The 57361-nt window shown below is 68.9% G+C and carries 54 protein-coding genes (1 of these 54 cut by a window edge); 36 read left to right on the plus strand and 18 right to left on the minus strand.

The window, feature by feature from the left end; all coding sequences use genetic code 11:
- Positions 1–635: 635 nt before the first annotated feature.
- Entirely contained in the window at positions 636–2057 is a 1422-nt protein-coding gene (locus CFN17_RS07885; protein WP_208750861.1) for an amidase, read from the minus strand.
- 379 nt (positions 2058–2436) lie between these two features.
- Between CFN17_RS07885 and CFN17_RS07890 the strand changes: the two genes are divergently transcribed.
- From CFN17_RS07890 to CFN17_RS07900, 3 genes are all read left to right on the plus strand, one after another.
- The gene (locus tag CFN17_RS07890) at positions 2437–2763 is read left to right on the plus strand and encodes a rhodanese-like domain-containing protein (protein ID WP_208750862.1); all 327 of its coding nucleotides are present in this window, start codon (positions 2437–2439) and stop codon (positions 2761–2763) included.
- 18 nt (positions 2764–2781) lie between these two features.
- Positions 2782–3765, plus strand: a complete 984-nt coding sequence (gene pheA, locus CFN17_RS07895; RefSeq protein ID WP_208750863.1) for a prephenate dehydratase — start codon at positions 2782–2784, stop codon at positions 3763–3765.
- 94 nt (positions 3766–3859) lie between these two features.
- On the plus strand, positions 3860–4081 hold the full coding sequence (locus CFN17_RS07900; RefSeq protein ID WP_208750864.1) for a hypothetical protein: 222 nt from the start codon (positions 3860–3862) through the stop codon (positions 4079–4081).
- A 79-nt stretch (positions 4082–4160) separates the two neighbouring features.
- Here the strand turns inward: CFN17_RS07900 and CFN17_RS07905 are convergent, their stop codons facing one another.
- A complete protein-coding gene (locus CFN17_RS07905; protein WP_208750865.1) occupies positions 4161–5225 on the minus strand; it encodes a diacylglycerol kinase family protein in 1065 nt (354 codons plus the stop codon).
- A 77-nt stretch (positions 5226–5302) separates the two neighbouring features.
- Between CFN17_RS07905 and serS the strand changes: the two genes are divergently transcribed.
- A complete protein-coding gene (gene serS, locus CFN17_RS07910; protein ID WP_208750866.1) occupies positions 5303–6583 on the plus strand; it encodes a serine--tRNA ligase in 1281 nt (426 codons plus the stop codon).
- Between the two features lie 167 nt (positions 6584–6750).
- Positions 6751–7671 carry an HAD family hydrolase gene (locus CFN17_RS07915; RefSeq protein ID WP_208750867.1) on the plus strand — a complete coding sequence of 307 codons (921 nt, stop codon included), beginning with the start codon at positions 6751–6753 and terminating at the stop codon, positions 7669–7671.
- 65 nt (positions 7672–7736) lie between these two features.
- On the opposite strand, the gene CFN17_RS07920 is transcribed toward CFN17_RS07915, so the two are convergent.
- The 3 genes from CFN17_RS07920 to CFN17_RS07930 form a co-directional block, all read right to left on the minus strand.
- Entirely contained in the window at positions 7737–8336 is a 600-nt protein-coding gene (locus CFN17_RS07920; protein ID WP_208750868.1) for a MarR family transcriptional regulator, read from the minus strand.
- A gap of 80 nt (positions 8337–8416) precedes the next feature.
- The gene (locus CFN17_RS07925; RefSeq protein WP_208750869.1) at positions 8417–9172 is read right to left on the minus strand and encodes a DUF429 domain-containing protein; all 756 of its coding nucleotides are present in this window, start codon (positions 9170–9172) and stop codon (positions 8417–8419) included.
- A 139-nt stretch (positions 9173–9311) separates the two neighbouring features.
- Positions 9312–9803 carry an inorganic diphosphatase gene (locus tag CFN17_RS07930; RefSeq protein WP_208750870.1) on the minus strand — a complete coding sequence of 164 codons (492 nt, stop codon included), beginning with the start codon at positions 9801–9803 and terminating at the stop codon, positions 9312–9314.
- A gap of 176 nt (positions 9804–9979) precedes the next feature.
- Here CFN17_RS07930 and dacB point away from each other — a divergent pair, with 176 nt between their 5' ends.
- From dacB to CFN17_RS08005, 15 genes are all read left to right on the plus strand, one after another.
- Positions 9980–11479 carry a D-alanyl-D-alanine carboxypeptidase/D-alanyl-D-alanine-endopeptidase gene (gene dacB / locus CFN17_RS07935; protein WP_261792449.1) on the plus strand — a complete coding sequence of 500 codons (1500 nt, stop codon included), beginning with the start codon at positions 9980–9982 and terminating at the stop codon, positions 11477–11479.
- An 88-nt stretch (positions 11480–11567) separates the two neighbouring features.
- Positions 11568–12713 (plus strand): zinc-dependent metalloprotease, encoded by a 1146-nt coding sequence (locus CFN17_RS07940; RefSeq protein WP_208750872.1) that lies wholly within the window; start codon positions 11568–11570, stop codon positions 12711–12713.
- Positions 12714–12820: 107 nt separating this feature from the next.
- Positions 12821–13903: a tRNA lysidine(34) synthetase TilS gene (gene tilS / locus CFN17_RS07945; protein ID WP_208751400.1), complete on the plus strand. Its 1083-nt coding sequence runs from the start codon at positions 12821–12823 to the stop codon at positions 13901–13903.
- Positions 13904–13933: 30 nt separating this feature from the next.
- On the plus strand, positions 13934–14485 hold the full coding sequence (hpt, locus tag CFN17_RS07950; protein WP_091255514.1) for a hypoxanthine phosphoribosyltransferase: 552 nt from the start codon (positions 13934–13936) through the stop codon (positions 14483–14485).
- Between the two features lie 195 nt (positions 14486–14680).
- On the plus strand, positions 14681–16747 hold the full coding sequence (gene ftsH / locus CFN17_RS07955) for an ATP-dependent zinc metalloprotease FtsH (RefSeq protein WP_208750873.1): 2067 nt from the start codon (positions 14681–14683) through the stop codon (positions 16745–16747).
- A 9-nt stretch (positions 16748–16756) separates the two neighbouring features.
- The gene (gene folE / locus CFN17_RS07960; protein WP_208750874.1) at positions 16757–17401 is read left to right on the plus strand and encodes a GTP cyclohydrolase I FolE; all 645 of its coding nucleotides are present in this window, start codon (positions 16757–16759) and stop codon (positions 17399–17401) included.
- An 11-nt stretch (positions 17402–17412) separates the two neighbouring features.
- Positions 17413–18348, plus strand: coding sequence for a dihydropteroate synthase (gene folP, locus CFN17_RS07965; RefSeq protein WP_208750875.1), 936 nt, complete (start codon positions 17413–17415; stop codon positions 18346–18348).
- Between the two features lie 13 nt (positions 18349–18361).
- Positions 18362–18721, plus strand: coding sequence for a dihydroneopterin aldolase (gene folB / locus CFN17_RS07970; RefSeq protein ID WP_208750876.1), 360 nt, complete (start codon positions 18362–18364; stop codon positions 18719–18721).
- The gene (gene folK / locus CFN17_RS07975; protein WP_208750877.1) at positions 18718–19296 is read left to right on the plus strand and encodes a 2-amino-4-hydroxy-6-hydroxymethyldihydropteridine diphosphokinase; all 579 of its coding nucleotides are present in this window, start codon (positions 18718–18720) and stop codon (positions 19294–19296) included. The genes folB and folK overlap by 4 nt, the downstream gene beginning before the upstream one ends.
- On the plus strand, positions 19293–19817 hold the full coding sequence (locus CFN17_RS07980) for a DUF3180 domain-containing protein (RefSeq protein WP_208750878.1): 525 nt from the start codon (positions 19293–19295) through the stop codon (positions 19815–19817). The genes folK and CFN17_RS07980 overlap by 4 nt, the downstream gene beginning before the upstream one ends.
- Entirely contained in the window at positions 19798–20310 is a 513-nt protein-coding gene (locus CFN17_RS07985; RefSeq protein ID WP_208750879.1) for a PH domain-containing protein, read from the plus strand. Before CFN17_RS07980 ends, CFN17_RS07985 begins: the two co-directional genes overlap by 20 nt.
- An 18-nt stretch (positions 20311–20328) precedes the next feature.
- Positions 20329–21915 carry a PH domain-containing protein gene (locus tag CFN17_RS07990; protein ID WP_208750880.1) on the plus strand — a complete coding sequence of 529 codons (1587 nt, stop codon included), beginning with the start codon at positions 20329–20331 and terminating at the stop codon, positions 21913–21915.
- The gene (locus tag CFN17_RS07995; protein WP_208750881.1) at positions 21908–22828 is read left to right on the plus strand and encodes a Rossmann-like and DUF2520 domain-containing protein; all 921 of its coding nucleotides are present in this window, start codon (positions 21908–21910) and stop codon (positions 22826–22828) included. The genes CFN17_RS07990 and CFN17_RS07995 overlap by 8 nt, the downstream gene beginning before the upstream one ends.
- A gap of 1 nt (position 22829) precedes the next feature.
- Positions 22830–23732, plus strand: a complete 903-nt coding sequence (panC, locus tag CFN17_RS08000) for a pantoate--beta-alanine ligase (RefSeq protein ID WP_208750882.1) — start codon at positions 22830–22832, stop codon at positions 23730–23732.
- 137 nt (positions 23733–23869) lie between these two features.
- Positions 23870–25396, plus strand: coding sequence for a DHA2 family efflux MFS transporter permease subunit (locus tag CFN17_RS08005; protein ID WP_208750883.1), 1527 nt, complete (start codon positions 23870–23872; stop codon positions 25394–25396).
- A 103-nt stretch (positions 25397–25499) separates the two neighbouring features.
- Here the strand turns inward: CFN17_RS08005 and CFN17_RS08010 are convergent, their stop codons facing one another.
- From CFN17_RS08010 to CFN17_RS08020, 3 genes are all read right to left on the minus strand, one after another.
- Complete coding sequence (locus CFN17_RS08010; protein ID WP_208750884.1) at positions 25500–26333, minus strand: alpha/beta fold hydrolase; 834 nt, start codon at positions 26331–26333, stop codon at positions 25500–25502.
- A 61-nt stretch (positions 26334–26394) separates the two neighbouring features.
- Positions 26395–27021: a thymidine kinase gene (locus CFN17_RS08015; RefSeq protein WP_208750885.1), complete on the minus strand. Its 627-nt coding sequence runs from the start codon at positions 27019–27021 to the stop codon at positions 26395–26397.
- 31 nt (positions 27022–27052) lie between these two features.
- Positions 27053–28033, minus strand: coding sequence for an alpha/beta fold hydrolase (locus CFN17_RS08020; protein ID WP_208750886.1), 981 nt, complete (start codon positions 28031–28033; stop codon positions 27053–27055).
- A gap of 129 nt (positions 28034–28162) precedes the next feature.
- On the opposite strand from CFN17_RS08020, the gene lysS reads away from it, so the two are divergent.
- The 4 genes from lysS (at position 28163) to CFN17_RS08040 (ending at position 33200) form a co-directional block, all read left to right on the plus strand.
- Complete coding sequence (gene lysS, locus CFN17_RS08025) at positions 28163–29695, plus strand: lysine--tRNA ligase (RefSeq protein ID WP_208750887.1); 1533 nt, start codon at positions 28163–28165, stop codon at positions 29693–29695.
- Between the two features lie 2 nt (positions 29696–29697).
- Positions 29698–29880 (plus strand): hypothetical protein, encoded by a 183-nt coding sequence (locus CFN17_RS08030; RefSeq protein WP_208750888.1) that lies wholly within the window; start codon positions 29698–29700, stop codon positions 29878–29880.
- 153 nt (positions 29881–30033) lie between these two features.
- Positions 30034–30360, plus strand: coding sequence for an Lsr2 family protein (locus CFN17_RS08035; protein ID WP_208750889.1), 327 nt, complete (start codon positions 30034–30036; stop codon positions 30358–30360).
- Between the two features lie 347 nt (positions 30361–30707).
- On the plus strand, positions 30708–33200 hold the full coding sequence (locus CFN17_RS08040; RefSeq protein ID WP_208750890.1) for an ATP-dependent Clp protease ATP-binding subunit: 2493 nt from the start codon (positions 30708–30710) through the stop codon (positions 33198–33200).
- Positions 33201–33278: 78 nt separating this feature from the next.
- Here the strand turns inward: CFN17_RS08040 and CFN17_RS08045 are convergent, their stop codons facing one another.
- Positions 33279–33725, minus strand: a complete 447-nt coding sequence (locus tag CFN17_RS08045; RefSeq protein ID WP_208750891.1) for a ubiquinol-cytochrome c reductase iron-sulfur subunit — start codon at positions 33723–33725, stop codon at positions 33279–33281.
- A 152-nt stretch (positions 33726–33877) separates the two neighbouring features.
- On the opposite strand from CFN17_RS08045, the gene CFN17_RS08050 reads away from it, so the two are divergent.
- From CFN17_RS08050 to dhaM, 6 genes are all read left to right on the plus strand, one after another.
- Positions 33878–35998 (plus strand): prolyl oligopeptidase family serine peptidase, encoded by a 2121-nt coding sequence (locus CFN17_RS08050; RefSeq protein WP_208750892.1) that lies wholly within the window; start codon positions 33878–33880, stop codon positions 35996–35998.
- A 61-nt stretch (positions 35999–36059) separates the two neighbouring features.
- The gene (locus CFN17_RS08055; RefSeq protein WP_208750893.1) at positions 36060–36569 is read left to right on the plus strand and encodes an amino-acid N-acetyltransferase; all 510 of its coding nucleotides are present in this window, start codon (positions 36060–36062) and stop codon (positions 36567–36569) included.
- Between the two features lie 104 nt (positions 36570–36673).
- The gene (locus tag CFN17_RS08060; RefSeq protein ID WP_208750894.1) at positions 36674–36967 is read left to right on the plus strand and encodes a hypothetical protein; all 294 of its coding nucleotides are present in this window, start codon (positions 36674–36676) and stop codon (positions 36965–36967) included.
- 98 nt (positions 36968–37065) lie between these two features.
- Complete coding sequence (gene dhaK / locus CFN17_RS08065; protein WP_208750895.1) at positions 37066–38067, plus strand: dihydroxyacetone kinase subunit DhaK; 1002 nt, start codon at positions 37066–37068, stop codon at positions 38065–38067.
- A 2-nt stretch (positions 38068–38069) separates the two neighbouring features.
- Positions 38070–38696, plus strand: coding sequence for a dihydroxyacetone kinase subunit DhaL (dhaL, locus tag CFN17_RS08070; RefSeq protein WP_208750896.1), 627 nt, complete (start codon positions 38070–38072; stop codon positions 38694–38696).
- Positions 38693–39358 (plus strand): dihydroxyacetone kinase phosphoryl donor subunit DhaM, encoded by a 666-nt coding sequence (gene dhaM / locus CFN17_RS08075; protein ID WP_208750897.1) that lies wholly within the window; start codon positions 38693–38695, stop codon positions 39356–39358. Before dhaL ends, dhaM begins: the two co-directional genes overlap by 4 nt.
- Before the next feature lie 77 nt (positions 39359–39435).
- Here the strand turns inward: dhaM and CFN17_RS08080 are convergent, their stop codons facing one another.
- On the minus strand, positions 39436–40272 hold the full coding sequence (locus CFN17_RS08080) for an A/G-specific adenine glycosylase (protein ID WP_315968662.1): 837 nt from the start codon (positions 40270–40272) through the stop codon (positions 39436–39438).
- Positions 40273–40670: 398 nt separating this feature from the next.
- Between CFN17_RS08080 and CFN17_RS08085 the strand changes: the two genes are divergently transcribed.
- Complete coding sequence (locus CFN17_RS08085) at positions 40671–41282, plus strand: hypothetical protein (protein WP_261792412.1); 612 nt, start codon at positions 40671–40673, stop codon at positions 41280–41282.
- A gap of 26 nt (positions 41283–41308) precedes the next feature.
- Here CFN17_RS08085 and disA read toward each other — a convergent pair whose 3' ends face one another.
- Positions 41309–42385: a DNA integrity scanning diadenylate cyclase DisA gene (gene disA / locus CFN17_RS08090; RefSeq protein ID WP_208750899.1), complete on the minus strand. Its 1077-nt coding sequence runs from the start codon at positions 42383–42385 to the stop codon at positions 41309–41311.
- Between the two features lie 368 nt (positions 42386–42753).
- On the opposite strand from disA, the gene CFN17_RS08095 reads away from it, so the two are divergent.
- On the plus strand, positions 42754–44367 hold the full coding sequence (locus CFN17_RS08095) for a peptide chain release factor 3 (RefSeq protein ID WP_208750900.1): 1614 nt from the start codon (positions 42754–42756) through the stop codon (positions 44365–44367).
- 189 nt (positions 44368–44556) lie between these two features.
- Positions 44557–45915, plus strand: a complete 1359-nt coding sequence (locus CFN17_RS08100) for a GAF domain-containing serine/threonine-protein kinase (protein ID WP_208750901.1) — start codon at positions 44557–44559, stop codon at positions 45913–45915.
- Between the two features lie 33 nt (positions 45916–45948).
- Here the strand turns inward: CFN17_RS08100 and CFN17_RS08105 are convergent, their stop codons facing one another.
- On the minus strand, positions 45949–47157 hold the full coding sequence (locus CFN17_RS08105) for a CdaR family transcriptional regulator (RefSeq protein ID WP_208750902.1): 1209 nt from the start codon (positions 47155–47157) through the stop codon (positions 45949–45951).
- Between the two features lie 97 nt (positions 47158–47254).
- Between CFN17_RS08105 and CFN17_RS08110 the strand changes: the two genes are divergently transcribed.
- The 3 genes from CFN17_RS08110 (at position 47255) to CFN17_RS08120 (ending at position 50480) form a co-directional block, all read left to right on the plus strand.
- Positions 47255–48337, plus strand: coding sequence for a ferredoxin reductase (locus tag CFN17_RS08110; RefSeq protein WP_208750903.1), 1083 nt, complete (start codon positions 47255–47257; stop codon positions 48335–48337).
- Positions 48338–48350: 13 nt separating this feature from the next.
- On the plus strand, positions 48351–49583 hold the full coding sequence (locus CFN17_RS08115; RefSeq protein WP_261792413.1) for an acyl-CoA desaturase: 1233 nt from the start codon (positions 48351–48353) through the stop codon (positions 49581–49583).
- A gap of 183 nt (positions 49584–49766) precedes the next feature.
- Positions 49767–50480, plus strand: coding sequence for an EAL domain-containing protein (locus CFN17_RS08120; protein WP_261792414.1), 714 nt, complete (start codon positions 49767–49769; stop codon positions 50478–50480).
- A 50-nt stretch (positions 50481–50530) separates the two neighbouring features.
- Here the strand turns inward: CFN17_RS08120 and CFN17_RS08125 are convergent, their stop codons facing one another.
- The 6 genes from CFN17_RS08125 to CFN17_RS08150 all read right to left on the minus strand — a co-directional run.
- The gene (locus tag CFN17_RS08125) at positions 50531–51166 is read right to left on the minus strand and encodes a class I SAM-dependent methyltransferase (protein WP_208750905.1); all 636 of its coding nucleotides are present in this window, start codon (positions 51164–51166) and stop codon (positions 50531–50533) included.
- A gap of 16 nt (positions 51167–51182) precedes the next feature.
- Positions 51183–53366, minus strand: a complete 2184-nt coding sequence (locus CFN17_RS08130; protein WP_208750906.1) for a copper-translocating P-type ATPase — start codon at positions 53364–53366, stop codon at positions 51183–51185.
- An 81-nt stretch (positions 53367–53447) separates the two neighbouring features.
- Positions 53448–54926: a multicopper oxidase family protein gene (locus CFN17_RS08135; protein WP_208750907.1), complete on the minus strand. Its 1479-nt coding sequence runs from the start codon at positions 54924–54926 to the stop codon at positions 53448–53450.
- A complete protein-coding gene (locus CFN17_RS08140; protein WP_208750908.1) occupies positions 54926–55261 on the minus strand; it encodes an SHOCT domain-containing protein in 336 nt (111 codons plus the stop codon). The genes CFN17_RS08135 and CFN17_RS08140 overlap by 1 nt, the downstream gene beginning before the upstream one ends.
- A gap of 75 nt (positions 55262–55336) precedes the next feature.
- Positions 55337–56710 (minus strand): DNA repair protein RadA, encoded by a 1374-nt coding sequence (gene radA, locus CFN17_RS08145; protein WP_208750909.1) that lies wholly within the window; start codon positions 56708–56710, stop codon positions 55337–55339.
- Between the two features lie 56 nt (positions 56711–56766).
- Positions 56767–57361, minus strand: partial view of an aromatic acid exporter family protein gene (locus CFN17_RS08150; RefSeq protein WP_208750910.1) — the 3' portion only. The gene runs 533 nt beyond the window's last position; 595 of the gene's 1128 nt are visible here — the last part of the coding sequence; the start codon falls outside the window, past its right edge — the gene reads right to left on this strand; its stop codon occupies positions 56767–56769.

The following is a 57361-nucleotide window of genomic DNA, read 5'->3' on the forward strand; positions in this document are numbered from 1 at the left end:
CAACCCGGCCTCCGCCGCGAGAGCCTGCGCGGTCTCACCCGCGATGAACCGCTCAACCAAGGCCAGCTTCAGCTCGAACGAGTACACCTGTTTCGTCTGCTTGGCCACCAGCACTCCTCGACCATGGATCCTCCACCGCAGATACAGACCCTTGACCGGCGAGCGAGCCACACCCATCACCCGCGCAGTCGCCGCATCCGCGATGCCCTTCTCAAACCACGCTACAGCGGCCTCGCGCTGATCTTCAGACAACGGACTACGACCAAACATAAAACTGCTCCCCTGAAGTCGGAAATGAATATCCCAGTCCAACTTCCGGGGACCACTTCATCCCCCCGAGTGGACATAGTGGCATTATGTCCACGCTTCGCCGCGAGGAGTGAGCATGTCCCGGGCGACCGCTGGATATGTCCGATCCCCGGCGCCAGCACTGGACATGCTCCCCATGCGGCACCTGGGATGCGCATGTCCGCACCCCTGCGCGCGAGGAATGAGCATGTCCGTACCCGTGCGGCACCTGGGATGCGCATGTCCGCAACCGTGCCCGCGAGGAATGAGCATGTCCTCCTCAGTCGAGCCGACGCTGGGCATGTCCACTGAGCTTGGCCCGGAGCGGCCCGCCCGCCAGTCCGAGGTTAGAACCCGAGTTGAGCGGCCACCTGCAGCAACAATCCCTCGGAGCCCGCCGGCCCGATCAGCTGAATGCCCATCGGCAGCCCCGAGCCCGCGGTGCCGCCGGTCCAGTGCACCGGGATGCTGATTGCCGGCAGGCCACAGACGTTCACCATGGAGGACCACGGCGCGAACTCGCATTGTTTGCGGTAGTCGCGGTCGGCGTCGCCCTCCCATTCGGCTGCGGGCCAGTAGCCGTCGCCGTGGGACGCCGCCGTGAACCAGCCGACCGGGCGGGGTGTCTGGGCCAGGGCGGGCGTCAGAATGAGGTCCCACTGCGCGTACTGGGCGGTCGTGTCGTGCTGGAACTGCCGCAGGAACCGCAGGGACTCGTCGAGCTTGGCCGCACTGCGCTGCTGGGCGCGCCGGCGGAACGTCCTGGTCAGCGGGGTCAGGAGTGCCTCGCGTTGGGGTGCGATCCGGGCGCTCCCGACGCCGGCCGTCCAAGCCGTGGTGAACGCGTCCGGGTAGCGGTTGTCATAGCGGATCGCAGCTTCCGACATTTCGTGGCCCGCGGCCTCGAGCCGTGCGACGCCGTCGGCCAGCGCGTCCAGCGCTTCCGGGTCCGGGGCGAACGGGAAAGCGGTCTGCCACGGGCTGTCCAGGCTGACGCCGATCCGCAGCTTGCGCGGTTCGTGGGCGGTCACCTCGAGGTAGCTGGCTCCGGGCGCACCGGGCACCAAGGCGCCCAGCAGCAGGGCGGCATCGGCGGCGGTCCGGGCGAGCGGTCCGGCGACCACGAGCTGCGCCGGATCGCCGGAGCTCTCCCCGGCCGGCACGAGGCCCCGGCCGGGTTTCAGCCCGACGAGTCCGCAGGCCGCGGCCGGAATGCGCACCGAGCCGCCGCCGTCGGATCCGGGCGCGAACGGAACCAGCCCCGCGGCCACCGCCGCAGCGCTGCCGCCGGAGGACCCGCCCGAACTGCGGCTCAGGGCATACGGATTGCGCGACGGCGGGGCAATCCGGTTCTCGCTGTAGGCAGTCAGGCCGAACTCCGGGACCTGGGTCTTTCCCAGCGATATCACCCCTGCGGCCTTGAGCGCCGCAGCGAGTGCGCCGTCCGCCAGCGCCGCCTTTTGTTCCAGGGCGGCACTCCCATGCGTCGTGACGACGCCGGCCACGTCCGTCAGGTCCTTGAACGCGACCGGGATGCCGTGCAGCGCGGCCAACGCGTCCCCGCTGCGGCCCGCGAGGGTGCGAAGCCGGTCGGCCGCCACCGCATCTCTCCGTGCCTGCTCCGCCGTGACGGTGATGAAGGCCCCGAGGTGCGGGTTGCCGGCCTCGACACGGTCCAGGAAATGATCGGTTGCCTGCCGGGCGGAGAGTTCCCCGGACCGGAGTGCGTCGCGGAGCTGGACGGCGGAAAGCTCGTGGATGTCAGCCAAGGAAACGGGACCCCAGCCACTTCCGGAGCCGGAGGATGCCCGTCCCTTGGGGGCATGCCCATTCTTGGCAGCAACGGGTGAGCACTGCGGCAGTATGTCCATTGCCCGCGGCCAAGGGAGGGCATGTCCCGTGGGGCGGGGTGGCGGTGCGGGGGACATGTCCAGTGCCCGGGGTAAACCAGTTCAGGGCGACGGGAGGGCATGTCCCGTGGCGGGGCCCGCGGAGGAGCCGCCCCGCGGGAAGATCGGCAGCCATGCGGTGTCTCCTTTGCGTCTCCTTTGCGTTCTGCAGAAGCGTAACGTGCCCGCGCCCGGGGCGCCGTGCCGGAGCCGGGGGATACGCTGGGACCAGACCTTGAAATCTGCGGAAAGGGCGATCGTGAGCGATTTCCATAGCGTCAGCGTGTCCGGCATCCCCGACGGTGCCAAGATCCTGGATGTCCGCGACGACTATGAATGGGTTGCGGGCCACGCCGAAGGCGCATTGCACATTCCGCTGGACCAGTTGCCGGCCCGGATCGAGGAACTCGACCCGGACGAGGACACCTATGTCATCTGCCGCACCGGCGGCCGTTCGTACCGGGCCACCCAGTGGCTCGTGGGCATGGGGTATTCCGCCCTGAACGTGGCCGGAGGCATGGACCAGTGGGTCGAGACCGGCCTGCCGCTGGTGTCCGACAACGGTCTCAAGCCGGTCATTCTGTAACCGAAGAAGGAAGAACCCATGTCCGCACCGACCCTCACGTACACCTTCCTCGGACCCGAGGGCACCTTCACCGAGGCGGCCCTGATGCAGGTGCCGGGCGCGGCGGACGCGGTCCGCATCCCGTCCTCAAATGTGAACTCGGCACTGGACAAGGTGCGGGACGGCTCCGCCGACGCCGCCATGGTGCCGATCGAGAACTCCGTCGAGGGCGGGGTCACAGCAACCCTTGACGCCATCGCCACGGGGCAGGAGCTCAGGATCCTCCGGGAAGCGCTGGTGCCGATCAGTTTTGTCCTGGTGGCCCGGCCGGGCGTGGCGCTCGGCGACATCCGGCGCGTCTCCACCCACGGCCATGCCTGGGCGCAGTGCCGGCTGTGGGTGGACGCTAACATTCCCAATGCGGAATACATCCCGGGATCGTCGACGGCGGCGGCCGCGATGGGCCTGCTCCTGGAGGACGAGCCGCACTATGACGCTGCCATCTGCGCCCCGATCGTGGCGGACGAGCAGCCGGGCCTGTCCGTGCTGGCGGAAAATATTGGCGACAACCCCGGCGCGGTCACCCGCTTCGTCCTTGTGGGCCGACCCGGTGAACTTCCCGCCCGTACCGGCGCAGACAAGACCACGGTCGTGGTCCCCCTGCCCGAGGACCGGCCGGGTGCACTGATGGAGATTCTGGACCAGTTCGCCACCCGCGGCGTGAACCTCAGCCGGATCGAATCGCGGCCCACCGGCCAGTATCTGGGCCACTACTTCTTCAGCATCGACGCCGACGGCCACGTTGCCGATGCCCGGGTGGCGGACGCGCTCGCGGGCCTGCACCGGATCAGCCCGGCCACCCGCTTCCTGGGTTCCTACCAGCGTGCCGACGGCCACCGGAGCAATGTTGCGCCGCATACCTCTGACCAGGCATTCCGGGCTGCGCATGCTTGGGTGAAAGACATACTGGGCAGTGCATCAGCGACGCCGGTATATACCCCCGGGGGTTCGCCCACAGCGTAGGCAAATGCCTCCCGGCGCACTTCCACCCCTTCCCAACTGTGCGTATGCTTGCCTGATCCATATTGGGGAAGTCCTCTACCGGAGGGAGCGGGTCATGTCAGGCACCAGCACCGAAAATGACGGCCAGGGAATGATTGTCAATCCCAAGCCGACAGCTGACAACCAGGACTGGGACGGCGACGACGCCGACCGCGCGGACCGTCTGCGCTTCGAAGAGGAGCAGGCCATGATCCGCGAGCAGTCCGAAGCCAGGGCGGCCAAGGCCGCCGCAGATGCGAAGAAGGCAGCCGAGGCCAAGAAAGCCGCCAGCGCCTAGCCCGGCCACCCTAGCCCGGCCACCCAAGCCGGTCGACGTAGCCCGGCCACCGAAACCCGGCCACCTAAACTCCGTCCGCCTAGACGCCTTCCGCCCCGTCCTTGACCCGGACCAGCAGGGAACCGGGGGCGATCTGGACGGTGACCTTGGTAGCCTCGCCCGAAGGATCGCCGTCGACCTGGGTGGGCATGGGTTCGGAGCACCGGATCGTGATCTTGCCCGACCGGTAGTACGTCATGACGGGCAGGTCCCGCTTGTGCTTCAGGACAATCTTTGTGTACATGGCCAGCCAGCCGATTGCGCTGCGGGGACTCATCACCACGACGTCGAGCATTCCGTCATCGATCATGGCCTGCGGGATGAAATCGATTCCGCCGGGAACCAGGCCGCAGTTCGCGAACAGCACGCTGCGGATCTTGCGGGTCTGTTCCGGCTGGTCATCCAGCGCGATGGAGACCTTCTTGCGGCGCCCAGGCAGGTGCCGGACGCCGGCCTCCGTGTACGCCAGCCAGCCAACGGCTTTCTTCAGGCCGTCGTTCGTGTCACTGACCACCTCGGCGTCCATGCCGATGCCGGCAATCACCAGGAACGTGTGTTCGGATGATTCGCCGGTGCGCGAATTCTCCACCGTCATCCGCGCCGTATCAATGAACCGCTGGTGCCCGAAGAGGGCCGCCTGCACATTGCCGGCGAGGTCGTTGACCTCCAGGTGCACATTGCGGGCCAGGAGATTGCCGGTGCCGAGCGGAACCAGGCCCATCGCGGTGTCCGTCCCGGCGAGGACCTCGGCCACGACACGCACGGTGCCGTCCCCGCCGCCGGCCAGTACGACGTCGGCCCCATAGTCCACTGCCGCCCGGGTCTGCGAAAATCCCGGGTCCTCCGCAGTTGTCTCGAAGAACCGGGGCGGCTCCCAGCCTGCCGCAGCGCAGGCGGACTCGATCACCGTCCGGGCCTCCGCGGACCGCGCCTTGATCGGATTCAGGACCACGGCGACCTTCTGCCGCCCCAGGCCTGGACTGTGGGTTTGTTCCCACACGGCGCTGCGGGTGTGCTTGGCCCGCAACCTGCGCACCCCCCACCAGCTGGAGACGGCAAACGCCAGGACCCCAGCGATGACAAGGTAGATCAGCCAGTCACGCATCTTGATCCAACAGTATCCCGCCGGCGCCGGGCATCGGGGTGCCCGGCAACGGCGCCCGGATTGGATACTCTTATCCAGTGATCGACGTAAAAGACCTCAGCGAAAATCCGGACAAGTTCCGTGCCAGCCAGCGCGCCCGCGGCGCCGACGAATCCGCGGTGGACGCGATCATCGCTGCGGACTCGGCCAGGCGCGCCGCGCTGATCCGGTTCGAGAACCTGCGGGCCGAGCAGAACGTGTTCGGCAAGAAGGTCGCGCAGGCCAAGGGCGAGGAAAAACAGGCCCTGCTCGCCGAGGTCAAGGAACTTGCCGCGTCCGTCAAGGCCGCGTCGGCCGAAGCGGACGTCGCCCAGGCCGCGCAGGACGAGCTGCTCCGGACCATCCCCAACCTGATCGAGGACGGCGTCCCGGCCGGCGGCGAGGACGACTACATTGTGGTCAAAACAGTCGGCACGCCGCGCGAATTTCCCGACTTCGAGCCCCGCGACCACCTGGAGATCGGCGAGCTGATCGGCGCGATCGACATGGAGCGCGGGGCCAAGGTGTCCGGCGCACGTTTCTACTTCCTGCGCGGCGTCGGCGCCCGGCTGGAAATGGCGCTCCTGCAGATGGCCATGGACCAGGCGATCGACGCCGGGTTCGTCCCGATGATCACGCCCACCCTGGTCCGCCCGGAAACCATGCAGGGCACCGGTTTTGACGTCAAGCACGACGCCGAGATCTACCGTCTCGCCGAAGACGACCTTTACCTGGTGGGCACCTCGGAGGTGGCCCTGGCCGGCTACCACGCCGACGAGATCCTTGACCTTTCCGGCGGTCCGCTCCGCTACGCGGGCCAGAGCTCGTGCTACCGCCGCGAGGCCGGCTCGCATGGCAAGGACACCCGCGGCATCATCCGGGTCCACCAGTTCAACAAGGTGGAAATGTTCATCTACACCACCGTGGAGGAGGCAGCAGCCGAGCACGCCCGCCTCCTGGCGTGGGAAGAGGAGATGCTGGCCAAGTGCGAGCTCCCGTACCGCGTGATTGACACCGCCGCAGGGGATCTGGGCAATTCCGCCGCCCGGAAGTACGACTGCGAGGCCTGGGTCCCCACCCAGGGCGCCTACCGCGAGCTGACCTCGACTTCCAACTGCACCACCTTCCAGGCCCGCCGCCTGAACGTCCGGGAACGTGTCCTGAACGAGGACGGCGCGCCCAAGGGCACCCGGGCCGTGGCTACGCTCAACGGCACCCTGGCCACCACGCGGTGGATCGTCGCCATCCTGGAACACCACCAGAACCCGGACGGCTCGGTCAACGTCCCGGCTGCCCTGCAGAAGTACCTGGGCGGGATGACGGTCCTCCCAGTCCTCTAAGCGCCGTCCTCCGAGCGCCCGACCGCCGGGACCCCCGTCCGCGCACTTAACGTTTCACTCCGGTAAATATTCACACTGTGGATGCGCTGTGGGTGTTTACCACAAGTTAACGCCTTGCTGTGGCGTTGGTCCTAGCGCCGTCGGGGGTCTCTGCTCATACTTGTGAGATGACAACCATGACTGAGTCCTCAGTCGCCGGCAACGATGACCGGCGCACGAGCAACGAGAACACCACACAGAACACCACGCCCCGCACCAAGGCAGGCCGCCACCAAACCGGCAGCAGCGACGCCGGCGTGAAGATGATGATTGCCCTGGACGTCGACGGCACCCTCGTGGACCACGACGGCCACATGTCCGTGACCGTCCGCGAGGCCGCCCAGGCCGTAGTAGCCGCCGGCCACCACGTCATGATCGCCACCGGCCGTTCGCTCAATGCCACGCTGCCGGTCATCGAGCACATCGGGGTCGAGAACGGGTACGCCGTGTGCTCCAACGGCGGCGTGATCCTGCGGGTCGATTCCGGCCTGCCCGACGGCTACGAAGTCATCCACAAGGCAACGTTCGACCCCGGACCGGCCCTGCGCGCCCTGCGCAAGCGGCTGCCCTCGGCCAAGTACGCCCTGGAGGACGAGGCCGGCAACTTCCTGTCCACCGAGCGCTTCCAGGACGCCAGCTTCGGCGTCGAAGCCGTCGGGGTCGACTTCCAGACCATGCTGGAGGCGACCGCCGTGCGCGTGGTGGTCTTCAGTTCGGAGAACACCCCCGAGGAGTTCAACGCCGCGATCCGCCATATCGGGCTCGCCGGCGTGACGTATTCGGTGGGCTGGACGGCCTGGCTGGACATTGCCGCTGCCGGCGTCACGAAGGCCAGCGCGCTGGAGCACCTCCGCGGCCGGCTGAGCATCGAGGCGCACCGCACGGTCGCCGTCGGCGACGGCCGCAACGATATCGAGATGCTCACCTGGGCGCGCCGCGGCGTGGCCATGGGGCAGGCCCCGGTGGAAGTGATCGCCGCCGCCGATGAGGTGACGAAGTCGGTGTACGACGACGGCGCCGCCCACGTGCTGCGCAGCCTCCTCAAGTGACGGGCACCGCTGAGGGCGCCGCTGAGCGCAGCGCCTGATGAGCGCAGCGTCCGTTCAGCTCCGGGCTACCGGACGTCGAGGATCAGGCCCAGAAGCCGGGCCGCGGCGGGGCGGGCGGCGTGCTCCTCGTTCCACTGGGACCGGGCCACGGCCTTGCTCACGGCCTGCGTGGTGATGCCGAGTTCCTCGGCGACAGCCTTCTGCTGGCCCCGCACCCCCGGAGTGAGCAGATCCAGCACCCGCCATTCCGCGTGGCTGCGGTCGTGCACGATGTGGCCCAGGAGGCGCAGGACTGCCTCGGCTTCCGCCGCGAGCTCCGCCAGCGGACCCTCCACCGCCACGCGGACCCGGTCCTTGCCGTTCCGGAGGCGGTCCACGGCCCGGCGGGCGTAGACCAGCCCGTGACCGGAGGCGTCCTTGATCTGGTTTGGCAGCGGCTCGTTCACCGGGCCCACCCCGATGCCGACGTACCAGCTGCCGCTGCGCAGGGCGATCATGGCCGCCTCCACCGCCTGGTGCGGACAGTCCACGATGCCCTGGACCTCGTCCTCCACGGAACGGTCGAAATCGAGGCGCGCAGGGATGTGCCGCAGGTCCTTGAGGAGCTGCGGCACGCGGTCGCCGTCGCGCCGGCTGTCGGTCTGATTGATGGTCAGCGTGAACATTCTGGATCACACACTACCCGGTGGCACTTCGGGGGCAAGTAGCCGACGGGGCTGCGGTACCGTGACCGTAATACTGACGGTTACCCGCCCGCGAGTCCGGACAGCTGGCCCGCGGGCAAGTGGATCCAGCCCTCGCTCAGGGCTGCCGCGGCCTGCCCGGCCCCGGGACGCAGCGTTTGGCCCAGGCGGACAGCCCGGGCGGTCAGCGCGGCGATGACCGCATCAAACATGTCATCGGACGCCGCCAGGAGCTCGCCGTAGCCGGACAGGTCCAGCCAGGGGGCGTTCGCGGCAAGGTCAGCGAGGGCCGCGGACAGCCGCTCCGTTTCCGGGGCCCCGCGTCCCTTGTAGCCGCGGGCCTGAATCCCCCAGAGCTTCAGGGAGGCCGCCGGGTAAACCTCCGCGAGGCGGCCGGACCCGTCCCGCGCCTGCTGACCCGCGTCGAGGGCGATTTTGGCCTGAATCACGGCGCACCTCATGGCGGGGTGGGCCAGGCGGTCGGCGGAAACGCTGAGCGGTATCAGACCGGTCCTGCCTGTGACGAACCGGTCGGTGTCCCGGTAGGCGAGCAGGCGGCGGCCCGCGATCCCGTCGTGGCTGAGCACAGGGCCGGGGTCGAAATTCAGGTGTCCGGCAATGAACGGAAGGAAGGCGTCGGGCCAGCCGAGCGGACAGTCGATCCCCGTCATATCGCTGACGCTGAAGAGCCGGACGATTTCCTCGTCGCTGACGTCCAGAGCCAGGTGCACCAGGCGTGCCGTGCCGCCGGACCATTCGATGACGGCCGCCGCGGTCTTCTTCGTAGCGGCGGCGAGGTCGACGCCGAGGGTCCTCATCGCAGGGTCCTCATTAGGTGCCCTCATGACGTGGTTACCGCCGGTCGGCGCAAGAAAAACGCGGGGTCACATACGGCCCAATTCCGGCGTCCGGATGGGCGGTAAGTGACCCCGCGCTGCTGTTCAGGCGTGAGCGTGGTTAGTGTCCGGCTGCCGGCACGTAGCGCTTGATGGATGCCTCGAGCTCGGCCTCGGCGGCGGCGCGGTCGCCCCAGCCCTCGGCCTTGACCCACTTGCCCGGCTCCAGGTCCTTGTAGCGGGTGAAGAAGTGCTCGATTTCCTTGATCAGGAACTCGCTGACGTCGCTGATTTCCTGGATGTGGTCGAACCGGGCGTCGGCGGGGACGCACAGGACCTTGGCGTCGCCGCCGCCGTCGTCCGTCATGTTGAACACGCCGATCGGGCGGGACTCGACGATCACGCCGGGGTACAGATCGAAGTCCTGCAGGAGCACCAGCGCATCCAGCGGATCTCCGTCTTCGCCCAGGGTGTTCTCGAAGAAACCGTAGTGGGTGGGGTACTGCATCGACGTGAACAGGACGCGGTCCAGGCGGACGCGGCCGGTCTCGTGGTCGACTTCGTACTTGACGCGCGATCCCTTGGGGATCTCGATAGTCACGTCATGCTTCATGGAATGCTCCTTGACGACTTCAGGGGGTGCGCGGCACGTGCACAAGGGCTGTCGCTGCCGCCGACTACTATTGAGGATATAGCGAGTGGCGCTGGTTTCAGGAACTAGTGGGGACATTTCAGGACTAAAGGACCAGCAGCAGCATGAAAGCGAGAACCGGCCCCGCAGGCCTCGGCATGGCCCCCGGCAGGCTGCGCGGGATCCTCGTGCTGGTCCTCCAGGCCCTCCTGGTGGTGGCCGTGGGGTTGCCGGCCGGCTTCGCGATCGCCCCGGCTTTCCTCGGCCCCGGCCGGCCCTCCGCAGCGTCCCCGGCCACCCCGCCCTGGCAGCAGATGCCCGCCACGCCGGGCGCTTCCGGCGGCTCGGGCGGCCTCGGCCCGCTCAGCGACGCCGCTCCCGTTCCCTCCGCCACCGCCCTCGCGGCGCAGCTCAATGCCACCCTGAAGACCGACGGCGGCGGTACTTTCACGGGGATCGTCCAGGACGCCGTTACCGGCCACGTGCTCTTTGACCGGGCCGCCGATGAGGCCCGCGTACCGGCGTCGAACATGAAACTCCTCACAGCCAGCGCGGCGCTGCGGGTCCTGGGCCCGGACCACCGCTTCAGCACCCGGGTTGTCGCGGGGCCGACGCCCGGCTCCGTGGTGCTGACCGGCGGGGGAGACGTGCTGCTGGGCGCCGGCGCATCCGACCCGGCAGCCGTCCTGGGCCATGCCGGGCTCGCCACCCTCGCCGAGGCCACCGTCCGGGCACTCCAGAACGGCGCCGCCGGCGCCACGTCCGGCGACAAATCCGGGGAAAATTCCGGCGGCAAGTCCGCCGGCACGGTGAGCGTCCTGCTGGACGACTCCCTCTTCAGCGGACCGTCCCTGAGCCAGGCCTGGAGCCCCGAGGACGTCGCCGCCGGCGAGACGGCCCCGCTGTACCCGCTGGCCCTGAACTCGGCACGGTTCGACCCCGCCAAGACCACCGGTCCCCGCCCCCAGGACGCCGCCATGACCGCCGCCGAGGCCTTCGCCGCCCGGCTGACAACGGCCGCGGCGGCCGCGGGGCTGTCGGTGGCGCCCGGCGTCGCCCGGGTCGGGCCCGGCGCCGTGGCCGGGGACGCCAAAGTCCTGGCGGAAGTCCAGTCCGCCACCGTCGGGGAGCAGGTGGACCTCATGCTGCAGACCTCGGACAACTACCTCGCCGAAGTGATGGGACGGATGGCCGCCGTCGGCGCGGGCCGGGCCGCAAGCAGCGAGGGCGCCATCGCCACCGTCATGCAGCAGCTCAAGGACCTGGACATCCCCCTGGACGGCCTGCACGCCGCGGACGTCTCCGGCCTGGCCCCGGCCAACCAGGTCTCGGCCCGGCAGCTCACGGATGTGGTCCGGGCCATGACCTCAGGGAAGGACACCCGGCTGCGCGCCGCCCTCGACGGCTTCCCCGTCGCCGGGCTCACCGGCACCCTGGGCGGCAGGTACACGGACGCGGCCACCGCCGGCGGGGCCGGGCTGGTGCGCGCCAAAACCGGCACGCTGAACACCGTCATCGCGCTCAGCGGATACGTCGTGGACGCCGACGGCCGGCTGCTGGTCTTCTCCTTCGTCGGCAACGGACTCACCCCCGGTGCCGCGAACAAGGCGGCGCTGGACCGCTCCGCCTCCGCCCTGGCCGGCTGCGGCTGCCGCTAAGGAGAACCGAGGGCCGCCCGGCCGGGCCGGTTCGCCGGTCAGCGAAAATTAAGGCGGACGGCCGGACCCCTGTGATCTGATGGACCTCATGGAGTCCTCTGCAAGCGAGACGTCACACCAGCCAGCACCCAAACCCGCCGGCCCGGCCCCGGCCCAAGGCCTGATCAACTGGGAGCTTGCCGCGTCCACGGCCGCCCGGCTCACACCCGCCGGCCCGGTCCTGGGCGCCTCGGAGATCGGCGCCGCCGTCGAAAACCTGAGGCTCATGGCCGACATCTCTGTCCCGCACGTCCACGACATCACCGGCCTCGACGCCGCACGGGACCTGCGCGACTCCGAGGTCCTGGTAGTGGACCGCGCTTCCTGGGCCCGGGCCAACACGCAGAGCTTCGCCGTCATGCTCAAGCCGGCCATGGAGAAGATGCTGGAGGGCCGCGGAGCCCTCAACCCGGGCGCGGCCAGCGTCAGCGGCGCCATCACCGGCAGCCAGCTCGGCGCCATCCTGGCCTTCCTCTCGAGCAAAGTCCTGGGCCAGTACGATCCTTTCTCCGCCCTGGCCGAGAACTCGACGGCACCCGCCGCCGGCCGCCTGCTGCTCGTGGCGCCGAACATCATCTCCGTGGAACGCGAACTGAACGTCACCCCCGCGGACTTCCGGCTCTGGGTCTGCCTCCACGAGCAGACCCACCGGGTGCAGTTCGCCGCCGCCCCGTGGCTGCGGCACCACATGCTGGATGAGATCGAAAACCTCAGCGGCCTGCTGCTGGGCAATGTTGATTCCCTGATGGAACGCGCCTCCGCCGCCGCGAAGTCACTGAAGGACCGTGCCGCGCCCGGCACGGCACCGGGCCGCGGCGCCGTCCTGGACCTGCTCCAGAACCCGGAGGAAAAGGCGGCCCTGTCCCGCCTGACCGCCCTGATGAGTCTGCTCGAGGGCCACGCGAATGTGGTCATGGACGCCGTGGACGCCAGCATTGTCCCGTCGGTGAAGACCATCCGGCAGCGCTTCAACGCCCGCGGCAAGGACCGCGGCATGATCGAGAAATTCATCCGCAGCCTGCTTGGCCTCGACGCCAAGATGCGCCAGTACAGCGACGGCGCCAAGTTCGTCCGGGAAGCCGTGGCCGCCGCCGGCATGGAGGGCTTCAACACGGTCTGGGCATCCGCGGAGCACCTCCCCACTGAACCCGAGATCCACGACTCCAGGCTCTGGCTCGACCGGATGGGCCTCTAGCCGCGATGCCTGCCACCGACCCTGCCGACCCTGCCGACCCCGCGCCGGTTCCCAGCGGACGACGCCGGCCCGGCCGCCTCGCGCCGGTGGTCGGCACCGCGCGGAAGATGGTCCAGGACGCGCTCGCCGGAGCCGGGTACCCGCAGCACGTCCTGGTCGCGTGCAGCGGGGGCCCGGACTCGCTGGCCCTTGCCGCCGTGGCCGCCTATTTCGCCCGCCGCGGCCACGTGGACGGCCGTCCCGTAACCGTCGGGGCTGTGATCGTGGACCACCAGCTCCAGCCGGGCTCGGCCGCGGTCGCCGCGGCCACCGCACGGACCCTCAAGGACCTCGGACTCGCTCCCGTGCAGGTCAGGACGGTCGAGGTCGCAGCCGCCGGCATGGGCCCGGAGGCCGCCGCCCGGGAAGCCCGCCACACGGCGCTCGAGGCCGCCGCGGACGAGGCCGGCGCGGCCGTGATTCTCCTCGGCCACACCCTCGACGACCAGGCCGAGCAAGTGCTGCTCGGCCTGGCACGCGGGTCCGGCACGCGCTCCCTCGCCGGGATGCGGCCGTCGCGGGGCCGGCTCCTGCGGCCTTTCCTGGGCCTGCGGCGCGAGGACACCCTGGAGATCTGCCGGGTCGAGGGCCTGGACCCCTGGCACGATCCGTCCAACACGGACCCCGCCTACGCCCGTTCCCGCACCCGGGTGGAGGTGCTGCCCCTGCTGGAGGAAAAACTGGGCCCCGGCGTCGCCGAATCCCTCGCCCGCACCGCCGCGATCCTGCAGCTCGACGCCGACTACCTCGAGGAGGTGGCGAACGCCACCTTTGAGCGTCTCCGCGAGCCGGCCGGGGGCGGTCACGCACGGAACGATCGGACAGGCATCGAGCAGGCGGGTAAAGGGATCAGCCTGCCCGAAGCGGCCCTGCGGGACCTGGCCCCGGCCGTGAGGTTCCGGGTGATCGCCAAGGCCGCCGCCGCCGTCGGCGGTCAGCAGCCCAGCTACCAGCGCCTGCTCGCGGCCGAAGCGCTGCTGCGCCGCCACGGCTCGGCCGGTCCGGTGGAGCTCCCCGGCTCGGTCAGCGTCTACCGGCTCTCCCTCGCGCAGCTCGAGGCGGAGGGGCAGTCCGCCGCCGCCGGCGTTCCCCGCGAAGGCGCCCGCTGTGGGAAGCTTGTATTCCGGCCTCAACGGCCATCCAGAAAATAGTCGCACCCCGCATCTACACAGGAGCCATTGGTGGATTCAAACGACGTCCAGGCAGACCTCAAGCACGTTCTCTACACCAAGGAGCAGATCCAGCAACGGATCACCGAACTCGCGGCGCAGATCGACAAGGATTACGAGGGCCGCGACCTCCTGATCGTCGGCGTGCTCAAGGGCGCCGTGATGGTCATGGCAGACCTGGCCCGCGCACTGCACAGCCACGTCTCCATGGACTGGATGGCCGTCTCCTCCTACGGCTCCGGCACCCAGTCCTCCGGCGTGGTCCGCATCCTGAAGGACCTCGACACCGACCTCATGGGCAAGGACGTCCTCATTGTCGAGGACATCATTGACTCCGGCCTCACGCTGTCCTGGCTCAAGACCAACCTGGAATCCCGCGGCACCGCCTCGGTGGAAATCTGCACCGCCTTCCGCAAGCCCACGGCCGCCAAGGTCAAGATCGACGTCAAGTACGTCGGCTACGACATCCCCAACGAATTCGTCGTCGGCTACGGCCTGGACTACGCGGAAAAGTACCGCAACCTGGACTTCGTCGGCACCCTGGCACCGCACGTCTACGAGTAGGCCGTTTACGCAGCGCCGCCCCTCCCGGGACCGGGCGCGGGGCGGCGCGCCCCGCTACGCCCACAGGGAACTTTTGCCGTTCTCCGTGCGTGAGGTAGTGCGACGGTGTATAGCTAGAACCTGACGCAGCACCACACGCGCGCAGAACGGTCGCCGTGCAGCACTACCAGGAGGGACGGGGCCAGCCCCGAACAGATGAAAGCTAAGAGTTTCTTCAAGGGCCCGGGCATCTGGATTGTCGTCGTGGTGGCCATGCTGCTGCTGGCCTTTGCCACCCTGGCTCCCGGCGGCGCAAGCCGGATCGACACCGACAAGGGCCTTGAACTGCTGACTTCCGCAGGCAAGGTTGAGCAGGCGAAGATTTTCGACGCCGAGAACCGCGTGGACCTGGTCCTGAAGGACAACCTGCAGGTGGACGGGCAGGACAAGGGCAAGAACGTCCAGTTCTACTTCGTCAACGCCCGCGCCCAGGACGTCGTCAAGGCGGTCACGGACGCCAAGCCCTCCGGCGGCTTCACCGACCAGCCGATCGAAAACAACTGGTTCTCCGGGCTCTTCTCCCTCCTGGTGCCCGTGCTGCTGCTCGGCGTCCTGTTCTGGTTCCTGCTCTCCCGGATGCAGGGCGGCGGGTCCAAGGTCATGCAGTTCGGCAAGTCCAAGGCGAAGATGGTCAGCAAGGACATGCCCCAGGTGACCTTCAGCGATGTCGCCGGCGCCGATGAGGCCGTCGAGGAACTCGAGGAAATCAAGGAATTCCTGCAGGAGCCGGCCAAGTTCCAGGCCGTGGGCGCCAAGATCCCCAAGGGCGTGCTGCTTTACGGCCCTCCCGGCACCGGCAAGACCCTCCTGGCCCGCGCCGTTGCCGGCGAGGCCGGCGTGCCCTTCTTCTCCATCTCCGGTTCCGACTTCGTGGAAATGTTCGTCGGCGTGGGCGCCTCCCGCGTCCGCGACCTCTTCGAACAGGCCAAGTCCAACGCGCCGGCCATCATCTTCGTCGATGAGATCGACGCCGTCGGCCGGCACCGCGGCGCCGGTATCGGCGGCGGCAACGACGAGCGCGAGCAGACCCTCAACCAGCTGCTGGTTGAAATGGACGGCTTCGACGTCAAGACCAACGTCATCCTGATCGCCGCCACCAACCGCCCCGACGTCCTGGACCCTGCACTGCTGCGCCCGGGCCGGTTCGACCGGCAGATCGGGGTCGAGGCCCCCGACCTGATCGGCCGCGACCAGATCCTGCAGGTGCACGCCAAGGGCAAGCCGATGGCTCCCGGCGTCGACCTGAAGGCCGTCGCCAAGAAGACCCCCGGCTACACCGGCGCGGACCTGGCCAATGTGCTCAACGAGGCGGCACTGCTGACGGCCCGCTCCAACGCCAACCTGATCGATGACCGCGCCCTGGACGAGGCGATCGACCGCGTCATGGCGGGCCCGCAGAAACGCAGCCGGGTCATGAAGGAACACGAACGCAAGGTCACCGCGTACCACGAGGGCGGCCACGCCCTGGTCGCCGCCGCCCTGCGCAACTCCGCCCCGGTCACCAAGATCACCATCCTGCCGCGCGGCCGCGCCCTCGGCTACACCATGGTGGTCCCGGAAAACGACAAGTACTCCGTGACCCGCAACGAACTGCTGGACCAGATGGCCTACGCCATGGGCGGCCGGGTGGCGGAGGAACTGGTCTTCCACGACCCCTCCACCGGAGCGTCCAACGACATCGAGAAGGCCACCGGGATCGCCCGCAAGATGGTCACCGAGTTCGGCATGAGCGAACGCGTCGGTGCGGTGCGCCTCGGCCAGGGCGGCGGCGAGCCGTTCCTGGGCCGCGACGCCGCCCACGAGCGCAACTACTCGGACCAGATCGCCTACATTGTCGACGAGGAAGTCCGCCGCCTGATCGAGAACGCCCACGACGAGGCCTACGCCATCCTCACCGAGAACCGGGACGTCCTGGACCAGCTGGCGCTGGAACTGCTGGAACGCGAAACCCTGAACCAGGCCGAAATCGCGCAGGTCTTCGCCGATATCCGCAAGCGCGATTTCCGCGAGGTGTGGCTCTCCAAGGAGACCCGCCCGGTCCTGTCCGGCGGCCCGGTGGAATCCCGGCAGGAAAGGGCCGAACGCGAAGCGCAGGAGGAAGCCACCCGGGCGCGGCTCGAGGAGCCGCTGGATGCCCGGCCGCCGCATGCCCAGGGTGTTCCCGGACAGGAGCAGTTCCAGGGCGGTGTTACGGATATCGGGACTGACGGCCAACCCGGCTAGGCTTCTTCTGTGACTTCTAACTTCGACGACGACGTTCCCGCCCCCGCTGCTGCCTCGGCGGGGGACGGGGCCGGACAGCACCCGCACACCAAAGTGGACCGACCCCGGATCGAAGCGGCCGTCCGGGAAATCCTGCTGGCGATCGGCGAGGACCCGGACCGCGGCGGCCTGCTGGACACCCCCAAGCGGGTGGCCAAGGCCTATGCCGAGATGTTTGCCGGCCTGCACCACGACCCCGCCGAGATCCTGGCCACGACCTTCGACCTCGACCACGAGGAACTCGTGCTGGTCAAGGACATCCCCTTCTACTCCACCTGCGAACACCACCTCGTGCCGTTCCACGGGGTGGCGCACGTGGGCTACATCCCCTCGCATGACGGCAAGGTCACGGGCCTGAGCAAGCTTGCCCGCGTGGTGGACATGTTCGCCCGGCGCCCGCAGGTCCAGGAACGCCTGACCACCCAGATCGTCGAAGCCCTCGTGACGCACCTGCAGCCGCGCGGGGCGATCGTCGTCGTCGAATGCGAGCACCTGTGCATGTCCATGCGGGGCATCCGCAAGCCCGGCGCCAAGACCGTCACCAGCGCAGTGCGCGGGCAGCTGCACGACCCGGCCACCCGCGCCGAAGCCATGAGCCTCATACTCGGAAGGTAAGAACACAGACTATGGACTCCCTAGCCGCAGCCCCGGGGACCGGCCCGGCAACCTCGCCCCTGCCCATCCTGCGCAAACCGCGCCCGGCGGCGACGTTCCAGGACCTGCCCACCGACCGGACCCTCGTCATGGGAATCCTCAACGTCACCCCTGACTCGTTCAGCGACGGCGGCGAACACGCCACGGCGGACACCGCGATCGCGGCGGGCCTGCGGATGTTCTACGCCGGGGCGGACATCATCGACGTCGGCGGCGAATCCACCCGTCCGGGTGCCGCGGCAGTCGGCGTCGACGAGGAACAGCGCCGGGTCCTGCCGGTCATCGAGGCCCTGGTCAAAGCCGGCGCCCTGGTCAGCATCGACACCACCCACGCCGCGACGGCCGCCGCCGCACTGAAGGCCGGCGCCGCCATCATCAACGACGTTTCCGGCCTGACCATGGAACCGGAAATGGCCGAACTCGCCGCCCGGACCAAGGCGCCCTACATCCTGACGCACCGCCGCGGCGACGCCAGCACCATGAACGCCCTGACGGACTACAACGACGTCGCCCGTGATGTCGTTGCCGAACTCTCCGGCGTCCGTGACAAGCTCTACGACGCCGGCGTCACCCCGGAGCAGATCATCGTGGACCCGGGGCTGGGCTTCGCCAAGGACGAGGACCAGAACTGGGAACTGCTCCAGCACCTGGATGTCCTGCAGGCCATGGGCCACAAAGTCCTCGTGGCCGGTTCCCGCAAACGCTTCCTCGGCAGTCTCCTGACGGTGGCGGGCAAGGCCGCCCAGCCGGTCGAACGCGATGCGGCCACCGCCGCCGTGACCGCCATCAGCGCCCTCCGCGGTGCCTGGGCGGTGCGGGTGCACGACGTCGGGCCAAGCCTTGACGCCGTCAAGGTCGCCGCGCGCATGGCACCCCCGGCGCACCCGGCACCGGCCGGCACCGACTGATCCGGCCGGCGCCATGGACCAGATCACCCTCAGCGGTGTCACCGCGGTCGGCCATCACGGAGTGTTCGACTTCGAACGCCGCGACGGCCAGCCGTTCGTCGTCGACGCCGTACTGCACCTTGACTTCAGCAAGGCTGCCGCGTCCGACGACGTCCTGGACACCGCGCATTACGGCGAAGTGGCCGGCTGCATCCGGGAGTGGATCACCGGGGAGCCGCTGAACCTGATCGAGGCCCTCGCCGTGCGGATCGCCGAGGACGTCCTGCAGAAATTCCCCGTCGCCGCCGTCGACATCACCGTGCACAAGCCCAAGGCCCCGATCGAAGTCGACTTCGGCGACGTCGCCGTCAGCGTGCACCGGCGACGCACATGAGCCCGGCTTACACCCGCGCCGTGATCGCGCTCGGCAGCAATCTGGGGGAGCGCAACGACACCCTGTCCGCCGCCGTCGCCGACCTCGTCGACCCGCCGGAAGTGCGGCTCCTGGCCATCTCACCGATCGTCCAGACCAAGGCCGTGGGCGGCCCGCCGGGCCAGCCGGACTTCCTGAACATGGTGATCGCCGTGGAGACGTCCCTGCCCCCGCGCGAGCTCCTGGACCACTGCCACGCCGTCGAGCAGAAGCACTTGAGGGTGCGCGAGGTCCGGTGGGGGCCGCGGACCCTGGACGTGGACATCATCACCTACGGGGACCTCGTCAGTTCCGACCCGGAGCTCACGCTGCCGCACCCGCGGGCTGCCGAACGGGCCTTCGTGCTCTACCCGTGGTCGCAGATAGACCCGGCGGCGCAGCTCAACGGCGAACGCGTGGGCGACCTCGCCGTTCGGGCCGCGGATTTCGCCGACCTCGAAACGTTTGACGGCTTCCAGGCCCCCGCCCCCGCGGACAGTGCAGCCGCGAAGACGACGGGTGCGGAAGTCGCGCCGGGACCGCTGGAGCGGCCGTGAAACTGACCAACCCCCTGCTCCTGCTGGCCATCGCAGCGGTCGTTGCCCTGGCCGGCTGGTTCGCCACCGTCATGGCCGGCCGCTACAGCCTGGCCACCCCGGTGCTGCCGCTCACGGGACTGGTGACCATGGGCGTGATCGTGGTCCTCACCCTCGTGCTGGGGATCCGCGTGCTGCGGTGGCGCAACGGCAAGAAGAAAAAGGTCCTCAATCCCATCCTGGCGGCGTGGACCCTGGTCCTCGCCCAGGCCTGCGCCTACACCGGAACGGTCCTGCTGGGCTGGCACGCCGGAGTGGTGATCGAGCAGCTGCGGCTGTGGAACCTGCGCAGCAACCAGGACCTCACCTGGCAGGCCCTCGCGATGGCCGGCGGCGGCCTGATCATGGTGGTCGTGGGGCTCGTCGTCGAGCGGTTCTGCCGGATCCCGCCCGAGGACGGCGACGCCGACTCCGGGCACGGGGTACAGGGAAAGCGCACCAAACCCTCGGCAGAAGGCGAATATGCCTACCGAAGCGATTGATCCGCCGGGCATCCACTGGCTCAGGGTGTCACCGAAATACGTCACCGTACGCCTTGCGGGATGGGCGCTGGGAAACCTGATCGTGGTGGCCCTGCTGTCCCTTCCGCTGGTTCTGGTCCTTAACGGTGCCTGGGCGTGGCCGCCACTCTGGCTTGCCGTGGCCGTGCCCCTGGCCTGGTTGCTTCTGGCCTTGTGGCGGCTCGTGCTGATTCCCCGGCAGGTGCGCTCGATCGGTTATGCCGAGCGTGAAGACGACCTTCTGATCCGCCGCGGCATCTTTTTCCAGCGCACCCTCGTAGTGCCGTACGGGCGGATGCAGTACGTGGACATCGCAGTGGGACCGGTTGAACGCCCCCTTGGCTTGTGCACCCTGAAGCTCCACACAGCATCGGCCGGAACCAACGCCCAGATCCCCGGGCTGCCCGCCGGCGAAGGAGCCCGGCTCCGCGAACAGCTGTCGGCCCGCGGCGAAGCCCGGCTGGCCGGGCTGTGACGGGGAGGCAATGACGGCATGGCCCTGACACCGGAGGGCGGAACGGCCGACGCCGGCTGGCACCGCGTCCACCCGGCGTCGCCCTTTGTCCGCGGCTGGGTGGCGCTGGCCGCGCTGCTGTTCTTCTTCGGCCGCGACACGTTCGAACGCCTGCTCCAGGGCGGCCCGCTGTTCGACGAACGGTTCGCCGGGCGCGCGCCGTGGCTGCTGCTCGGCGGCGGCACGCTCCTGGTTCTCGCCGTGGCCGGCTTTATCCTCAGCTGGTACTTCACCCGCTACCAGGTGGCGGACGGCTACGTGCGCGTCAACTCCGGGTTCCTGTTCAAACAGCAGCGGCAGGCCCGGCTGGACCGGGTGCAGGCAATCGACGTCGTGCAGCCCCTGCTCGCGCGGATCTTCGGGCTCGCGGAACTGCGGTTCGAGGTCGCCGACGCCGGCGCATCGGCCGTGCACCTTGCCTACCTGCGCGCGGACGAGGCCCGCCGGCTCCGCGCCACGATCCTCGCCGGCGCCTCCGGTGCCACGACTCCGGCCGGTCCGGCCGCCCCTGCGGGGCCCGGCGGCGGGACCCAGGCGCCGCCGCGCCCCGGGCAACCGGAGCCCGCCGCCGTCGAAGCGCCGGAACGGACGGTACTGACCGTGCCGCCGTCGCGCCTGCTGGGCTCGGTGCTCCTGAGCGAGCAGAGCGTCGCCATCATGGCCGGCGGCATCGGCTCGGTGCTGCTCTCCGCCGTCACCGAGAACAGGAGTTTCACGGTCTTCCTGATCCCGGCCGCGATCGGGCTCATCGCGTCATACTGGTCAACGTTCAACCGGGGCTACAACTTCACCGCGGCCGTTTCCCCGGACGGCCTCCGGCTGCGTTACGGTCTGCTGGACACGCAGGCCCAGACCGTTCCGCCGGGCAGGATCCAGGCGCTGAAAGTCAGCCAGCCGCCCCTGTGGCGGGTGTTCGGCTGGTACCGGATGCAGGTCAATGTGGCCGGCTACGGCCTGGCAGGTAGCCCCGGCGAAGGATCGGCCCGGACCACCCTGCTGCCGGTAGGGTCCTTTGCCGACGTCCTGGCGCTCCTGGCCCTGGTGCTCCCCGAGCCCGGAACCCCGGACCCGGTGCGGGTCTTCACGGCGGGAATCACCGGCATGGCCCCTCGCCCCGCAGACCCGGACGCCGGGGGCCCGCAGGGCACCGACGACGGCTTCGTCACCACGCCGCGCCGGGCCCGGTTGCTGGCGCCGCTGGGCTGGCGGCGCAACGGCTACACCGCCACGGACACCGCACTGCTCCTGAGGTCCGGCCGGTGGTGGCGTAGCCTCGTGGTGGTGCCGCACCAGCGGACCCAGTCCATGGCGCTGGAGCAGGGGCCGCTGGCCCGGAGGTTCCGGGTGGCGGACCTGGTCCTGCACACCACGGCGGGTCCGGTCTCCCCGCGCCTCATCCACGCCGGCCTCGACGAAGCCCGGGAACTGCTGGACGCCCAGGCCGCCCGGGCCCGCGCCGCGCGCCGGCGCCAGAAGAGCGAGCACTGGATGGAACCGCCCGCCACGACCGTGCCAAAATCCGGCCCCCCTCAAGACGACCTCCAGAAAGGCCCGCATCATGGCTAAACCAGGACGCCTCGGCGTCGGAATCATCGGCGCCGGGAAGGTGGGCGCCGTCCTGGGGGCGGCCCTGCGCGGAGCCGAACACGCCGTCATCGGAGTGTCCGCCGTATCGGATGCGAGCCGCGAACGCGCCGAAACACTCCTGCCCGGCGTCCCGGTCCTGGATGTCCAGGACATCGTCGAACGCGCGGAGTTGGTCCTCCTCGCCGTTCCGGATGACGCCCTCGGCCCCCTCGTGCAGGGCCTCGCCAAGCTCGGCGCCTGGCAGCCCGGCCAGTTGGTGGCGCACACCTCAGGGCGCTTCGGCGTCGGGATTCTGCACCCGGTCCGTGCCGCCGGTGCCGTGCCGCTTGCGCTGCACCCCGCCATGACGTTCACGGGCATGAGCCTGGACCTGACCCGGCTCCTGGACTGCACGTTCGGCGTCACGGCCGATGCCGCGATGCTGCCGATCGCCCAGGCACTCGTCGTCGAAATGGGGGCCGAACCGGTGGCCATCGCCGAGGCCGACCGCGTCCTCTACCACGCCGCCCTCGCGCACGGCTCCAACCATCTGGTCACCCTCGTGGCGCAGGCCTCGCAACTCCTGCGCGAAGTGGGCGTCGAGGCCCCCGACCGGATGCTGGGACCGCTGCTGCGCGCCACGCTGGAGAACGCGCTCGCCTCCGGCGAAACGGCCCTGACCGGTCCCGTGGCGCGGGGGGATGCAGGCACCGTGGCAGCGCACGCCGCCGCCCTCCGCGAATACGACGCCGGTTCGGCCGGCGATATTCTGGAGGCGTACCTGGCCATGGCCCGTGCGACAGCCCGCCGGGCAGGAAGCCGCGGGCTGCTGAAGCCGGAACAACTCGACGGCATCGAACAGGCGCTCGGCGGACCCGGCCAGGACGGGCCGCCGGCCCCGGAAGGACCCTGACATGGCAATCCAACTCGTCACCACGGCGGCCGAACTGCGCGCCGCAAGCGCGCGGCTCCTGGAGCAGAAAGCCGGCGCATCCCAAGGGCTTGTGCCCACCATGGGCGCCCTGCACGAGGGACATGCCCGGCTGGCCCGGACCGCCGTCGCCCAGAACGACGTCGTGGTGGCCAGCATCTTCGTCAACCCCCTGCAGTTCGGTGAGGCCGCGGACCTGGACCGCTACCCCCGGACGCTGGAGGCCGATCTCGCCCTGCTCGACGCCGAGGGCGTGGACCTGGCCTTCGCCCCGGGTGTCGAGGAGGTCTACCCCGGCGGGCAGCCCCTCGTACGGATCACCGCCGGCCCGCTCGGTGACAAGTGGGAGGGAGCGTCCCGGCCCGGGCACTTCGACGGCGCCCTGACCGTCGTCGCCAAACTGCTTCACTACGGCATCCCCGGGACGGGGCTGCCCGGCGGCGGGCAGCCGGCCTACCGCGCCTACTTCGGCCAGAAGGACGCCCAGCAACTCGCACTCGTCCAGCGCATGGTGGCCGACCTGAACTTCCCTGTGGAGATCGTGCCCGTGCCGATCGTGCGCTCGGCCGACGGCCTGGCCCTGTCCAGCCGCAACCGCTTCCTCTCCGGCGCGGAACGGGAGGCCGCCCTGGTCCTCTCCCGGGCGCTGCGGCTCATCGAGGACCGGGCCAACGCCCACAAGCCCCTGGACCTCGACTCCGCGCAGGCCCTGGTCCGGTCCCAGCCGCTCGTGGAACTGGACTACTTCGACGTCGTCGATCCGCGGACCCTGGAACCCCTCGCCGAGAACTGCCGGGAGACCCCGTTCCGCGGCGACGGCCTGGCGATCATCGCCGCGAAGGTCGGTCCCGTCCGCCTGATCGACAACGTGCCGCTGAACGCCTGAACTCCTGACCCCGCGTTGCTTTTCCGGTGACGGGAATGCGGCCGGGGCTTAGACTGTTGGCACCTGCAGCAGCGCCGACGCCTGCCTCACCGGACCCACACGGCCGGACTCACTCGCAACTCCCTGGGGGAATTCCCATGTCAACAGACGTCTCTTCCAACGCCGCGGACGCCACCGCACCGGGCCCTGCTCCCGCCGGCCCCGCGCCGGCGGCGCCTGCCGCGCCAGCCGCATCGACAGTGAAGGCAGCGCAGGCAGCGCCGTCAGCGCCGGTGAAGATGCCGCGGGAGTCTGTCACCATCATCGCCACTCTGCTAGTGGCCACCTTCGTCGTGATCCTCAACGAGACGATCATGAACGTGGCCCTGCAGCGGCTGATGGTGGACCTGGGCGTCACTGCGCCCACGGTGCAGTGGCTGTCGACCGGATTCATGCTGACCATGGCCGTCGTCATTCCCACTACCGGGTTCATCCTGCAGCGGCTGTCCACCAGGGCCGTGTTCCTGCTCGCCATGGGGCTGTTCTCCGGCGGCACGCTGTTGGCCGCCGTCGCGCCGGGCTTTGGAGTCCTGCTGCTGGCCCGCATTGTCCAGGCCGGCGGAACGGCCATCATGCTCCCGCTGCTCATGACCACCATCCTTACGCTCGTTCCGCTGGAACGCCGCGGCGCCGTCATGGGCAACGTCAGTATCGCCATCTCGGTCGCGCCGGCGCTTGGCCCCACAGTCTCCGGGCTGATCCTGCAGCACTTCTCCTGGCGGTTCATGTTTGTCTTCGTGCTGCCGATCGCCCTCGCCGCACTGGTCATCGGGGCCAGGTACCTGACCAACATCGGCGAGACCGAGAAGACCAGGCTGGACGTTCTCTCGGTGATCCTCACCATCCCCGCCTTCGGTGGCCTGGTGTACGGGCTGAGCCAGATCGGCGGCGGCGACGCCGAGTCCCGAACGCCCGCGGTGCTGGCGCTGGCCGTCGGCGTCGTGGCCATGGCAGCGTTCGTTCTGCGCCAGCTGGCGCTGCAGAAGAGCGACCGGCCCCTGCTGGACCTGCGGGCCTTCCGTTTCCGGATGTTCACGGTGTCTGTGCTGCTGCTGGTCGTGGCCATGATCGCGCTGTTTGGCGCGGTGATCCTCCTGCCGCTGTACCTGCAGGAAATCCGCGGCCTGAAGTCACTCGAAACCGGTCTGGTGCTGCTGCCCGGGGGGCTCGCCATGGGCCTGCTGGGCCCCGTGATCGGCCGCCTCTTCGACAAGGTCGGGCCGCTGCCACTGACCGTGACGGGTTCGGTCATGATGGTCCTGGCGCTGTGGCAGTTCTCCATGCTCGACGCCGCGTCCCCGGTGGCGTGGATCATTGCCCTGCACGTGATGCTCAGCCTGGGCCTGGCGCTGTTGTTCACGCCCGCCTTCACCACCGGGCTCAACCCGCTGCCGCCGCACCTGTATTCACACGGCTCCGCCATCCTGAGCACGCTGCAGCAGGTGGCGGGCGCCGCCGGCACAGCGCTGCTGGTCTCGATCTACGCCTTCGTCGCGGCAGCGTCGGGCATGGTTGCGGGCATGCACGCCGCCTTCCTGACGGCGGCCGTCATATCGGTCGCCGCCGTCGTCCTGTCCGCCATGATGCGCAAGACCGAAGGCGCGGCCCACCCCGCCGCCCACTAGCAGCGCAAACAGCAGCGCAAACAACAACGCGGGGTCACTTAGCGCCGGTCCGGATCCGGAATCGGCGCTAAGTGACCCCGCGTTGCTGTGTCGGGGCGGACGGTCAGCCGGCGTAGAACGCGCTGAGCTCGGTGATGAGCTTGTCCGGGGCCTTGTTGACGCCGTCGTGGCCCATGCCCGGCAGGATCGTGTAGCTGGAGCCGGACAGGACGTCGTGGATCTGGGCGCAGGCCACACCGAAGTAGGCCGGGCTCTTTTCGCCCACGATGATGAGCGTCTCCAGCGGCAGTTCCAGGAAGGGTTCGGCCGGCATGTCGGCGGCGATGATCGCCTTGATCTCGCGGACACCGGTCTGCATGAGGTCGCGCAGCTGCTTGCCGATCGGGGTCCCTGCCGAGAGCTTGTTCGCCAGCGTCAGCATGGACAGCGGCATCCGGGACAGCGCACTGCCGGTCTCCAGGCCCTTGAGCAGGACGGCGAGGGCGCGGTCGTCGTCGCCGGCCGCGGTCGCCCGCTCGTATTCGGCGGTCCAGTCCGCCGTGACGCTGTGGTTGACGGACACGGCGGGGTCGTACACGGCCAGGCGTTCCACCGGCAGGGTGCGGGCCGCGTGCAGGGCCACCGCCCCGCCGAAGCTGTGCCCGAAGACATCCGTGCTGGACGTGTACTTCATGACGGCGTCGAGGTCGCGGATGTCCACGTCCAGGGTGTAGTCCTCAGGCTGCGGGGAAGACGAACCGCGGCCGCGCCGGTTGAAGGTGTGCACCGGCCGGCCCAGGGACGCGCTGAGTTTCTGCGCGAAACGCGTGTAGTCGGCAGCCGTCACCATGGAGGCCGGCACGACGACGATGCCCGAACCGGCCGAGGCGAGCTCGGCGCCCGTGCTGAAAAGCTCGATCGTTCCGCCGTCGGCGGTTCTGATGTTCTCGCGGGTCATGCTCCGAGCCTAGCCGAGCCCGCGCCCCGCTGCAGTAAGTTGCCGTGGGGTGCGGGAGCCCCTAGCTGCCCAGCCGGCCGCCGGAAACTTCGAGGTAGCAGGAACCGCACAGCGACTCGTACCAGACGTCCTGGCCGTCGATCGCCACCTGGTTGCCGTCGAACACCACCTGGTCGCCGATCCGGCGGGTGTTGAAGATGGCCTTCCGCCCGCACCGGCAGATGGTCTTGAGTTCTTCAAGGGTGTGCGCGATCTCCAGCAGGCGCAGGGACCCGGGGAAGGCGCGGGTCCGGAAGTCGGTGCGGATCCCGTAGGCAAGCACCGGGACGTCGTCCAGGACCGCGATGCGGAACAGATCATCCACCTGCTCCGGCTCCAGGAACTGGGCCTCATCCACCAGCAGGCAGGCCACGGGCGGGGTGTCGACGTGCTGGAGCAGGGCATCGGGATCGTCGCCGTGGGCCTGGTCGGTGAAGAGCTTGCGGGCGGACGCGCCGGCGGGGATCAGGAAGTCCACCGTCCGGGTCATGCCCAGCCGGGACACGACGTCGGCGTCGCCCTTGGTGTCCACGTCCGGCTTGGCCAGCAGGACCCGCTGCCCGCGCTCCTCATAGTTGAACGCCGCCTGCAGCAGGCCCGTGGACTTGCCGGAGTTCATGGCGCCGTAGCGGAAATAAAGCTTGGCCAAGGGGGTCCTTTCGAAAGGGTCGCCCCCGATTCTAGCTGGCCGGTCCGCGCCGCGGGCGGCCCGGGAAGCGCCCCGGGAACGCGGGCATGCCGCCGGCCATGATCCCCATCCTGCCGCCCGCCATGCTGCCGGTCCCGCGGCCGGGCGCCGGGGATGCGGCGCCCGGACCGCCGAGCAGGAACCGTGCAGCCCTGAGCGCCAGCCGGTTCCCCGGCCGGATGGGGCCCTCGTGCAGCTGCCCGGGAACCACGGCGAAGGTCATTGCGGGGACGGCGGCGGCGAGCTGGCGGCCGGTCTCGGCGAAATATCCGGGACTCCAGCCGCCGCTGAGCAGCAGCGTGGGGGTGGTGATGCCGACGAAATCGTCGAGCTCGGCGTCGGCCGCCAGCACGGCCCGCATTTCCGCAACGGCAGTGGGCAGCAGGTCCCGCATTTCGGCGCCCAGGCTGGTCCGGGCCGAGAGGATGCTCAGCATGCGCAACGCGCCCAGGGGCAGCCGGGACACCGGACCCGCCGTCTCAAGTCCCTGCACCAGGTGGGCCCAAGCCTCGTCAAGCTTCCCGGCGGCCACCGAGCGCTCGAGCTCGGGCCGCCAGCGTTGGGTGAGGCTGCCGGAGAGGCTGACGGCCGCGTCATAAGTCACCATCCGCCGGATGGGTAAGCTACGGGCGGCCTGGAGGGCCACGAAGCCGCCATAGCTATGCGCCACGACATCGCTGCCGCCCGTCTCGCGGAGCACGGCGGCGAGGTCGGCGACTTCGGTGGCAGCCGAATAGCCGGCCGGCTGGGGCGAGGAACCGGCGCGGCCGCGCCGGTTATAGCAATGCACCGGCCGGTCCAGCAGCCGGGCGAGTTTTCGGGCAAACGGCTGGTACAGCGCGTCCGTGACCAGCGTTCCGTGCACGACGACGACCCCGGTCCCGGGCCCGCCCGGCCCGTGTCCCGCCGGACGGAATGTATGCACCTCAAGGCGCCCCTCGGCGTCGTCTGTCCTCACAGTCCACGTCTCCACAGCCCTGAGTCTATTCCCGCGCCCTGGGCGCCCCGCCTGCGCTGGTGCACCCCCGGGTGCCGCCGGGCGGAACCCGGCCGGGACCCCGGGGACCCGGCCGGGCGGAAATCGGCGGTAAACTTGGGGATTGTGACTTCCCAAAACACCCCTGCCCCGAACACCGCCGCCGAGCCGCACGATGCCAGCGAACAGACGCGCATCCGCATGGAGAAGCGCGCCAAGCTGATCGAACGCGGCGTCGAGGCATATCCGGTGGGTGTCGAGCGTTCACACTCGCTCACGGAAATCCGGGAGAAATACGCCCACCTGCAGGCCGACGAGACCACCGGCCATGTCGTCGGCGTCACCGGCCGCATCGTGTTCATCCGCAACACGGGCAAGCTCTGCTTCGCCACCCTCCAGGAGGGCGGCCTGGACGGCAAGGCCGTCCGGCTGCAGGTGATGCTGAGCCTGGCAAACGTAGGCGAGGAAGCGCTCGCGGACTGGAAGGCCCTCGTGGACCTGGGCGACCACGTCTTCATCACCGGCGAAGTCATCTCCTCGCGCCGCGGCGAGCTGTCCGTCATGGCGGATTCCTGGACCATGGCCTCGAAGGCACTGCGCCCGCTGCCCGTGCTGCACGCCGAACTGAACGAGGAAACCCGCGTCCGCCAGCGCTACGTCGACCTGATTGTCCGTGACGAGGCCCGCGAGATGGTCTACACCCGCGCCGCGATCACCCGCTCCATCCGCGAAACCCTGCACCGCCAGGGCTATGTCGAGGTGGAAACGCCCATGCTGCAGCTGGTCCACGGCGGCGCCACGGCCCGGCCTTTCGAGACGCACATGAACGCCTTCGACCAGAAGATGACGCTGCGCATCGCCACCGAGCTCTACCTCAAGCGCACGGTTGTCGGCGGGATCGACCGTGTCTACGACATGGGCCGGGTCTTCCGCAACGAGGGCGTCGACTCCACGCACAGCCCGGAATTCACCACCCTGGAGTCCTACGAGGCATGGGCGGACCAGTTCGTCATGGCCGACCGGATCAAGGAAATCATCCTGGATGCCGCCGACGCCGCCGGTGCGGGCCGCGTCCTGCAGACCGAGGCGGGGGAGATCAACCTCGACGGCGACTGGGCCTGGATGGCGGTCTACCCTGGACTCTCCGAGTTCGTCGGCCAGGAAGTCACCCCCGACACCCCAGCCGAAGAACTGCTGAAACTGGCCGCCAAGCACGAGGTCAAGGTCGATGCCGGGTGGGACGCCGAGAAGCTCGTCGTCGAACTTTTCGGCGAACTCGTGGAGCCCACGCTGCTGAATCCCACGTTCGTCTACGATTACCCGCCGTCGGCCCAGCCGCTGGCGCGCCAGCACCGCGAGGACGGACGCCTGATCGAGGCCTGGGACCTCATCATTGGCGGTATGGAGCGCGGCACCGCGTTCTCCGAACTGATCGACCCCGTGATCCAGCGCGAACGGCTCACCGAGCAGTCCCGCCGCTCCGCCGCGGGTGACGTGGAAGCCATGCAGCTGGACGAAGACTTCCTCCGTGCCCTCGAATACGGCGCGCCGCCCATGGGCGGGATCGGTCTGGGCATCGACCGCCTTGTCATGCTCTTCACCGGTGCCGGCATCCGCGAGACCATCCTGTTCCCCCTGCTGAAGCCCGAAGGACACTGAGCATGGACTACATCGCCGTCTTGCTGCCCCCAATCGTGGTGGGCCTGCTTTTCTGGTTTGCCATGAAATCGATATTCAATGCCGACAAATCCGAGCGGCAGGCCGAGGCCCGCGCCCACGCCGAAGCGGAGGCCCGGGCGGAAGCCCAAATCAAGCGTCCGGATTCCGGGCCCGTTGGCGGCTAATTCCCCGAAAACTGGTAATAGTGCCCTATTGCCGTCTGCGGCTTTCCTTGGGCGCAGTTTTACGCTTTGACTCCCTGCTGTAACGCGGAGGATACTTTTTACAGATACATCCTGCTTTTCTAAACACTCGTCCATTTGGAAAGAGAGTCTTTTATGGCACAGAAAGTAAAAATCATCCTCGTGGATGATCTGGATGGGGGATCCGCAGACGAAACTGTCCGGTTTGGCCTTGACGGCGTGAGCTACGAAATCGACTTGTCGGCCAGCAACGCATCAGAACTCCGCGGCGCCGTGGAGCGATTTGTGACGCACGCCCGCAAGACGTCAAGCGGGCGCGCCACGCGCACGAAAATTTCCACCGGCCGGAATCAGGACTCTGCCCAGATCCGTCAGTGGGCGCGCGACAACGGGTATGCGGTAAACAACCGCGGGCGTATCCAGGCGGAAATTCAGGAAGCTTACCAAAAGGCTAATTCCTAGCCCGGAGGCGCGCGGCAGGACACGGTTTCAAAGCCCCTCGCCACGTTCAAAGGCGGCAACGCCGCGCAATAAATGACAGTGCCCCCGTCTTTCCGGCGGGGGCATTGCCATGCCGCCGGTGCCCGCGCGCCGGCCCACCGCTCCGGCCCCTGCTCCCGGGCAGGCCGCCGGCCCGCTCCGCCGGGTTCGGGCCCCGCGGAGCGCCCTCCGGGGCCTGCCGGGGGCAGGTGCCGGGAGGGCCCCGGTGGCAGCAGTCAACCCTCCGGTTTCCCCTGTGGCGAACAAGCCCCAAATCTGGAACCCGGCCACGTAGCATCAAAGTACGTCGTAGCTAGGAGTGTGGCGAAATGTTTGAGCGATTTACGGACCGTGCCCGTCGCGTAGTTGTGCTTGCCCAAGAAGAGGCACGCATGCTGAACCACAATTACATTGGTACCGAACACATCCTCTTGGGTCTGATCCATGAGGGTGAAGGTGTTGCCGCCAAGGCCCTTGAATCCTTGAGCATTTCGCTCGACGGTGTCCGCGAGCAGGTGCAGGAGATTATCGGTCAGGGCCAGCAGGCGCCGTCGGGCCACATCCCCTTCACCCCGCGTGCCAAGAAGGTCCTTGAGCTCTCCCTCCGGGAGGCCCTGCAGTTGGGACATAACTACATCGGTACCGAGCACATCCTCCTCGGCCTCATCCGTGAGGGCGAAGGCGTGGCGGCGCAGGTGCTCGTCAAGCTCGGCGCCGACCTCAACCGTGTCCGCCAGCAGGTCATCCAGCTGCTCTCCGGCTACCAGGGCAAGGAAGCCACGGGCGCGGGCGTCGGCTCGAGCCAGGCCGAGGGCACCCCTGCCGGGTCCGTGGTCCTGGATCAGTTCGGCCGCAACCTGACCCAGGCCGCGCGCGAGAACAAGCTGGACCCGGTGATCGGCCGCGAGCAGGAAATGGAACGCGTCATGCAGGTCCTTTCCCGCCGCACCAAGAACAACCCGGTGCTGATCGGCGAGCCCGGCGTCGGCAAGACCGCAGTCGTCGAAGGCCTGGCCCAGGCGATCGTCCGCGGCGATGTCCCGGAGACCATCAAGGACAAGCAGCTGTACACCCTGGACCTCGGGTCCCTCGTGGCCGGCTCCCGCTACCGCGGTGACTTCGAAGAGCGCCTGAAGAAGGTCCTCAAGGAGATCCGCACCCGCGGGGACATCATCCTGTTCATCGATGAGATCCACACCCTGGTGGGTGCCGGTGCCGCCGAAGGCGCCATCGACGCAGCCTCGATCCTCAAGCCCATGCTGGCACGCGGCGAGCTCCAGACCATCGGTGCGACCACGCTGGACGAGTACCGCAAGCACATCGAGAAGGACGCTGCGCTGGAGCGCCGCTTCCAGCCCATCCAGGTCAAGGAACCCTCCGTCGCGCACGCGATCGAAATCCTCAAGGGCCTCCGCGACCGGTATGAGGCCCACCACCGCGTCACCATCACCGACGGCGCCCTCGCCTCCGCGGCCAGCCTGTCCGAGCGCTACATCTCGGACCGGTTCCTGCCGGACAAGGCGATCGACCTGATCGACGAGGCCGGTGCGCGGCTGCGCATCCGCCGCATGACCGCTCCGCCGGAGCTCAAGGTCATGGACGAGAAGATCGCCGCCATGAAGCTGGAGAAGGAATCCGCGATCGACGCGCAGGACTTCGAAGGTGCCGCGTCGTTGCGCGACAAGGAGCAGAAGCTCATTGCCGAGCGCGCCGAGAAGGAACGCCAGTGGAAGACCGGCGGCATGGACGACATCTCCGAAGTTGATGAGGATCTCATCGCCGAGGTGCTGGCGAACTCCACCGGCATTCCGGTCTTCAAGCTGACCGAGGAAGAGTCCTCGCGCCTGCTGAAGATGGAAGACGAACTGCACAAGCGTGTGGTCGGCCAGGACGAGGCCATCAAGGCCCTCTCCCAGGCGATCCGCCGCACCCGTGCCGGCCTGAAGGACCCCAAGCGTCCCGGCGGCTCGTTCATCTTCGCCGGCCCCACCGGCGTCGGCAAGACCGAACTCGCCAAGGCCCTCGCGGAGTTCCTGTTCGGCGAGGAAGACGCGCTGATCACCCTGGACATGTCCGAATACTCGGAGAAGCACACCGTGTCACGGCTCTTCGGTGCACCTCCGGGCTACGTGGGCTATGAAGAGGGCGGCCAGCTGACCGAGAAGGTCCGGCGTCGTCCGTTCTCCGTGGTCTTGTTCGATGAAGTGGAAAAGGCGCACGCCGACCTCTTCAACTCGCTGCTGCAGATCCTGGAAGACGGCCGCCTGACCGACTCCCAGGGCCGTGTGGTGGACTTCAAGAACACCGTGATCATCATGACCACCAACCTCGGCACCCGGGACATCTCCAAGAGCGTCGCGACCGGCTTCCAGTCCGGAACCGACACCCAGACCGGCTACAACCGGATGCGTGCCCGCGTCACGGAAGAACTGAAGCAGCACTTCCGCCCCGAGTTCCTGAACCGTGTTGACGACGTTGTGGTCTTCCCGCAGCTGACCCAGGACGAGATCATCGAGATCGTGGACCTGTTCGTGACCCGCCTGGAGAAGCGGCTCAAGGACAAGGACATGGGCATCGAACTGACCAAGGCGGCCAAGGTGCTCCTGGCGACCCGCGGCTACGACCCCGCCATGGGTGCCCGGCCGCTGCGCCGCACCATCCAGCGCGAGATCGAGGACCAGCTCTCCGAGAAGATCCTCTTCGGCGAACTGCACTCCGGCGACATCGTGGTGGTGGATGTTGAAGGCGAGGGCGACGACGCGAAGTTCACCTTCGCCGGCAACGCCAAGCCGCGCATCCCGGAAATCGCCCCGAGCGTCTAGCCGCGAATGCCAAAGGCCCCGGCCGCTTCCTAATGGAGCGGCCGGGGCCTTCTGCGTTGTGGCGCCGGGCGGCGGTCCTCAGGCGGTGACGGTGATCCAGTCCCCGTCGATGGCTGCGGTCAGCGGCGCGAGGGGGCGGCGGGCCGGCCCGGAAATGACGCTTCCGTCCGCTCCCTTAAAAGTGGAGCCGTGGCAGGGGCACTCGAAGTCCTGGCCGGACGGGGCGACAGGGCAGCCGGCGTGCGTGCAGGTCGCGTCGTAGGCCAGGACCTTGCGGTCTTCAGGCCGGAAAACGACGACCGTCTTGCCGTTGGCGTTCCCGGTGGCGGTGGAGCCCACGGTGATGTCGGTGAGCTTGCCGATCCGGACAGGCGTGCCGGCCGGTTCCGGTGCGCCGGGGGCCGTCGTCGGGGCAGCGCTGTCTGTCGGTGCTACGGAGCATGCGGACAGGGCCAGGCCGCCGCCAACCGTGGCGGCCGCGCCGAGCAGCATGGAACGTCTGGGCAGGGACTTGTCAGGGTTCATGGACCCAGCATGCCAAGTCCGGCTGAAAAGTTCCTGCAATCCGGGACTGCCGGCGCCCGTGGCGGTGTTCCGGGGACGGGTCCAGTGAAGGGGCTGGTTCACTCTCAGTGAACTTTTTGTGATCGATGCCACAAGCGGTGTTGAATCGGTGCATGGCTGCCAAGGACTCAGAGACCCTGAGCGAACAACCCGAGACCCCGTTCCACGATCTGGACCATTACCTCGCCATCCCGCGGGTGAGTGGTCTGGCCCTCAGCCCCGACGGCGCGCGGCTGGTGACCACCGTCGCCACCCTCAACGCCAAGGGAACCGAATACTGCACGGCCCTGTGGGAGATCGATCCGCGGGGAGAGGTCCAGGCCCGCCGCATCACGCGCAGCGCCAAGGGCGAAGCGGGCGCAGTGTTTGCCGCCAACGGTGACCTGTACTTCACCTCGGCCCGTCCGGACCCGGAGAGCCCCGACGCCGATCCCGTCAACGCCCTGTGGGTGCTGCCGGCCGGCGGCGGCGAAGCCCGGGTGGCCCTGACCCGCGCCGGCGGAGTCAGCGGGATCCTGGCTGCGAGGGACGCCGACGTGCTGGTGGCCGCGGCCGCGGTTCTGGCCGGCGCCACCGACGAGGACAACGACGAGGAGCGCCGCAAGGCCCGCAAGGACAAGAAGGTCGCCGCCATCCTGCACAGCGGCTACCCCGTCCGCTACTGGGACGCCGACCTCGGCCCCGCCCAGCCACGGTTGTTCGCCGTCGGCCCCGGGGAAGAAACGGCGGCCGGCAAACCGGGGACGGTCGACGCCGCGCCGCCGCTAGAGCTCCGCAACCTGACGCCCGACGCCGGCGCGGGACTGCGCGACGCCGAGTCGGTGATCAGCCCGGACGGCAAGACAATCTACAGCAGCTTCATGAAGCCGCTGGCCGGGGCGGATTCCCGCTCCCTGCTGGTCGCCATCGATGTCGCCACCGGCACCAGGACAGTGCTGCTGGACACGGACGGGATCAATTACTTCCCCGGGCCGGTCAGCCCGGATAACCGCACCCTCGTGGTGGTCAGTGAAAGCGATACCACACCGGTTGCGGCCCCGCAGATTAAGCTCCACCTCCTCGACGTCGGCGCACCGGCAGGCGAGGGCGCGTTGACGCCGCTTGCCCACGACTGGGACCGCTGGGCCCGCCCCGCCGCGTGGCTGCCGGACGGCTCGGCCCTGCTTGTCACCGCCGACGAGGACGGCGCCGCGCCGGTCTTCCGGATCCCGGTGGCGGCGGAACCCGGCCAGGCAGTCCAGGTCTCACGCCTGACGGACGACGCCGCCGCCTACACCGACGTCGTAATCGCACCGGACGGGCACAACGCCTACGCCCTGCGCAGCTCTTACGAATTCCCCGCCGAACCCGTGCGGATCGACCTCGCCGGCGGCGGCGTCGTACGCCTGCAGGCGCCGGCGGCGCGCCCGTTGTACAAGGGCAGGCTGGAACGGGTGGAGGCGACGGCGCCGGACGGCGCACGGGTGCCCGCGTACCTGGCGCTTCCTGAGGGGGCCTCGGCCGCGAGTCCTGCACCGCTGCTGCTCTGGATCCACGGCGGCCCGCTGGGCTCCTGGAACGCCTGGACCTGGCGCTGGAACCCCTGGCTCCTGGTGGCCCGCGGCTACGCGGTGCTGCTGCCGGACCCTGCCCTCTCCACCGGATACGGGCAGGACTACATCCAGCGCGGCTGGGGTGAATGGGGCAAAGCACCGTTCACGGACCTGATGGCCATCACCGACGCCGTGGTGCAGCGCCCGGACATTGACGAGACCCGCACAGCGGCCATGGGCGGCTCCTTCGGCGGCTACATGGCCAACTGGGTGGCCGGGCACACCGACCGCTTCAAGGCAATCGTCACCCACGCCAGCCTCTGGGCCCTGGACCAGTTCGGTCCCACCACGGACGCCGCGCAGTACTGGCTCAAGGAAATGTCGGCCGGGATGGCGATGGAGAATTCCCCGCATCTGCACGTGGAGAACATCCGGACGCCGATGCTCGTCATCCACGGGGACAAGGACTACCGCGTGCCGATCGGCGAGGGGCTCCGGCTCTGGTACGAACTGCTCGCGAAGTCGCAGCTCGCGGCCGACGAGAACGGTGAAACCGACCACCGCTTCCTATACTTCCCGGACGAGAACCACTGGATCCTGCAGCCGCAGCATGCCAAGGTCTGGTACGGCGTCGTGGAGCACTTCCTGGCCAGGAACCTGCTGGAAAAAGACATCCCCGTCCCCGACGAGCTGGGGCTCTGACGCCGCGGGCCCGGGTCCGGCCGCGGGCCTGCCGGACCCGGAGCCCCCGTAAGATTGGGCTGTGACTGAGACGATCCGCATCCGCCCTGCCCGCACCGGCGACGTCGCCGCCATCAAGACCCTCGTGGCGCCGCTGGCCGAACAGCGGATCCTCATGGCCAAGGAAACGGTGGCCTATTACGAAAGCCTGCAGGAATTCCGGATTGCCGAATCGGACGACGGCGAGGTCATCGGCTGCGGTGCCCTGCACGTCATGTGGGAGGACCTTGCCGAGGTGCGCACCCTCGCGGCCGCGGACGCCTGGCGGGGCAAAGGGGTGGGCCACGCGCTGGTCGAACGCCTGCTGGAGGAGGCCCGCGCCCTGGGCGTATCCCGCGTTTTCTGCCTGACCTTTGAGGTCGACTTCTTCAAGAAGCACGGCTTCGAAGTCATGGCCGACCAGACCGCCGTGGACCCCGTGGTGTATTCCGAACTCCTGCGCTCCCATGACGAAGGCGTGGCCGAGTTCCTCGACCTGGCCCGGGTCAAGCCGAACACCCTGGGCAACACAAGGATGATCAAGGCGCTGTAGTGCGGCCGCCCCAAGGCTTCCCTTCAATAAATTTGGTGGATAAACTGATCCCGGCCCAGGGGGTGGGCCACCAAACTTTCGGAGGCAAAAAATTGCATAACGACGTGATTTTCCCCGATTTCTCCGCTTTTCGCAGTCCAGCCGCCAGTGCCCCGGCAGCGCCGCCGGGCCAGGCCGTGGGGGCGCAGGACCTGCCGTCGCCGGCCCCGGTCGCCGCCGAACCGCCGGCGCTGGATCCGGTTGCCACGGAAAAGGCCGCCAACCCGGAGCCTGAGGCACCTGCGCCACCGCCGCCCGCAACCCGCGCCCGCAAGGGCAGACTCGCCGCTCCGCCGTTCTCCTGGCTGGGCGGCGACGCGTGGCCGCACTTCCCGGCGTGGGCCGACAAGAAGGCCTGAACGCCGCCAAATTGCCCGGGAACGCGAGCCTACCGCCGGCCCGGCCCCGGTAGTAGGGTCTAAGCAAGCAGCCAGGACACCATCCAGGGAGCACCGCCATGAAGAAACTGATCAATGATCCCAAAGCCGTGGTCGACGAGTCAGCGGAAGGGTTCGGGCTTGCGCATGCCGACCTCGTGACTGTCTTCCCGGACCCGAAGTACATCGTGCGCAAGGACGCGCCCGTGGCCGGGAAAGTCGGCCTTGTCTCCGGCGGCGGCAGCGGCCATGAGCCGCTGCACGGCGGCTATGTCGGGATGGGCATGCTCGACGCCGCCGTTCCCGGCGCCGTGTTCACCTCGCCCACCCCGGACCAGATCCTGCCGGCGACGCTCGCCGTGAACTCCGGTGCCGGCGTCGTGCACATCGTCAAGAACTACACCGGCGACGTCCTCAACTTTGAAACCGCCGCCGAACTCGCCCAGGCCGAAGGCGTCGAAGTCCGCACTGTCCTCGTCAACGACGACGTCGCCGTGCAGGATTCGCTGTACACCGCCGGCCGCCGCGGTGTGGGCGGAACCGTGCTCGTCGAGAAGATCGCCGGTGCGGCCGCCGAACGCGGCGACAACCTGGACGCCGTGGCCGCGATCGGTGACCGCGTCAACCAGAACGTGCGCAGCATGGGCGTGGCACTGACCGCCTGCACCGTGCCGCACGCAGGGGTCCCCAGCTTTGAACTCGAGGAAAACGAGATCGAGATCGGGATCGGCATCCACGGCGAGCCGGGACGGCACAAGATTCCGATGGAAAACGCCGACGGCATCACCGACCGCCTCCTGGACCCGGTGGTCAGCGACCTCGGGCTCAACTCGGGAGACAAAGTCCTTCTCTTCGTCAACGGCATGGGCGGCACGCCGGCGAGCGAGCTGTACATCGTGTACCGCCGGGCCGCACAGAGGCTGGCGGAGCAGGGCATCACCGTGGCGCGCTCGCTCGTGGGCAACTACATCACGTCGCTGGAAATGCAGGGCTGCTCCATCACTGTCCTGCGCCTCGATGACGAGATGACTTCCCTCTGGGACGCGCCCGTGCACACGCCGGCCCTTCGCTGGGGCGTCTGACCGTGGGGCTGGATGTCGGCTGGGCCGTGCGCTGGCTGACCCTGTCAGCGCAGGCGATGGCGGATCACCGGGTGGAGCTGATCGAGCTCGACCGGCCGATCGGGGACTCGGACCACGGCGAAAACATGGACCGCGGCTTCAAAGCGGTGATGGTCAAGCTCGCCGAGGTCCCGCCGGAGACCCCGGGCGCGGCCCTGAAGCTGACGGCGATGACGCTGATGTCCAAGGTCGGCGGCGCTGCCGGACCGTTGTACGGCACAGCCTTCCTCCGGGCCGCCACCGCGCTGGGAGACACCTCCGACATCGACGCGCCGGCCCTGGCCGCCGCCCTGCAGGCCGCCCGCGACGGCATCGTTGCCCGCGGCAAGGCCGAATCCGGCGACAAGACCATGGTCGACGCCTGGACACCGGCGATCGAGGCAGCCGCTGTAGCGGCCGGCAACGGCGATGTCCTGAAAGTGCTGCTGGCCGCGGCCGACGCCGCGGAGGCCGGCGCGGTCTCCACGGATCCGATGCTGGCCCGCAAGGGCCGCGCCAGCTACCTGGGGGAGCGCAGCATCGGCCACCGGGACCCCGGGGCGGTTTCCAGCGCGCTGATCCTGCGCGCGGCGGCCGGGGCGGCCGAGTGACCGTCCGGCTGGTCGTCGTCTCGCACAGTGGGAAAATTGCCGACGGCGCCGCCGAGCTCGCCGCGCAGATGGCGCCGGACGTTGCCATCATCCCCGCCGGCGGTACCGACGACGGCCGGATCGGCACGAGCCTGGAGAAGGTCATGGCGGCGCTGGAGCAGGCCGCGGGCGACGGCGTTGTGGTGCTCACCGACCTCGGCTCCGCGGTGATGACCGCCGAGTCGGCGGCCGAGTTCGCGGCGGATCCGGGGTCCGTGCTGCTCGCGGACGCGCCGCTCATCGAAGGACTGGTGGCGGCAGCGGTGGCGGCCCAGGCCGGGGCCGATGCGGAAGCCGTCAAAGAGGCCGCCGAGGCGGTCTACCGGCCGCCGGCCGCGGCGACGCATCCGCACGAGCACCTTCCCCCGGAGGCCACGGGTGACTTCGAACTCGTCAACCAGGCCGGCATGCATGCCCGGCCGGCAGCGAAGATTGCCGGCGGATTGTCCGGGATGGACGCCGACGTCACCGTCAACGGCGCCGACGGTGCGTCCATGACGGAACTCATGATGCTTGCCGCCGGCAAAGGAACAGTGCTGCACGTGGAGGCCAGCGGCCCCGACGCCGCCAAGGCGGTCGGTTACCTGGAACGCCTGATCAGCTCGGGATTCGGTGAGCCGTAGGCCCGGGCGCGGGCCGCTGCTGCCTCGCCCGCAGCGGCCGGATAATTGCTCTCTATGCTTCTCGGCATAAGCGATCCTCAGCCAGGGAGCCGGAAGCCGCCCCCATGAAGTTCCGCGAGGCCGTCACCGAGCAGCCCGGCCAGGGCTCGTTCCAGTTGTTCGGGCGCCGCGTTGAGCCGGTGCAGGGCCGCGAGCGGGACCCCGATGCCCTGCGGTTCAAATCCGAGGTCCGCCGGGGCCCGGTGGAACAACTCACGCGCCACGGGATCCTCTGCCACCCGCAGCACAGCCATCACGGCACCGCGCACCTGCCGGTCCGTCCCATGCCAGGCCTGCCCCTTGGGGGTGTAGGTCGGCGGCGGCTCGCCGGCCGCAAGCCAGGCGCAGGACGCACTGACCGGGCACTGCCGGCATTTGGGTGCCCGTGCCGTGCAGACCAGTGCGCCGAGTTCCATGACGGAGGCATTCCAGCGCACTGAGGCGGCTGTGTCGTCCGGGAGCAGTTCAGCCGCGAGCCGCATCTCGGCCGCGGTCAGCGCCTGGGCGGGCAGGGCCGAGCCCAGGACCAGCCGTGCATGGACCCGGCGGATGTTGGTATCCACTACGGTTTCGCGGCGCCCGAAGGCGAAAGCCGCAACGGCCGCCGCCGTGTAGCTGCCCACACCGGGCAGTTCAAGGAGTTCTGAGTAGGTGCCGGGGACCGCCCCGCCGTGGCTGTCCCGGATGGCGACGGCGGCCGCGTGCAGGCGCAATGCCCGGCGGGGGTATCCCAGCCGTCCCCAGGACCGGACGGCTTCTCCGGCGGCTTCGCCCGCGAGGTCGGACGGCTCCGGCCAGCGGCGCAGCCACTCCTCCCAGACCGGCAGGACCCGGACCACCGGCGTCTGCTGGAGCATGACCTCGCTGACCAGCACACCCCACGGCGTGCACCCCGCGCTCCGCCACGGCAAATCCCTGGCGCTCGACGCGAACCAGTCATCCAGGGCGGCATGGAGGGCGGTGAGGTCCGCGCCGACGGCCGTCGGCCCGGTCTGCGGCCCGGCGTGCGCGGCGTCAACGGTAAGGGATGGGACTAGAGTTTCGATCCTTTCAGCGTAGTAGATGCGGCGAAGGGATCCGGACGGCTGCGGCTTCCGCGGCGTGGTCGGGCGTCTTCGGCCGCGCGGTTCTCTAGGCTAGAAGAATGGTTAGGCAAGGCAGTTCAGGAGCGGGCGGTTCACGGCCGAAAGGTTCCGGCAGGGGGCAGCCCGCCCGCAAGCCGGGACGTCCTCCGCTCAGCCCGGTCTACCGCCGCCGCAGGCTGTTTGCAGGTGTGGTCCTGCTGCTTGTCATCGCCGTGGTGGTCGGCGGTTTTGCCGCCGTCTCAAATGCCCTCGGCGGTGCAACGACTTCCGCTGCCCAGCCGACCGGCACGCAGGCGGCCGGTACCCAGGAATCGGGTGCCGGGGCCGAGCCGTCGGACCAGGCCTCGGCCTCGGCGAGCCCCGGGGCATCCGATTCACCTTCGGCCACGCCCGGCGCCGCGGCCGGCGACGGCTGCGAGCAGAATCTTGTAACCGTCACGGCTGCCACGGACAAGCCGTCCTACGATGCCGGTGAGAAGCCGATGCTGACCCTCAAGGTGACCAACAACAATAAGGTGCCGTGCGAGGTCAACATGGGGACTTCGCAGATGGAGTACATGATCACCAGCGGCTCGGACCGGATCTTTTCCTCCAAGGACTGCCAGGCCGAGGCCACGGACCTGATGAAGACCATCGCGCCGGGCAAGAGCGAGACCGCCAACTTCCCTTGGCAGCGCAACCGCACAGTGCAGGGCTGCGAAGCCGTGGAGGCCAAGCCCGGAACCGACGGCGCCTACTACGTCTTCACCGCACGGCTGGCCGGCAAAACCAGCCCCAAGGCCGTGTTCCAGCTCTACTGACGGGGTTAGGCGCAGGGCCTCAGGGTTTAGAGGAAACGGTCCAGCAGGCTGGCCTCGGCCATGCGGCTCAGGCCCTCCCGGACCGTCCTGGCACGCTGGTCGCCGATTCCGTCCACGGTCATGAGGTCATCGATCGTTGCCGCCATCAGGAACTGCAGGCCGCCGAAGTGGTCCACCAGGCGGTCCGCGACGGCCCGTGGCACGGCCTTCAGGCCGGAAAGCAGGCGGTAGCCGCGCGGCTGCACGACGGCGTCCAGGTTTGCCTCGCCGCCGGCGAAGCCGACGATCCCGGCGATCCTGCCCAGATCGATCAGCTCGGTGGGGCCCAGGCCGACGAGGGCCTTGACGGCGTTGTCGATGTCCTCCGGGGTGGCATCCGGGCTGGAGTAGTCGCGGATGATCACGTCGCTGCCGGGACCGCGGCCCACGGTGAGCTCGTCCAGCTGCAGCGACAGCAGGCGGCCGTCTTCGCCCAGTTCCAGGACGTACTGGGAGATTTCCTCGGAAATCCTGCGCACCATTTCCTGGCGCTGGAGCGTGACGGCGACGTCGCGGACAGTCACCATGGCCTCGATTTCCAGGGCGGAGAGCGAACTGGTCACCTGGTCCAGGCGTGAGCGGTAGCGTTCCAGGGTGGCCAGGGCCTGGTTGGCGCGGGCCAGGACCTTTTCGGAGCCCTCCAGGACGTGCCGGAGCCCGTTGACGTACAGGGCGATGATCTGCATGGACTGGCTGACCGAGATGACGGGGACGCCGGTCTGGATGGCCACACGCTCCGCGGTGCGGTGCCGGGTGCCGGATTCCTGCGTTTCGATGCTTGAGTCCGGGACGAGCTGGACCGCCGCGCGCAGGATGTTGCTGGCATCTTTGTCGCAGACAATGGCGCCGTCCATCTTGGCCAGTTCCCGCAGCCGCGTGGGGGAGAAGTCGATGCCGATCTCGAATCCGCCCGAACAGATGGACTCGATGGTCCTGTCGATGCCCAGCACGATCAGGGCACCGGTCCGGCCGCGGAGGATGCGTTCCAGTCCGTCGCGGAGGGCGGTGCCCGGTGCCACTCTGGCCAGAGTCGCCTTGAGAGCATCTTCAGGGCTCCGAGCCATAGATTTCCCTTCCAAGGTGCAGGAACGAGCCTGCAGGTGTGCCGGGTTCGAGGGTCTTCCGGCAGGATCAAAAAGTACTCAGTTCCCCGCTCTCCCCATGATAGGGGTAAAGGAGGGCTACTTCCGCACAGTCAAGCCTTAAAGTGGCCCATGGCGACGCTCCGCCGGATGCCTCCGTAATGGCTGTTGCGGGTCCCGTCCGGGACTGCATTTTGGCGGTGGTGGCCGGCCTGCGCGAAGGGGCCGGCAGGCGGACGTGCGGCCGCCGCTTCGTGCCGGACCGGCGGCCTGGGATAAACTTGGATCCTTGGGTGTACCGCGGGCTCTCCGCGCCGTAACCTGTCCACAGCCGCAGCGAAAGTAGCATCGTGTCTCAAGAAGTCCACAGCCCCGCCCGAGTCCAGGAGATTCACAAGCAGGCGGCCCGGCGCCGGACTTTTGCCGTCATTTCGCACCCCGACGCCGGTAAATCCACCCTCACCGAGGCGCTCGCGCTGCACGCGAAGGTGATCGGCACGGCCGGTGCTTCCAGCGGCAAGGCCAACCGCAAGGAAACGGTCTCGGACTGGATGCAGATGGAAAAGGACCGCGGCATCTCGATCAGCTCCGCGGCGCTGCAGTTCGCCTACCGGGACACCGTCATCAACCTCCTGGACACCCCCGGCCACGCCGACTTCTCCGAGGACACGTACCGCGTGCTGGCGGCCGTGGACTGCGCGGTCATGCTGGTGGACGCTGCGAAGGGCCTGGAAACCCAGACCATGAAGCTCTTCGAGGTCTGCAAGCAGCGGAACCTGCCCATCATCACCGTGATCAACAAGTGGGACCGGCCCGGCCTGGACGCCCTGGCCCTCATGGACGAGATCACCGAGCGCACCGGCCTGCAGCCGATGCCGCTGACCTGGGCTGTGGGTATCTCCGGCGACTTCCGCGGTGTCTGGGACCTGCGCAACTACCGTTTCGCGCAGTTCCAGCGCAACAATGCCGGCGCCAACATCGCCCTCACCGAATACTTCACCCCGGACGAGGCCGCCGCCAGCCAGGGCGATGACTGGTCCAACGCCGTCGACGAGGCCGGACTGGTCATCGAATCCAACCTGGCATTCGACGTCGAGGCCTTCCACGCCGGCAAGGCGACGCCGATTCTCTTCAGCTCGGCCGCGCTGAACTTCGGCGTGAAGGAAATCCTGGACGCCCTCGTGGACTTCGCCCCGCCCGCAGCCCCGCGCCCCGACGTCGACGGCGAGCCCCGCCCCGTCGATGCCCCGTTCGCCGGATTCGTCTTCAAGGTCCAGGCCGGGATGAACAAGGCCCACCGGGACCACGTGGCCTTTATCCGCGTCTGCTCCGGCAGGTTCGAGCGCGGCATGGTGGTCACCCAGGGCCGGACCGGGAAGTCCTTCGCCACGAAGTACGCCCAGCAGGTCTTCGGCCGCGAACGCGAAGTCATTGACGAGGCCTTCCCGGGCGACGTCGTGGGACTCGTGAACGCCTCCTCCCTGCGGGTGGGGGACAGTCTCTTCCTCGAGAACCCGGTGGAGTTCCCGGCGATCCCGCTGTTCGCCCCCGAACACTTCCAGGTGGCGCGGTCCAAGGACCCCAGCCGGTTCAAGCAGTTCCGCCGCGGCATAGAACAGCTCGAGCACGAGGGTGTCATCCAGGTGCTCCGCTCCGACATCCGCGGAGACCAGGCCCCCGTCCTTGCCGCAGTCGGACCCATGCAGTTCGAGGTGGTCGAAGACCGCATGGCCCACGACTTCAGCGCCCCGATGCGGCTGGAACGCCTCCCGTACTCGATGGCCCGGATCTCGACGGCGGACGCCATGGCGGTTCTGGCCAACGTGCCCGGCGCCGAGGTGCTGCTGCGCTCCGACGGGGAATACCTGGCGCTGTTCAACGACGTCTGGGCCCTCCGCCGGATCGAAAAGAACCACCCGGACCTGACGCTTGTGCCGATCGGGACCCACAACCCCGCCAAATAGCGGCAAAAAGCATCGGGACCTACGGGGAAAGATGCCCGGAGCGTCTTCCTGAATCCGCTTTGCGCGTTATCATAAGTAACCTTGCTAATGCGGCAGGTGCCGGGGTCAGTTAACCGGCTGTGAACTGATCCGCCCGATTCCCGCGGCGGGCCCCGTGAGAGGGACCACGTAAAACTCTTGACACCAACTATGGACCCCGGTTTCCTGCTCAGCGGGCGCTACCGGATCGAAGAACTCATTGGCCGGGGCAGCCAGTCCAGTGTGTACCGTGCCACGGACGAATCCCTGGGCCGCGAAGTAGCCGTCAAACTCTTCCGCGACGGCACCGTGGACGAGGAACGGACCAGCCGGCAGCGTGATGAAGTGCGGATCCTCGCCGGCATGGCCCACCATGCCCTCGTGACTCTGTTCGACGCCGGAGCCGACGTCAGCGACCCGGACCGCCGGCTTAGCTACCTCGTGATGGAGCTGGTCCGCGGCCCCGACCTCCGCCGCCGCGCGGCCGAAGGCCCGCTGTCCGCCGCCCACATGGCGCTGATCGGCCACGATCTCGCCGACGGACTGGCGCACATTCACGAGCAGGGCATCATCCACCGGGACGTCAAGCCTGCCAATATCCTGCTGGTGGACTACAGCGCCGAGGACCGCCGGCCGCGCGCCAAGCTCAGCGACTTCGGCGTGGCCATCACCGTCCGGGAGAGCCACCACGGCGACCTCGACGACAGTTCGGGCACGCCGGCCTACCTCAGCCCCGAACAGGCCGCTGGCGAGCCTGCCGTTCCCGCCAGCGACGTCTACTCGCTGGGACTGGTCCTGCTCGAGGGGCTGACCGGCAAGATGGCCTACCCCGGCGCCCCGCTCCAGTCCGCCCTTGCCCGGCTATTCGACGACCCGGACATTCCGGAGGGGCTCGCGCCTATGTGGGTGGCCCTGCTGACCTCGATGCTGAACCGGGACCCGGCGGCGCGGCCGCCGGCCCGCGAAGTATCCCTGGCCCTGCGCCAGGAGGCCATCAACTCCACCGGCCGGCACCGCAAGGACGCGGCGCCGCTGCTGACCGATGAAGAAGGGCGCATGCAGGCCGTCGAGCGGTACCGGATTCTGGATACCCCGGAGGACGGCGCCTTCAACCGCATCGCGGCGCTGGCCGCACGCATGTTCTCGGTGCCGGTGGCGATCGTCAGCGTGGTGGACCATGACCGCGTCTGGTTCAAGGCCCACCACGGCACGGACGTCACGGAGATTGGCCGCGACCCGGGTCTGTGCGCCTCAGCCGTCCTGCAGGGCGAACCTTGGATTGTCCGGGACGCGCTAAAAGATCCCCGGACGCTTGCCAACCCGCTCGTGGCCGGCGCGTTCGGCCTGCAGTTCTATGCCGGGGTGCCGTTGCGCAGCCGGGATGGCTACAACCTGGGCACTTTCTGCATCCTGGACCGCGAACCGCGCGAGTTCAGCGCCGAGGACATCTCCGCGCTGGAGGACTTGGCGGCACTGGTGATGCACGACCTGGAGCTCCGGCTGCACAGCCGGCAGGCGCTCGCCGGGTAACCGGCCCGCACGAGGGTCCAGCGTCCGGCCGGCCTACCGGCGGCCGGCGTGCAGGGCCAGTTCCAGCTCAAAGCGTGCCGTGGGGTCCTCCAGGGCGTCGCCGAAGAGTTCGCGCAGCTGCGCGGCCCGGTAGCCGACGGTCTGCGGGTGGATCCCGAGTTCGGCCGCCACCGGCGCCCGCTGGCCCCAGTGGCGCAGCCAGGAGAGCAGGGTTTCGGAGAGCCGCTCGCGTTGAGCCGGCTTGAGCCCTTCCAGCGGCGCGAGCCGGCGGTTGGCAAGTTCGGTGATCGCCGACGGTTCAGCCCCAAGAATCACCTGCGCCAGGTGCTCGTCGGCCCAGATCGGAGGATCCTCCGGCCCCTCGCGCGGAGGCAGTGCAGAGGCCGCCAGCACGGCCAGCCGCAGCGAATCCGGGACCTTTTCCCAACCGCCGGCCGGCCCCACGGACGCGCCGCGCCCCTTCAACGCGCGGTCCAGCTCCGCCCGTCCAGCCCGGGATTTCCGGGCCGGAACCAAGGCCACGACGTCGGTCTCGCGCTCAATCACCAAGGTTCCGGCCCCGAGCCGCAGCCGCAGCCCGGCCGCCCGGTCCAGCGGGAGGGTCACCACCACCATCCGCTGCGGCAGGGACCAGTCCGCCATGGCGGCCTGCTGACGGAGGGCCGCTTCGTCGGCCTGGCCGAGCAGGAGCAGGTCCAGCAGCTCGGTGCGCCGCCGGTCCACCGCGCCGGCGCGTTCGGACTGTTCGAAGGCGTACGCCTCCGCGCTCACTGCCGAGAGTTCGTCGATGTAGGCAAGGATCGATTCGCCCAGGTCCACGACGACACCCTGGCCCAGATGATGCTCCACCGAAACCTTGGACATCTCCCGGAAGGTGACGCGGGCGCCCATACGATACGCGCTCAGCAACGCATCCATGCTCCGGCCCTGCCGGAACTCGCCGCTGCCCAGACCGGCCACCAGGTCCCGGCTTTCCTGGGACAGCGCCGGCAGCCGCGTGCCGGGCAGCTGCAGGAACCGGTCCAGCGCCGCGGCCACACCGCGCCGCAGGCCGCGGCCGAAGCGCCCCTCGATCGGCCTGGCGTAGGCGGGAACGAGCTGCGGGACGGCCTCGATGATGGCCTCGACAATGCCGGGCATCCTGGGGCGGAGCATGTCGCTGACCTCGCGGGGCAGCGCCAGCCACGGCGGATCGTAGGCGGGGACGGTGCCGGCAGGCTCCCGGGCGGGTGAGGCGTTCATGAAAAATCCAAAGTGTTGTTGCGGAGAGATAGTTTTCTAGAGTCGATCGTATGCCTTGGGTGAAGAAGTATGACGTCCGCTGACATAAGCTTGGTAAATGATCCGGCTCCGTAAGCTGGCGCGCGCCGCATCTCTACTGACCACCCCCTTAGCTCCAGAAGATATTCTGTCGCTCTTCAACCCTGTGTTCTCCGCCCGCCAATTGCGCGGCGTGGTCACCCGGGTGGTCCCGGAAACGGCCGATTCCGCCACCATTTTCTTCCGTCCCGGCCGCGGCTGGCAAGCGCATCTTGCCGGCCAGTGGGCCAGAATCGGCGTCGAACTCGACGGCGTCCGCCACTGGCGGTCTTATTCGCTGAGCGCCCCTGCCGGCCAGGACCCCGCAATCACCGTTACTGATATGGGCGCCGTTTCCGGGGCCCTCGTGCGCAACACCAAACCCGGCGACGTCCTGTTTCTGGCGCCCCCGCAGGGCGACTTTATCTTGCCGGAGCACCCTCGCCCGCTGCTCATGCTGACCGCGGGCAGCGGAATCACGCCGGTGATGTCGATGATCCGTACCTTGGTCCCGCACCGTCCCGATGCCGACGTCGTGCTCATCCACACCGCGCGCACCGCCGCGGACTTTATCTTCCGTGAAGAACTCGCCGAACTCGCCGACCAGTTCCCCAACTTCCGCGTCGAGCAATGGTTCACCAGCGAGAACGGCCGGCTGGACTTTACCTCCGCAGGTGACCTCGACCGCCTCTGCCCGGACTGGCGCCAGCGCGCCGCCTACGCGTGCGGCCCCGAAGAGTTCCTCAATGACACCGAGGCGCTTTGGGAGGCAGAGGCCGTCGACGCCCCGCCGGCCGAAACAGCCCCGCCGGGCACCCTGACCATTGAACGCTTCACCGCCACCCTCGCCGCGGGTGCCGGGCACGACGGCGGGCTGGTCACCTTCGAAGCCTCCGACCGTGAAGTCGAAGCCGACGGCGACACCCCGCTGCTGGACGTCGGCGAAGACGCCGGGGTCCTCATGCCCAGCGGCTGCCGCATGGGCATCTGCCACAGCTGCCTCATCCCGCTGCGGGCCGGCCACGTCAGGGACCTCCGCACGGGCGAGGTCCACGGCGAGCCGGGCCAACTAATCCAGACGTGCGTGTCGGCAGCCGCCGGCCCCGTTAACCTCGACCTCTGAGGAGCACCACCGCATGACGATTGTTTCCAACAAGCCGGACCTTTCCGACACCGACTTCGACGCCGCTACTGGCGCCGACGCTGAGAACGCCGCCGATACCGCCGTGGCGGCGGCGGGAGCGGCAGCGAAGAAGCGGCCCGGCGCCCTCGCCGAAACCGGCAGCCCGCTCTTACGGCCGCCGGCGGCGGCGCACCTCTCCGACGAGCAAGTTGCGGAGCTGGGGCGTGAACTCGACGCCATCCGCGACGACATCCTCGCCAAGCGCGGCGCATCGGACGCGGCCTACATCCGCCGCCTGATCAAGATCCAGCGCGGCCTGGAGCTCTCGGGCCGCGCATTGCTCCTCATGGGCCGCAAGAAGCCCGCCTGGATCGCCGGCACCACGCTGCTGAGCTTCGCCAAGATCCTGGAAAACATGGAACTGGGGCACAACATCCTGCACGGCCAGTGGGACTGGATGCGCGACCCGGACATCCACTCCACCACGTGGGAATGGGACTTTGTCACCCCCGCGCGCTCCTGGCAGCACACCCACAACGACCTCCACCACCGCTGGACCAACGTGGTCGGCAAGGACAACGACATCGGATACAACCTCCTGCGGATGGACCCGGACCAGAAATGGACGCCGTTCAACCTGGGCAATCCGTTGTACAACGCGCTGCTGGCACCGGTCTTCGAGTGGGGCATCGCGATTTACGACCTCGAACTGGTCGAATACCAGGAGGGCAAGAAGTCGAAGGAAGCCCTCGTCAAGGACCTGAAGGCTCTCGGCCGCAAGGCCCTGAAGCAGTTCACCAAGGATTACGCCGCCACGCCCGCGGTCGCTATGCTGACCGGCTCCGGCAAGCAGGCCCTATACGGCACCCTGACCGCGAACGCCGTCCGCAACGTGTGGGCGCATGCCGTGATTTTCTGCGGCCACTTCCCGGAGGGCACTGACACCTTCACCGAGGAGATGGTGGACGGCGAGACCCGCGGCGACTGGTACGTGCGGCAGATGATCGGTTCGGCCAACATCTCCGGCTCCAGGTTCATGCACCTCATGTCCGGCAACCTCTCGCACCAGATTGAACACCACCTGTTCCCGGACCTGCCGTCGAACCGCTATGCGGAGGTGGCCCCGAAAGTGCAGGAGATCTGCAAGCGCTACGGCCTGCCGTACACCACCGGTCCGTTGCTGAAGCAGGTCGGCTCCACCTGGGGCAAGATCTTCAAGCTGGCCCTGCCCCCGAAGAAAGCCTAGGCCGCACGGCGCGGGCCGCCGGGCCCAAGGCTATCCGTTGAAGGCTGCCACGGCGCGCCCCCGCCTGCGTCGAACGAATATTCAACCAGCCGCCGTACCCTACAGTGGACGCAATCACTGAGGGGGGCCCACATGGCATGTGCCGGTTGCACGACATCTTCACCGCTTGGCTTTGATTTCAGCATGGCTTTCCAGCCGATCTATGACGCCGTCGCAGGCCGGGTGTGGGGATACGAGGCACTGGTCCGGGGCTTATCGGGCGAGGGGGCTTATGAGGTCCTGTCCAAGGTCTCGCCGGAACAGCGGTATCGGTTCGACCAGGCCTGCCGCGTCAAGGCGATCGAGCTGGCGTCGCGCCTGTTTCCCGCCGGTGAGGATCTGATGCTGTCGATCAATTTCATGCCGAATGCGGTGTACGAACCGGCTGCCTGCCTGCGCGCGACGCTGCTGGCGGCCGGGCGGTGCAGCTTTCCGACGTCGTCCATCATGTTCGAGTTCACGGAAAACGAGGAGGTCTCGGACACCGCCCACCTCACAAACATCATCACCGAATACCGCAAGCATGGTTTCACCACCGCCATCGACGACTTCGGTGCTGGCCATGCGGGGCTGGGCCTCCTGGTTGATTTCCAGCCGGACCTGATCAAGATCGACATGAAGCTCATCCGGGACATCGACACCAGCCCGGCCCGCCGGGCCGTCGTGGCTGGCATCGTCGGCATCGCGAAGGAGCTCGAGGTCACCGTACTCGCGGAAGGCATCGAGAGTGAGGCGGAGTTCCTGGGCCTGAGCGCAGCCGGCATCCGCCTGTTCCAGGGCTACTGGTTTGGGAAGCCGGCATTCGAGGAGCTTCCGCAAGTGCGTCCCGCTGTTTTGGGCGCGGCCGCCGTCGGTTAGCGCGCGGGCGCCACGGCAAATTCGCACCCGCCTGCCGCGGCAGGCAGCGCTCAGGGCTTGCTCGCTGCCCCCAGGACATGCGCCAGCCGCGGATTGCCCGGGAGGACGGAGTAGCCGAAGCGCTCCAGGTCCTGCACGGTGAGGCCCGCCCCGGCAATGAGCGCGGCGGTGTCGCGGTTGGGGTGGCACCCGCCCGCCATCCTGCTCCACAGTGGTGCGGCCAGATCCTCGACGGCCGCCACCACGCGGTGGGCCGAACGGACGTGCTCATAGAACAGCAGCAGACCGCCGGGCCGAAGGACCCGGACCACCTCCGCCAGGGCGGCAGCCGGGTCCGGCACGCTGCACAGCACCAGGCTGGAGACGACGACGTCCACCGAACCGTCCGCGGCGGGCAGCGACTCCGCCACCCCGTCCTTCACGGTCACCGGTACGGGCGCCTTGCCGGCGGCGGCTTGGGCCAGCTTCCGGAGCGTGGGGTCCGGTTCAAGGGCCAGGACGCCCGTCACCGCGGCAGGGTAAAAAGGGAAGGTGGCCCCGTAGCCTGCGCCGATTTCGACGACAACGCCGTGCGCGCCCGCCAGGAGGCGCCGCCGGTGCTCCGCCGCCCCGCGGGCGTCCATCCGCGGACCCATCCGGGCGAAACGTGCTCCGAACGATGAGCCGCGGGGCGTTGATTCAGGCATCGGCAATCTCCTCGGGTCAGCCGGCCGTGGCCGGGTTGAGCTTGAGCCTGCGCAACAGCTGGGCATTCAGGGCAACCACAATGGTCGACGCCGACATCATGATGGCGCCCGCGGCGGGGGAGAGCACGATCCCGGCGAAGGCGAGGACCCCGGCCGCCAGCGGCACGGAGATGACGTTGTAGCCCGTGGCCCACACGAGGTTCTGCCACATCTTCCGGTAACTCGCCCGCGACAGATCGAGCATCGACAGCACGGCCCGGGGGTCATTGCCGGCCAGGACCACCCCGGCGGATTCCACGGCCACGTCCGTGCCGCCGCCAATCGCGATCCCCACCTCGGCCCGTGCCAGCGCGGGGGAGTCGTTGACGCCGTCGCCCACCATGGCCACTTTCAGCCTGCGGGCCTGCAGCTCCGCCACCTTCTTGTCCTTGTCCGCCGGGAGAACCTCTGCGAAGACTTCATCGATGCCGAGATCGGCGGCGACAGCGTCAGCGACCTGCCGGGCGTCGCCGGTGATCATGGCCACCTTGATGCCCCTGGCCTGGAGGGCCCGCACGGCCTGGCGGGACTCGGGCCGGACGGCATCCTCGAGACTGACGGCGCCCAGGACGGTGCCGCCGTCGACCACGTGAAGCACGGCGGCGCCGCGCTCCAGCCAGACCCCGGTGACGGCGGCGAGGGACTGCGGTTCCTGCAGCCCCAGCTCCCGGAGCAGGGCGGGGCCGCCGACATGGACCGTCCGGCCGTCGACCGTGGCGCGGACGCCGCGGCCCGTCAGTGACATGAAGCCTGACGCTGTCGGGATGTCCAGCCCGCGGGCCCGGGCGGCGGCGACGATCGAACGGGCCACCGGGTGCTCGCTGTCTGCCTCCACGGCGGCAGCCAGGGCCAGCACGGCGTCCCGGCCGGCGGCTGTGTTGTTGCCCGTGCTGTCGCCTGCGGCGGCCGCGGCGACGCCCTTGAGCTCCGGCTCGCCCCTGGTCAGGGTCCCGGTCTTGTCGAAGAGCACGACGTCGACAGTCCGCATGCGCTCCAGTGCCATCCGGTTCTTGATCAGGACGCCGGCCCGGGCCGCCCGCTCGGTGGAGATGGCGATGACCAGCGGGATGGCAAGGCCCAGTGCATGCGGGCAGGCGATCACGAGGACGGTCACGGTGCGGGTGACGGCGTCAGTGACGCTGCCCATCAGGGTCCAGAAGATGAAAGTGAGAACACCTGTGCCGGCGGCGAAGTAGAACAGGAACGCGGCGGCCCTGTCGGCAAGGGCCTGGGCCCGGGACGATGAAGCCTGCGCCTCGGCCACGAGACGCTGGATCCCGGCCAGGGCAGTGTCCTCGCCGATCGCCGAAACCAGGACCCGGACGGAGTTGTCCGTGGCGATGGTGCCTGCCACCACGGGATCGCCAAGGGTTCGCAGGACGGTCTTCGATTCGCCCGTGATCATCGATTCGTCGAATTCGGCCTGGCCGTCACTGACCGTGCCGTCCGCCGGCATCCGGCCGCCCGGGCGCACCAGGATTGTGTCGCCGGCGCGGAGCTCCGCGACACTGACCGTCTCCGTCCCGGCGCCGGTGACCCGCTCCGCCTCGTCGGGCAGCAGCGCCGCCAGCGCATCCAGCGCCCCCTGGGCCGAGCCGAGGGCGCGCATCTCGATCCAGTGGCCCAGCAGCATGATGGGCACCAGGAGCGCCAGCTCCCACCAGAAGTCGAGGTCGAAGCCGCCGAGACCCAGGGTGGTCACCCATGAGGCGACGAACGCGACGCTGATGGCCATGGCGATCAGCAGCATCATCCCCGGTTTGCGCGTCCGCAGTTCGTCGAGCCCGCCCTTGAGGAACGGCCGGCCGCCGTAAACAAAGATCGCAGTGCCAAGCACGGGCGGAATCCAGGCCGAGCCCGGGAAAGCCGGGGGCTCGTAGCCGAGCAGATCCGCGAACATGGGGCTGAAGAAGACCACCGGTACCGCCAAGGCAACGCTCACCCAGAACCTGTCCCTGAACATGGCGACGCTGTGCCCGGCGTGCTGGCCGTGGCTGTGCACCATGTGGTCGTCCGCGGCGGCGCCGGCCGCGGCGTGGCCCGCTACAGAGTGGTCCATAGCGGAGTGGCTTGTCGCTGCGGTGCCCGTGTCGGCGTGGCCGGCTGCGGTGTGCCCTGCGGTTCCCTGCCTGCTGTCCGGGGTGGTGTGACGGTGTTCCATGGTGCGTGCTCCTGACGGAAGTCCAGTCGTCTTCGAACGCTCCCAACATACCCCCGGGGGGTATGTTCCGCAAGGGTTTGCTCAGCGGACCTCGATCACGCCCATCATCCCCAGGTCCTCATGGTCGAGGATGTGGCAGTGGTACGCGGACCGGCCGGCGAAGTCCTTGAAGGCGATCCTGACCGTCACCTGTCCATTCGCCGGCACGTTGACCACGTCCTGCCACGTGGGGACGGCGGGGGCTGCGCCATTGGCCGAGATGAGCTGCATCGGCCACACATGCAGGTGAAACGGATGGTCCATGGGGCTGGTGTTGACCACCGTCCATTCCTCCACGCTGCCTGCCGCCACCCTGGTGTCGGTCCTGGCCGCGTCGAATTCCCTGCCGTTGATCGTAAAGGCCATCATGCCGGAGCCGCCTCCGCCCATGCTCCCGGCGCCCATGCCTGCCGCGAGCAGGAACCGCCGGTGCGCGGCGACGGGAAGCTCCCTCAGGTCCGCGGCCGCCGGCCGGGGCGGCAAGCCGGCGGGGGCGGCGGCCGGTTCGCCCGCCACTTGGAGCGTTGCCAGTGCGACTCCCTGGGACTGGTCCGGCGTGTCGCGGCCCGCAGGGCCCCGGCCCATCATTCCGGGCATGCTGCCACGGTCATAGTAGGCGGCCCGCAGCACCGATCCGCCGGCCGCCGCCGTCACCAGGAGGTCCGCCCGGTTTCCGGGCGCCAGGAGCACCTCGGTGACGGGTTCCGGCGGCTGGAAACGCCCGGAGTCCAGGCCGAGCAGCTGCAGGTCCTGTCCGGCCAGCTGCAGCAGGAGGTAGCGGGACACGCAGGCATTGACCAGCCGCCACCTTTCCCGCTGCCCGGGCAGCGCGCTGATCAGGGGGTTGCTTTGGCCGTTGACGAGCACCAGGCCGCCTTCCCTGCCGGCCATGCGCTCTGCCTGCGGGACGCGGCGGACGTTTCCCGCGGCGTCCAGGTCCGTGTCGGAGACCACCAGCACGCGGTCCATGGCGGCCGGAACAGGCTCGTTGTCCTCGACAATGATGGCCCCGAAGAGGCCGCCGAAGACCTGCCCCGCGACCATGCCGTGGTGGTGCGGGTGGTACCAGTAGACGCCGGCCGGGTGGTCAGCGGGCAGGCGGTATTCGTAGTCGAAACTGCCGCCCGGGGCGACCGTCACGAACACGTTGTCGCCGTTTCCCTGCGGGGACACATGGAGCCCGTGCAGGTGAAGGTTGGTGGGCTCGGCCAGCCGGTTCAGCAGCCGGATGCGGAGCAGGTCCCCGGCGCGCAGCCGCAGTGTGGGGCCGGGACTGGTCCCGTTGTAACCAAGAGCTGTGGCCTGGCGGCCGCCCAGCTCCAAGGTGGCCGGGGCTGCCTCCAACTCGAGCGCCAAGGTTCCGCCGGCGCTGCTCCGCTCCGCCGGATGCGTCAAAGCGGCCCCGGCAACCGGCGCCCTTTGGGACGTCAGTGTCCAGGCGAGTCCCGCCGCTCCCACGGCCGTGGCGGCCACGCCAACCCCGCCCATCAACAGGGCATTGCGGCGGCTCAGGGGTTGCACTAGGGCTCCTCGCCCAGCACTTTCAGGCTCTCGCGGTACTGCTCAACGGACACCTCGCCGCGCGCAAAGCGTTCGTCAAGGATCAGGCGGGCCTGGGACCGTCCCTGGGCAGGGGGAACAGGGGGAGTGCCGGGAGGCGGGGCGGCCTGCCCGGGTGGAGGGAACTGTCCGGCGGTGTGCGGGGGCGGCGGGGGCAGCCCCGGTCCGGGGCTGCCGTGGCTAATGCCGCCGGTCAGGAGCCGGATGGCCAGGATGACCAGGACCGCGATGCCGGCCAGCAGAAACACGCCCCAAAGCCACATCCAGCCCATTTCAAAGCCATAACCCCACATCATGATGGATCCCCTCCGCACGGCCTACAACCTCATCGTGCGCCCGCCGGAAGTGCCGTGCAAGGGTCCTATGGGGCCTCAGCTGATCAGCAGCCCCAGCGCCTCGGCCAGGTGGCCGACCTCCCGGACCCTGAACCCCGCCGGCACCGGTCCGGGCCCGTTGAGGGTGGCCGGTACCACGGCATGGGTGAAACCGAGCCGGTGCGCCTCCTGGATGCGCTGGTTGATGCCGGGCACAGGACGCACTTCGCCGGCCAGGCCAACCTCGCCGAACGCGATCAGACGTTCGGGAAGCGGCTTCCTGGCCTTCGCGGAGGCCACCGCCAAGGCCACGGCGAGGTCCGTCGCGGGCTCGCTGAGCTTGACCCCGCCGACGGTTGCCACGTACGAGTCGTCCTTGCTCAGCAGGCAGCCGGCCCGCTGCTGCAGGACGGCCAGCAGCATCGCCACCCGCGAGCTGTCCAGTCCGCTGGTGGCGCGGCGCGGCTGCGAGCTGGCGCTTTCGGCCAGCAGCGACTGGACCTCGGCCAGCAGCGGCCGGCGTCCCTCCAGCGTGACGGTGATGCACGTTCCGGAGACCGGTTCCTTGGTCCGGGAGACGAACAGGCCGCTCGGATCGGCCAGGCCCTCGATGCCGTCCTCGTTCAGATCGAAGCAGCCGACGTCGTCGGTGGGGCCGTACCGGTTCTTCACGGCGCGCAGCAGCCGCAGCCTGGAGTGCCGTTCGCCCTCGAACTGGCAGACAACATCCACGAGGTGTTCCAGGAGCCGGGGCCCGGCGATGGAGCCGTCCTTGGTCACGTGCCCCACCAGCAGCGTGGTCATGTTGCGGCGCTTGGCCGCGGCTATCAGCGACGCCGCGACCTCGCGCACCTGGGACACACCGCCGGCGCTGCCCTCGACGTCGGCGCTGCTCAGGGTCTGGACCGAGTCCACCACCAGCAGCCGCGGTTCGAGCTTCTCCACCTGCCCCAGGGCCTGGCCGAGGTCCGTTTCCGCCGAAAGGTACAAAGATTCGGCCACGGCGTCGATCCGGTCCGCCCGCAGCTTGACCTGCGCGGCGGATTCCTCGCCGGTGATGTAGAGGACGTCCTGGGCGGTCCGGGCAAACTTCGCCGCGACGTCCAGCAGCAGGGTGGACTTGCCCACACCGGGTTCGCCCGCGAGGAGGATCACGGCGCCGGGCACCAGGCCGCCGCCGAGGACCCGGTCGAGTTCGTCCACGCCGGTGGGCAGGAACGCCGCCGTGGTGGCGTCGACGTCGGCGATCCGGCGGGCGGGTTCCAGGACCGTCGTGGCCGCCGTCGTCCGGGCGACGGCGTTGCCGGTTTCCTCGACGCTGCCCCACGCCTGGCACTCACCGCAGCGGCCCACCCACTTGACCGTCGTCCAGCCGCATTCGGCGCATTTATAGCCGGGAGCTTTGGGCGCCCGGGAAGTCTTTGTAGCCATTGGTCAACCCTATCGGCGGCCTGCGACAATCACGGCGCCGCAGGGGAGGGGCGGGACTAGAGCGGGGGCAGGATGTCCCGGGCTTCCTTGGAATCCACGCCTGCGGCCTCCAGGAGGTCCACCATGAGCGGCCGGAAAAGCATGACCACCGTTTCGCCTTCGAGCAACCGGACTTCCAGGATCCGCGGATGAAGGCGGCCGGCGATCTCCCGCAGCTCGGACCGGGCCGTCCGCAGGTGGGCGCGGCGGGCGCCGTCGTGCACCTCCGCGAGGCCCAGGGACAGTTCCTCGACGGCGGCGGCAGTTTCCTGCAGGACGTCGGCGATGTTCTGGGTGGCCTCGTCGGAAAGCGCCGCGTGGTTGATGGCGCTGGTCAGGCGGCGGGCAAAGACCCTGCTGTTGCGCAGTGCGAGGTCGATATAGTCCAGGGACTGTTCCATCTGGTCCAGTTCGTCCCGGTGCCGCCGGTACGCCGGGGCAAGGGTCGCCACTTCGCCGGAGGCCCGCAGGGACTGCCGCATGGCGTCGACGAGGGGCTGGCAGTTCCGCCCGCGGATGAGGGCGTGCCAGGCCTGGGTGGAGTCGCTGTAGCTCAGCGCCGACGCGCATTCCCGGAGCACTTCGGCGAGTTCGTGCAGGAGCTTCTTGACG

The sequence above is a fragment of the Arthrobacter sp. PM3 genome (assembly GCF_003352915.1).
Lineage (GTDB): Bacteria > Actinomycetota > Actinomycetes > Actinomycetales > Micrococcaceae > Arthrobacter.

Coding starts and splice junctions, on each gene's coding strand:
- pheA (WP_208750863.1), top strand. CDS start 2,782: ATGTCCGCACCGACCCTCACGTACACCTTCCTCGGACCCGAGGGCACC.
- CFN17_RS07900 (WP_208750864.1), top strand. CDS start 3,860: ATGTCAGGCACCAGCACCGAAAATGACGGCCAGGGAATGATTGTCAAT.
- CFN17_RS07905 (WP_208750865.1), bottom strand. CDS start 5,225: ATGCGTGACTGGCTGATCTACCTTGTCATCGCTGGGGTCCTGGCGTTT.
- CFN17_RS07915 (WP_208750867.1), top strand. CDS start 6,751: ATGACAACCATGACTGAGTCCTCAGTCGCCGGCAACGATGACCGGCGC.
- CFN17_RS07920 (WP_208750868.1), bottom strand. CDS start 8,336: ATGTTCACGCTGACCATCAATCAGACCGACAGCCGGCGCGACGGCGAC.
- CFN17_RS07925 (WP_208750869.1), bottom strand. CDS start 9,172: ATGAGGACCCTCGGCGTCGACCTCGCCGCCGCTACGAAGAAGACCGCG.
- CFN17_RS07930 (WP_208750870.1), bottom strand. CDS start 9,803: ATGAAGCATGACGTGACTATCGAGATCCCCAAGGGATCGCGCGTCAAG.
- dacB (WP_261792449.1), top strand. CDS start 9,980: ATGGCCCCCGGCAGGCTGCGCGGGATCCTCGTGCTGGTCCTCCAGGCC.
- CFN17_RS07940 (WP_208750872.1), top strand. CDS start 11,568: ATGGAGTCCTCTGCAAGCGAGACGTCACACCAGCCAGCACCCAAACCC.
- tilS (WP_208751400.1), top strand. CDS start 12,821: ATGGTCCAGGACGCGCTCGCCGGAGCCGGGTACCCGCAGCACGTCCTG.
- ftsH (WP_208750873.1), top strand. CDS start 14,681: ATGAAAGCTAAGAGTTTCTTCAAGGGCCCGGGCATCTGGATTGTCGTC.
- folP (WP_208750875.1), top strand. CDS start 17,413: ATGGACTCCCTAGCCGCAGCCCCGGGGACCGGCCCGGCAACCTCGCCC.
- folB (WP_208750876.1), top strand. CDS start 18,362: ATGGACCAGATCACCCTCAGCGGTGTCACCGCGGTCGGCCATCACGGA.
- folK (WP_208750877.1), top strand. CDS start 18,718: ATGAGCCCGGCTTACACCCGCGCCGTGATCGCGCTCGGCAGCAATCTG.
- CFN17_RS07985 (WP_208750879.1), top strand. CDS start 19,798: ATGCCTACCGAAGCGATTGATCCGCCGGGCATCCACTGGCTCAGGGTG.
- CFN17_RS07990 (WP_208750880.1), top strand. CDS start 20,329: ATGGCCCTGACACCGGAGGGCGGAACGGCCGACGCCGGCTGGCACCGC.
- CFN17_RS07995 (WP_208750881.1), top strand. CDS start 21,908: ATGGCTAAACCAGGACGCCTCGGCGTCGGAATCATCGGCGCCGGGAAG.
- panC (WP_208750882.1), top strand. CDS start 22,830: ATGGCAATCCAACTCGTCACCACGGCGGCCGAACTGCGCGCCGCAAGC.
- CFN17_RS08005 (WP_208750883.1), top strand. CDS start 23,870: ATGTCAACAGACGTCTCTTCCAACGCCGCGGACGCCACCGCACCGGGC.
- CFN17_RS08010 (WP_208750884.1), bottom strand. CDS start 26,333: ATGACCCGCGAGAACATCAGAACCGCCGACGGCGGAACGATCGAGCTT.
- CFN17_RS08030 (WP_208750888.1), top strand. CDS start 29,698: ATGGACTACATCGCCGTCTTGCTGCCCCCAATCGTGGTGGGCCTGCTT.
- CFN17_RS08035 (WP_208750889.1), top strand. CDS start 30,034: ATGGCACAGAAAGTAAAAATCATCCTCGTGGATGATCTGGATGGGGGA.
- CFN17_RS08040 (WP_208750890.1), top strand. CDS start 30,708: ATGTTTGAGCGATTTACGGACCGTGCCCGTCGCGTAGTTGTGCTTGCC.
- CFN17_RS08045 (WP_208750891.1), bottom strand. CDS start 33,725: ATGAACCCTGACAAGTCCCTGCCCAGACGTTCCATGCTGCTCGGCGCG.
- CFN17_RS08050 (WP_208750892.1), top strand. CDS start 33,878: ATGGCTGCCAAGGACTCAGAGACCCTGAGCGAACAACCCGAGACCCCG.
- dhaK (WP_208750895.1), top strand. CDS start 37,066: ATGAAGAAACTGATCAATGATCCCAAAGCCGTGGTCGACGAGTCAGCG.
- disA (WP_208750899.1), bottom strand. CDS start 42,385: ATGGCTCGGAGCCCTGAAGATGCTCTCAAGGCGACTCTGGCCAGAGTG.
- CFN17_RS08100 (WP_208750901.1), top strand. CDS start 44,557: ATGGACCCCGGTTTCCTGCTCAGCGGGCGCTACCGGATCGAAGAACTC.
- CFN17_RS08105 (WP_208750902.1), bottom strand. CDS start 47,157: ATGAACGCCTCACCCGCCCGGGAGCCTGCCGGCACCGTCCCCGCCTAC.
- CFN17_RS08110 (WP_208750903.1), top strand. CDS start 47,255: ATGATCCGGCTCCGTAAGCTGGCGCGCGCCGCATCTCTACTGACCACC.
- CFN17_RS08115 (WP_261792413.1), top strand. CDS start 48,351: ATGACGATTGTTTCCAACAAGCCGGACCTTTCCGACACCGACTTCGAC.
- CFN17_RS08120 (WP_261792414.1), top strand. CDS start 49,767: ATGGCTTTCCAGCCGATCTATGACGCCGTCGCAGGCCGGGTGTGGGGA.
- CFN17_RS08125 (WP_208750905.1), bottom strand. CDS start 51,166: ATGCCTGAATCAACGCCCCGCGGCTCATCGTTCGGAGCACGTTTCGCC.
- CFN17_RS08130 (WP_208750906.1), bottom strand. CDS start 53,366: ATGGAACACCGTCACACCACCCCGGACAGCAGGCAGGGAACCGCAGGG.
- CFN17_RS08140 (WP_208750908.1), bottom strand. CDS start 55,261: ATGATGTGGGGTTATGGCTTTGAAATGGGCTGGATGTGGCTTTGGGGC.
- radA (WP_208750909.1), bottom strand. CDS start 56,710: ATGGCTACAAAGACTTCCCGGGCGCCCAAAGCTCCCGGCTATAAATGC.